This is a genomic window from Rhizobium sp. 05N430 (assembly GCF_056396985.1).
In genome coordinates this window covers 222,869-279,596 of record NZ_JBFTMO010000004.1, presented here as the reverse complement: position 1 = coordinate 279,596, position 56,728 = coordinate 222,869, and the positions used below count along the sequence as shown (strand labels likewise).

Annotated in this window: 51 protein-coding genes, 1 tRNA gene and 2 riboswitches (2 of these 54 cut by a window edge); of the genes, 37 read left to right on the top strand and 15 right to left on the bottom strand. The window is 61.6% G+C overall.

The genetic code is table 11. The features are described from left to right. The 5 genes from AC1DJO_RS11815 to AC1DJO_RS11795 all read right to left on the bottom strand — a co-directional run. On the bottom strand, positions 1-148 hold the beginning of the coding sequence (locus AC1DJO_RS11815) for a M48 family metalloprotease (protein WP_477970656.1). It extends 1,397 nt beyond the left edge of the window; the window shows 148 of its 1,545 coding nt (coding positions 1-148); its start codon is at positions 146-148; its stop codon lies beyond the left edge, outside the window. A 252-nt stretch (positions 149-400) separates the two neighbouring features. Next, entirely contained in the window at positions 401-1,111 is a 711-nt protein-coding gene (locus tag AC1DJO_RS11810) for a thiamine ABC transporter ATP-binding protein (RefSeq protein WP_477970654.1), read from the bottom strand. After that, positions 1,098-2,735, bottom strand: coding sequence for a thiamine/thiamine pyrophosphate ABC transporter permease ThiP (gene thiP, locus AC1DJO_RS11805; RefSeq protein ID WP_477970846.1), 1,638 nt, complete (start codon positions 2,733-2,735; stop codon positions 1,098-1,100). The genes AC1DJO_RS11810 and thiP overlap by 14 nt, the downstream gene beginning before the upstream one ends. Then, positions 2,735-3,757, bottom strand: a complete 1,023-nt coding sequence (gene thiB, locus AC1DJO_RS11800) for a thiamine ABC transporter substrate binding subunit (protein ID WP_477970652.1) — start codon at positions 3,755-3,757, stop codon at positions 2,735-2,737. Before thiB ends, thiP begins: the two co-directional genes overlap by 1 nt. A gap of 49 nt (positions 3,758-3,806) precedes the next feature. Next, a riboswitch (TPP riboswitch) is annotated at positions 3,807-3,921 on the bottom strand. 54 nt (positions 3,922-3,975) lie between these two features. Beyond that, a complete protein-coding gene (locus AC1DJO_RS11795) occupies positions 3,976-5,511 on the bottom strand; it encodes an MDR family MFS transporter (RefSeq protein ID WP_477970650.1) in 1,536 nt (511 codons plus the stop codon). A gap of 115 nt (positions 5,512-5,626) precedes the next feature. On the opposite strand from AC1DJO_RS11795, the gene AC1DJO_RS11790 reads away from it, so the two are divergent. The 4 genes from AC1DJO_RS11790 (at position 5,627) to AC1DJO_RS11775 (ending at position 9,405) form a co-directional block, all read left to right on the top strand. After that, positions 5,627-6,154, top strand: a complete 528-nt coding sequence (locus tag AC1DJO_RS11790) for a MarR family winged helix-turn-helix transcriptional regulator (RefSeq protein WP_477970648.1) — start codon at positions 5,627-5,629, stop codon at positions 6,152-6,154. 42 nt (positions 6,155-6,196) lie between these two features. Beyond that, a complete protein-coding gene (locus AC1DJO_RS11785; RefSeq protein ID WP_477970646.1) occupies positions 6,197-6,853 on the top strand; it encodes a thiamine diphosphokinase in 657 nt (218 codons plus the stop codon). Positions 6,854-6,856: 3 nt separating this feature from the next. Then, complete coding sequence (locus AC1DJO_RS11780; protein ID WP_477970644.1) at positions 6,857-8,680, top strand: ABC-F family ATP-binding cassette domain-containing protein; 1,824 nt, start codon at positions 6,857-6,859, stop codon at positions 8,678-8,680. 101 nt (positions 8,681-8,781) lie between these two features. Then, entirely contained in the window at positions 8,782-9,405 is a 624-nt protein-coding gene (locus AC1DJO_RS11775) for a hypothetical protein (protein WP_477970642.1), read from the top strand. A 3-nt stretch (positions 9,406-9,408) separates the two neighbouring features. On the opposite strand, the gene AC1DJO_RS11770 is transcribed toward AC1DJO_RS11775, so the two are convergent. Continuing rightward, entirely contained in the window at positions 9,409-11,247 is a 1,839-nt protein-coding gene (locus AC1DJO_RS11770) for an ABC transporter ATP-binding protein/permease (protein WP_477970640.1), read from the bottom strand. 146 nt (positions 11,248-11,393) lie between these two features. Then, positions 11,394-11,471, top strand: a riboswitch (SAM riboswitch). 65 nt (positions 11,472-11,536) lie between these two features. Here AC1DJO_RS11770 and metA point away from each other — a divergent pair. The 6 genes from metA (at position 11,537) to AC1DJO_RS11740 (ending at position 17,419) form a co-directional block, all read left to right on the top strand. Continuing rightward, positions 11,537-12,460, top strand: coding sequence for a homoserine O-acetyltransferase MetA (gene metA, locus AC1DJO_RS11765; protein WP_477970638.1), 924 nt, complete (start codon positions 11,537-11,539; stop codon positions 12,458-12,460). Between the two features lie 137 nt (positions 12,461-12,597). Beyond that, positions 12,598-13,620: an aldose epimerase family protein gene (locus AC1DJO_RS11760; RefSeq protein ID WP_477970636.1), complete on the top strand. Its 1,023-nt coding sequence runs from the start codon at positions 12,598-12,600 to the stop codon at positions 13,618-13,620. Between the two features lie 115 nt (positions 13,621-13,735). Continuing rightward, complete coding sequence (locus AC1DJO_RS11755; protein WP_477970634.1) at positions 13,736-14,509, top strand: GntR family transcriptional regulator; 774 nt, start codon at positions 13,736-13,738, stop codon at positions 14,507-14,509. Further along, positions 14,506-15,537, top strand: a complete 1,032-nt coding sequence (locus AC1DJO_RS11750; RefSeq protein WP_477970632.1) for an SIS domain-containing protein — start codon at positions 14,506-14,508, stop codon at positions 15,535-15,537. The genes AC1DJO_RS11755 and AC1DJO_RS11750 overlap by 4 nt, the downstream gene beginning before the upstream one ends. Beyond that, positions 15,537-16,688, top strand: coding sequence for an N-acetylglucosamine-6-phosphate deacetylase (gene nagA, locus AC1DJO_RS11745; RefSeq protein ID WP_477970630.1), 1,152 nt, complete (start codon positions 15,537-15,539; stop codon positions 16,686-16,688). Before AC1DJO_RS11750 ends, nagA begins: the two co-directional genes overlap by 1 nt. A gap of 2 nt (positions 16,689-16,690) precedes the next feature. Next, positions 16,691-17,419 (top strand): SIS domain-containing protein, encoded by a 729-nt coding sequence (locus AC1DJO_RS11740; protein ID WP_477970628.1) that lies wholly within the window; start codon positions 16,691-16,693, stop codon positions 17,417-17,419. 52 nt (positions 17,420-17,471) lie between these two features. On the opposite strand, the gene efp is transcribed toward AC1DJO_RS11740, so the two are convergent. Next, entirely contained in the window at positions 17,472-18,041 is a 570-nt protein-coding gene (gene efp / locus AC1DJO_RS11735) for an elongation factor P (RefSeq protein ID WP_112385879.1), read from the bottom strand. 150 nt (positions 18,042-18,191) lie between these two features. Here efp and epmA point away from each other — a divergent pair, with 150 nt between their 5' ends. The 9 genes from epmA (at position 18,192) to AC1DJO_RS11690 (ending at position 30,937) form a co-directional block, all read left to right on the top strand. Then, positions 18,192-19,256: an EF-P lysine aminoacylase EpmA gene (gene epmA, locus AC1DJO_RS11730; protein WP_477970626.1), complete on the top strand. Its 1,065-nt coding sequence runs from the start codon at positions 18,192-18,194 to the stop codon at positions 19,254-19,256. Beyond that, the gene (locus AC1DJO_RS11725; protein WP_477970624.1) at positions 19,253-20,305 is read left to right on the top strand and encodes a lysine-2,3-aminomutase-like protein; all 1,053 of its coding nucleotides are present in this window, start codon (positions 19,253-19,255) and stop codon (positions 20,303-20,305) included. Before epmA ends, AC1DJO_RS11725 begins: the two co-directional genes overlap by 4 nt. A 256-nt stretch (positions 20,306-20,561) precedes the next feature. Next, on the top strand, positions 20,562-20,813 hold the full coding sequence (locus tag AC1DJO_RS11720) for an acyl carrier protein (RefSeq protein WP_112385876.1): 252 nt from the start codon (positions 20,562-20,564) through the stop codon (positions 20,811-20,813). Next, positions 20,813-21,994, top strand: coding sequence for an acyl-CoA dehydrogenase family protein (locus AC1DJO_RS11715; protein ID WP_477970622.1), 1,182 nt, complete (start codon positions 20,813-20,815; stop codon positions 21,992-21,994). Before AC1DJO_RS11720 ends, AC1DJO_RS11715 begins: the two co-directional genes overlap by 1 nt. A 5-nt stretch (positions 21,995-21,999) precedes the next feature. Continuing rightward, positions 22,000-22,908, top strand: a complete 909-nt coding sequence (locus tag AC1DJO_RS11710) for an amino acid--[acyl-carrier-protein] ligase (RefSeq protein WP_477970620.1) — start codon at positions 22,000-22,002, stop codon at positions 22,906-22,908. A gap of 8 nt (positions 22,909-22,916) precedes the next feature. Beyond that, a complete protein-coding gene (locus tag AC1DJO_RS11705; RefSeq protein WP_477970618.1) occupies positions 22,917-23,879 on the top strand; it encodes a DUF1839 family protein in 963 nt (320 codons plus the stop codon). Positions 23,880-23,895: 16 nt separating this feature from the next. Next, a complete protein-coding gene (locus tag AC1DJO_RS11700; RefSeq protein WP_477970617.1) occupies positions 23,896-26,373 on the top strand; it encodes a glycoside hydrolase family 2 protein in 2,478 nt (825 codons plus the stop codon). Between the two features lie 13 nt (positions 26,374-26,386). Continuing rightward, on the top strand, positions 26,387-27,562 hold the full coding sequence (locus tag AC1DJO_RS11695; protein ID WP_477970844.1) for a glycosyltransferase: 1,176 nt from the start codon (positions 26,387-26,389) through the stop codon (positions 27,560-27,562). A gap of 69 nt (positions 27,563-27,631) precedes the next feature. Beyond that, positions 27,632-30,937: an alpha/beta fold hydrolase gene (locus AC1DJO_RS11690; protein ID WP_477970615.1), complete on the top strand. Its 3,306-nt coding sequence runs from the start codon at positions 27,632-27,634 to the stop codon at positions 30,935-30,937. On the opposite strand, the gene AC1DJO_RS11685 is transcribed toward AC1DJO_RS11690, so the two are convergent. The 3 genes from AC1DJO_RS11685 to AC1DJO_RS11675 all read right to left on the bottom strand — a co-directional run bounded on the left by AC1DJO_RS11685 (position 30,934) and on the right by AC1DJO_RS11675 (position 33,416). Then, positions 30,934-32,103: a glycosyltransferase family 4 protein gene (locus AC1DJO_RS11685; RefSeq protein WP_477970614.1), complete on the bottom strand. Its 1,170-nt coding sequence runs from the start codon at positions 32,101-32,103 to the stop codon at positions 30,934-30,936. The genes AC1DJO_RS11690 and AC1DJO_RS11685 overlap by 4 nt on opposite strands. A gap of 121 nt (positions 32,104-32,224) precedes the next feature. Next, positions 32,225-32,461 carry an Lrp/AsnC ligand binding domain-containing protein gene (locus tag AC1DJO_RS11680; protein WP_112385869.1) on the bottom strand — a complete coding sequence of 79 codons (237 nt, stop codon included), beginning with the start codon at positions 32,459-32,461 and terminating at the stop codon, positions 32,225-32,227. Positions 32,462-32,525: 64 nt separating this feature from the next. Further along, on the bottom strand, positions 32,526-33,416 hold the full coding sequence (locus AC1DJO_RS11675) for a LysR family transcriptional regulator (protein ID WP_477970612.1): 891 nt from the start codon (positions 33,414-33,416) through the stop codon (positions 32,526-32,528). Positions 33,417-33,638: 222 nt separating this feature from the next. On the opposite strand from AC1DJO_RS11675, the gene AC1DJO_RS11670 reads away from it, so the two are divergent. The 6 genes from AC1DJO_RS11670 (at position 33,639) to AC1DJO_RS11645 (ending at position 41,477) form a co-directional block, all read left to right on the top strand. After that, positions 33,639-34,922: an NAD(P)/FAD-dependent oxidoreductase gene (locus AC1DJO_RS11670; protein WP_477970610.1), complete on the top strand. Its 1,284-nt coding sequence runs from the start codon at positions 33,639-33,641 to the stop codon at positions 34,920-34,922. Between the two features lie 21 nt (positions 34,923-34,943). Continuing rightward, positions 34,944-36,482 carry an L-piperidine-6-carboxylate dehydrogenase gene (gene amaB, locus AC1DJO_RS11665; protein WP_477970608.1) on the top strand — a complete coding sequence of 513 codons (1,539 nt, stop codon included), beginning with the start codon at positions 34,944-34,946 and terminating at the stop codon, positions 36,480-36,482. Positions 36,483-36,558: 76 nt separating this feature from the next. Further along, a complete protein-coding gene (locus AC1DJO_RS11660) occupies positions 36,559-37,548 on the top strand; it encodes an Ldh family oxidoreductase (RefSeq protein WP_477970606.1) in 990 nt (329 codons plus the stop codon). A 144-nt stretch (positions 37,549-37,692) separates the two neighbouring features. Then, complete coding sequence (locus AC1DJO_RS11655) at positions 37,693-38,706, top strand: iron ABC transporter substrate-binding protein (protein ID WP_477970604.1); 1,014 nt, start codon at positions 37,693-37,695, stop codon at positions 38,704-38,706. Positions 38,707-38,769: 63 nt separating this feature from the next. Next, complete coding sequence (locus AC1DJO_RS11650; protein WP_477970602.1) at positions 38,770-40,440, top strand: ABC transporter permease; 1,671 nt, start codon at positions 38,770-38,772, stop codon at positions 40,438-40,440. Then, entirely contained in the window at positions 40,437-41,477 is a 1,041-nt protein-coding gene (locus tag AC1DJO_RS11645) for an ABC transporter ATP-binding protein (protein WP_477947746.1), read from the top strand. Before AC1DJO_RS11650 ends, AC1DJO_RS11645 begins: the two co-directional genes overlap by 4 nt. Here the strand turns inward: AC1DJO_RS11645 and AC1DJO_RS11640 are convergent. Both AC1DJO_RS11640 and AC1DJO_RS11635 read right to left on the bottom strand, forming a co-directional pair. After that, positions 41,474-42,805 carry a glucoamylase family protein gene (locus AC1DJO_RS11640; protein WP_477970842.1) on the bottom strand — a complete coding sequence of 444 codons (1,332 nt, stop codon included), beginning with the start codon at positions 42,803-42,805 and terminating at the stop codon, positions 41,474-41,476. The genes AC1DJO_RS11645 and AC1DJO_RS11640 overlap by 4 nt on opposite strands. Positions 42,806-42,974: 169 nt before the next feature. Beyond that, positions 42,975-43,049: transfer RNA gene (locus tag AC1DJO_RS11635), tRNA-Gly, on the bottom strand. A gap of 253 nt (positions 43,050-43,302) precedes the next feature. Between AC1DJO_RS11635 and AC1DJO_RS11630 the strand changes: the two genes are divergently transcribed. The 4 genes from AC1DJO_RS11630 (at position 43,303) to AC1DJO_RS11615 (ending at position 45,826) form a co-directional block, all read left to right on the top strand. Next, entirely contained in the window at positions 43,303-43,812 is a 510-nt protein-coding gene (locus AC1DJO_RS11630) for a prolyl-tRNA synthetase associated domain-containing protein (RefSeq protein WP_112540508.1), read from the top strand. A gap of 58 nt (positions 43,813-43,870) precedes the next feature. Continuing rightward, positions 43,871-44,854: a thioredoxin gene (trxA, locus tag AC1DJO_RS11625; protein WP_477970600.1), complete on the top strand. Its 984-nt coding sequence runs from the start codon at positions 43,871-43,873 to the stop codon at positions 44,852-44,854. A 102-nt stretch (positions 44,855-44,956) separates the two neighbouring features. Continuing rightward, positions 44,957-45,628 carry an LON peptidase substrate-binding domain-containing protein gene (locus AC1DJO_RS11620; protein WP_112385860.1) on the top strand — a complete coding sequence of 224 codons (672 nt, stop codon included), beginning with the start codon at positions 44,957-44,959 and terminating at the stop codon, positions 45,626-45,628. 9 nt (positions 45,629-45,637) lie between these two features. Beyond that, on the top strand, positions 45,638-45,826 hold the full coding sequence (locus AC1DJO_RS11615) for a Trm112 family protein (RefSeq protein WP_112385859.1): 189 nt from the start codon (positions 45,638-45,640) through the stop codon (positions 45,824-45,826). On the opposite strand, the gene AC1DJO_RS11610 is transcribed toward AC1DJO_RS11615, so the two are convergent. After that, entirely contained in the window at positions 45,823-47,037 is a 1,215-nt protein-coding gene (locus tag AC1DJO_RS11610; RefSeq protein ID WP_477970598.1) for a ubiquinone biosynthesis hydroxylase, read from the bottom strand. The two genes, AC1DJO_RS11615 and AC1DJO_RS11610, sit on opposite strands and share 4 nt — an antisense overlap. An 83-nt stretch (positions 47,038-47,120) precedes the next feature. Here AC1DJO_RS11610 and tesB point away from each other — a divergent pair, with 83 nt between their 5' ends. From tesB to AC1DJO_RS11580, 6 genes are all read left to right on the top strand, one after another. Further along, entirely contained in the window at positions 47,121-48,005 is an 885-nt protein-coding gene (gene tesB, locus AC1DJO_RS11605; protein ID WP_112517798.1) for an acyl-CoA thioesterase II, read from the top strand. 210 nt (positions 48,006-48,215) lie between these two features. After that, positions 48,216-48,566, top strand: coding sequence for a P-II family nitrogen regulator (locus AC1DJO_RS11600; protein WP_162698828.1), 351 nt, complete (start codon positions 48,216-48,218; stop codon positions 48,564-48,566). A gap of 28 nt (positions 48,567-48,594) precedes the next feature. Then, on the top strand, positions 48,595-49,965 hold the full coding sequence (locus AC1DJO_RS11595) for an ammonium transporter (protein WP_112385856.1): 1,371 nt from the start codon (positions 48,595-48,597) through the stop codon (positions 49,963-49,965). 240 nt (positions 49,966-50,205) lie between these two features. Next, positions 50,206-52,872, top strand: coding sequence for an FtsK/SpoIIIE family DNA translocase (locus AC1DJO_RS11590; RefSeq protein ID WP_477970596.1), 2,667 nt, complete (start codon positions 50,206-50,208; stop codon positions 52,870-52,872). A gap of 137 nt (positions 52,873-53,009) precedes the next feature. Continuing rightward, on the top strand, positions 53,010-53,678 hold the full coding sequence (locus AC1DJO_RS11585; protein WP_112385854.1) for an outer membrane lipoprotein carrier protein LolA: 669 nt from the start codon (positions 53,010-53,012) through the stop codon (positions 53,676-53,678). A gap of 123 nt (positions 53,679-53,801) precedes the next feature. After that, positions 53,802-54,605: an exodeoxyribonuclease III gene (locus AC1DJO_RS11580; protein ID WP_112444591.1), complete on the top strand. Its 804-nt coding sequence runs from the start codon at positions 53,802-53,804 to the stop codon at positions 54,603-54,605. On the opposite strand, the gene AC1DJO_RS11575 is transcribed toward AC1DJO_RS11580, so the two are convergent. Both AC1DJO_RS11575 and AC1DJO_RS11570 read right to left on the bottom strand, forming a co-directional pair. After that, a complete protein-coding gene (locus tag AC1DJO_RS11575) occupies positions 54,606-55,061 on the bottom strand; it encodes a cyclic nucleotide-binding domain-containing protein (protein WP_477970594.1) in 456 nt (151 codons plus the stop codon). A gap of 13 nt (positions 55,062-55,074) precedes the next feature. After that, positions 55,075-55,758 carry a response regulator transcription factor gene (locus AC1DJO_RS11570; protein WP_112385851.1) on the bottom strand — a complete coding sequence of 228 codons (684 nt, stop codon included), beginning with the start codon at positions 55,756-55,758 and terminating at the stop codon, positions 55,075-55,077. A gap of 141 nt (positions 55,759-55,899) precedes the next feature. On the opposite strand from AC1DJO_RS11570, the gene AC1DJO_RS11565 reads away from it, so the two are divergent. Both AC1DJO_RS11565 and AC1DJO_RS11560 read left to right on the top strand, forming a co-directional pair. After that, the gene (locus tag AC1DJO_RS11565) at positions 55,900-56,448 is read left to right on the top strand and encodes a L,D-transpeptidase family protein (RefSeq protein ID WP_477970592.1); all 549 of its coding nucleotides are present in this window, start codon (positions 55,900-55,902) and stop codon (positions 56,446-56,448) included. A gap of 97 nt (positions 56,449-56,545) precedes the next feature. Beyond that, positions 56,546-56,728, top strand: partial view of an aldo/keto reductase gene (locus AC1DJO_RS11560; protein WP_477970590.1) — the beginning only. It continues 648 nt past the right edge of the window; the window shows 183 of its 831 coding nt (coding positions 1-183); the start codon lies at positions 56,546-56,548; the stop codon falls past the right edge of the window.

Sequence of the window (56,728 nt, the reverse complement as noted above, 5' to 3'; positions counted from 1 at the left end):
TGATCGACTGACAGCCGTTGAGAGCCATGGCAGCTGCCGTCAAAAGCAGCGCATGCCGTCCCCGTTGACGCAAAGCGGATAGCACGTTCCTGGAAGGCGCGGGTCTCGTCCACGTCGTCATGCTGTCCAGTCTGGCTCTCCGAGTCATCTTGCTTTTCGGCCGGCTCGCCAAATGTTCGATCCGGCCACTTCCAACGGGGTTCAACAGGCGTCCATCCCGCTTCTCGCATTGCACAACGGGGGAACAGACGTCATTGCTGTAGCTGATTTCCGCATCGGTTGCATAGCGAGACTCTGCGTAATTATGGCGCCGTTGTAATTTAGCAAGCTTAGCGTGGTTAAGGAGTTCTTTCGCTCCGATGAAATTGTGGCGAAAGTGCCATCGCGGCGTGGATATTCGTCAGCCCTGCAGAAATTGCCGCAATGCGGGCGTGCTCTGATCAGCCAGATACTCGCTCAACGGCGCGGCGAGCGCAATCGCGCCATGGTCGATGAAAACGCCATACTGTGCAATGCGGCGAACCTCATCGGGGTCATGTGAAACGATGATGACGGTCGCTCCGGTCTCGCGCTGCATCGCCGTCAGAAGCTCTGCCATGCCGTTGCGCAGGCTGGGGTCGAGGGCGGCAAAGGGTTCATCGAGAAGCAGGATCGGCCGCTTGCGGACAAGGGCGCGAGCGAAGGCAGCGCGCTGCCTTTCGCCGCCGGAAAGCGTTGCAGGAAGCCTTTTTTCGAAGCCTTCCAGACCGACCTGCGCCAGCGCAGCCGCGATGCGGCTGCGGTCCGCCGGTGCGAGCTTCAGGGCCGGATTAATGCCCAGTCCGACATTGGTGAAGATATCGAGATGAGCGAAGAGATTGTTGTCCTGAAAGACAAGCGAGACGGGCCGCTCGGCCGGGTGACTGCCGGTAACATCATGTCCGGCGAGCAGAACGCGGCCGCTCTCCGGCGTCTCGAAACCCGCCAGCAGATTGAGGAAGGTCGATTTGCCGGCGCCCGATGGGCCTGTCACGGCAATGATCTGGCCGCGGGGCAGCGTGCAATCGAAATGGAAGGCGTGGCTGCCGAGCGTCAGGCGGACGTTCTGCATGGTGATATCAGCGGCCGTCATCGGCACCATGTCCTCGCATCTGGCCGGATGTTCCGGCAATCGTCAGCAATAGGCAAATGAGGCCAAGGATCAGCGCAAGGCCATCGGCATCGTTGGTTCTGTAGCTTCCCATGCGGCTGTAGACCAGCCATGGAAGCGTGACAAAACCATCGGATCCGAACAGGGCGACAGCGCCGAGATCGCCGAGCGACAGGGCCATAGCGAAAGACAGGGCGGTCAGCAACGGCTTGCGCAACCCCGGCCAGTCGATGAGCCGCAGCCGCGCCAGGCCGGTCAGGCCGAGGCTCGCCGCAAGGCGCGCGGTGCGGCGCTGATGGACGAGATAGGCCGGTTCGAGCACGCGCATGACGAAGGGCAGGGCCATCAGCATGTTGATCAGAACGACGAGGACGGGCGCAAAAACAGAGGCGTCGCCAAATGGCCTGAGCGCCATGAACCAGCCGGTCGCAAGCACTACGGGAGGCGCCAGCAGCACCATTGACGAGGCTCCGCCCGTCGCGGCGTAGAGGGCGCGGCTGCCGCGCCTGGAGCGCTTGTCTGCGCTGATGGTCTGGCGGGCGCGGATCAGGGCTGCTGACACGACAAGGGCCAATGTGGCGGCGGAAAGGGATATGCCGCAGCTCATCGCTGCGGCCTGCCAGAAGACCGGCTCGCCGACCAGCTTTGGGAGGTCGGCTCTCAGGCCCGCCACCAACACGGAAAGCAATGGCGAAAGCAGAAAAGCCGTGGCGAGGACGAGGAGCAGGCCATCCGACAATTTTGCCATTGGCATTCTGCCATCGAAACGCATGGAGTGGCGTCCGGCGGTCAGCCCTTCGTCACGGCTGGCGGGGAGAAACGACATGGCGCCGAGGATGAGGCCGGTCAGGGTAATCTGCAGCAAGGACAGAGCTACCGCGCGGCCCGGATCGAAGTCGAAACGCAGCGACTGGTAGATCGCCACCTCGATCGTCGTTGCCGCTGGTCCGCCGCCAAGCGTCAGCACCAGCGTGAAACTGGTGGCGCAGAGCATGAAGATCAGCCCAGAAATGCCGGGGATCAGGCCGCGGATCGCCGGCCATTCGATGAAGCGGAAGACGGCGCGCGGGCGCATGCCGAGATTACTTGCCATCAGCCAGTATTCGGACGGCAGCCTCTCCAGGCCAGCGAGCATCAGCCGGCAGGCGAGCGGCAAGTTGAAGAAGACGTGAGCGAGCAGGATACCGGTCAGGCCGTAGATGCTGACGGGTTCGGACAGGCCGAGCTTGAGCAATGCGGTATTGAGCAGGCCCTGCCGTCCCCAGATGCCGATGAGCCCGAGCGCGCCGATCAGAACGGGCAATCCCATTGGCACGGCCATCAGCCGGATGATCCAGATACGGCCAGAAAAGTTAGGCTGCCGGGCAAGTGCCCGCGCGACGGGGAGCGCCAGGAGGACTGAGAGCAAGGTCGAAAGGGCGGCCTGTAGCAGCGTGAAGCGCAGGACGCGGAGAATGTAGGGATCCGAGATGATGCCGGCGAAGGCAGAACCTCCGCCGGAGGCAGCAAGCGAGATGGCGGCGATGCCGATGAAAAGCAGGATGGCGGCGAGGCCGATTGCCCCGCCCGCCAGCGCATTTCGCCGTTCCGCAGCCGTCTGCAGCATCAGTTCATGCTCATGGCCGTCAGCCACTCGTCGATCCAGGCCTTGCGGTTCTTGGCGACATCATCGGGGCTCATCAGGAAGGTCTTGGACGGATTGACCAGCTTGCCAAAGGCGTCCGGCAGCGGCGTGGAAGTGGCCGAGACCGGCATCATCCAATTGTTGGTTGGGATCGTGTCCTGGAAACCCGGCGTCACCATGAACTTCAGGAAGTCGCGGGCGAGTTCTTTATCCGGCGCGTTCTTGAGAAGGCCGGCGACTTCGATCTGGATGTAGTGACCTTCGGAGAACGCGGCGGCCTGATAGCGGTCGGTGTTCTCGGCGACCATGTGATAGGCCGGTGAGGTCGTGTAGGAGAGCACCATCGGCGCTTCGCCCTTGGTGAACAGGCCATAGGCCTCCGACCAGCCAGGCGTCACTGTCAGGATGCGGCTCTTGAGCTTCGCCCATGCTTCCTGCGCCTTGTCGCCATAGACGGACTTCACCCAGAGCAGCAGGCCGAGACCCGGTGTCGAGGTGCGTGGATCCTCGATGACGATCTTTTGCGATGGGTCGCCATCGACCAGTTCCTGCATGCTTTTCGGCGGGTTCTTGATGGTCTGCGTGTCGTAGATGATGGCGAAGTGGCCGTAGTCATAGGGAACGAAGACATCGTCCTTGAAGTCGCCCGGCACCTTGAGGGCGCTGGTATCGACGCCGCTGGCGTCGAACAGGCCGGTGTCCTTGGCTTCGGTGATCAGGTTGGTATCGATGCCGAGAACGACGTCGGCCTTGGTCGAGGCGCCTTCGAGCTTCAGGCGTGAGAGAAGCGCCACGCCATCGGCGACGCTGACGAAATTGACCGTGCAGGCGCAGGTCTTCTCGAAGGCTTCCTTGACCTTGGGGCCGGGGCCCCATTCCGAGGTGAAGCTCTCGTAGGTGTAGACCGTCAGCGTCTTGTCCGCGGCCTTCGCCTGCGACAGAGTGACGGTTGCGGCAAGGAAAGCCGTGGCGAATGATGCGATCAATGGTTTGCGGCCGGGCATGGCGCGCCTCCTCCTAAAAAGTTTTGTCATGGGGGAAAAGGGCGGTGCCTGGTGTCACGCGTCTAATCCCTCCGCCGGTGTTAGCCGGATCAGGTTCCGCGGGTTGGCTTGAAAGCCTCTCAGCCAGATATCCTTGCGGATACAGGGCACCCCGTTAGAGCGTTGGCAGATGTATAGCGATGCAGGCTTTATGACAAGGGCGCAGCGCGCCCTTGCCGCTACTCGGCGGCTTCGGCGGCCGCGGCCGCGTTCTTGGTCTCGCCGTGGCGCGGCAACTGGACCGGTTTCAGCGAAAGCGCTGCAATCAATCCAATCAGAGCAAAGGCGCAGGAGGTCATGAACAGCGGTGTGAAAGCGCTGGCATAGGCATCGGCGACAGCCTGGCGGCTGGCTTCCGGGAGGGCCGCCATCATCTTCGGCGTCAGCTGCTCGATATCGGTAACGCCGGGGATGGAAACGCCGACCTTTGCCAGCTGCGAGCCGATGATGGCGCCGTAGATGGAGATGGCGATCGAGGCGCCGCCCATGCGCGACAGCGTGACGGAACCGGTGGCGGCGCCGACGTCACGCGCCGGAGCGGCGTTCTGGACGCCGATGACGGGCACCTGCTGCGACAAGCCGATGCCGATGCCGTGCAGCATCATCAGCAAGCCGATAATCGGCAGCGGCGTACCGGCATGGACCTGCGTCAGGAGTGCAAACGCCACAGCGCTGCAGGAGAGGCTGGCAATGGCGAAGGGCTTGTAGCGTCCGGTGCGCGAGATCATGCGCCCGGCAAAGAGCGAGCCGCAGACGAGGCCGCCGGTCAACATGACGAAGAGCAGGCCGGCATGCGAGGGCGACAGGCCCGTGGTCGTCTGCAGGAACAGCGCGAAGTAATTGGCCATGCCGATAGCGATGCCGCCGCCGGTGATCGACATGATCAGGAGAAGCGGGAAGGTCGGGTTGCGGAACAGCGACAGCGGCACGATCGGTTCGGCGGCGCGGCGCTCGACGAAGAGCCAGGCGATGGCGCAAAGCGCGCCGATACCGATGATCCCCAGGCTCTGCGGCGCCAGGATCGAGCCGAACAGTTCGCTGCCGTCGGCCATCAGCACGATGCTCGTCGTCGTCATCGCCAGCAGAAGGGCGCCGGCATAATCGATCTTCGGGCGGCGGTGCGGCTTGCGATAGGGCAGCATCAGCGCAAGGCCGATCAGCACGACGAAGCCGATCGGGACGTTGACGAGGAAGATCGAGCGCCAGCCGAAGAGATCGCTCATCATGCCGCCGAGAACGGGGCCGATGGCGCTCGATGCCATCAGCACCAGGCTGGAATAGCTCTGGTAGCGGGCACGTTCGCGCGGCTCGAAGAGATCGGCATTGACGGCGAAGATCGATACCATGATGCCGCCGCCGCCCAGGCCCTGGAGCACGCGGGCGGCGATCAGCGTATTCATCGAGACGGCGAGACCACAAACGGCGGAGCCGACGGTGAAGATCGCGATTGCGGTCATCATCACGTATTTGCGGCCAAAGAGGTCACCGAGCTTGCCATAGACGGGCATCACGGCGCTCAGCGACAGCAGATAGGCGGAGCCGATCCAGCCGAAGCGTTCGAGGTGGCCGAATTCGCCGACGATGGTCGGCAGCGCCGTCGAGACGATCTGATTGTCCAGCGTTGCCATGAACATCGCGGTCATCAGAAACAGGAAGAGAATAAGCCTGCGGCGGGGATCCGTCACGAGCGGCTGGGAGGCAAGCTGCATATCCATGAAGACAGTTCCAATCTTGATTGCCAATTTATGTGACAAAAGCATATAAATGTCAATGACACCAGAATGACGCAGGCATATTTCCTTCGCGCAAGCCTTCTGTTATGCTCGGCGCATGAACGAGAAACCCGCCCGCATTCACGAGCTTGATCCGCTGTCACTGGAGAACGAAAGCGTTTCCAGCATCGGCCAGAGCATGACACGCATGAAGCTGATGACCGGGCGCCGGCTGATCGGGCGTTTGGCAATCCAGAGCGTGGCGCCGGATCTCGAGCTCTCGCATCTCGATGTTCTTGACGCCGTGCGCCGGGCGCAGCCGGCCGATGAAGTGACTGTCGGGATGATTGCCGACATGCTGCGGATCGATCCGTCTCGCGCCAGCCGCGTGGTGGCCGACATGGTCAGCCGCAACATTCTTCGCCGCGAAGCATCGCAAGCCGATGCGCGGCGCATCGTCGTGGTGATGACGCCGATCGGCCAGCGGCTGCTGTCGGAAATCCGGGCGCAGAAGCTGTCGTTGATAACCGAAATCCTCGACGGCTGGAGCGACACGGACGTTGATGCCTTCGCAGCACTCTATGAGCGCTTTATCGACGGTTATGAAAAAGCCTTCGAACGGCGCGATAAGGGCACGCCCGGTTAAGCCCCGCCCCTTTCCCTCGACCCCTGCTTTGCGCTATGGGCAATGCCCATGACCCAGACGACCTTCACGATCCTGCTCGGCGGCGAGCTGACGCCGACAGAGCGGCTGCGAAATGCGATTGCCGGCAGCCGCTTCATAGCCGCCGATGGCGGCATGCGGCATGCGGCAGAGCTCGGTGTCGTGCCGGAGCTCTGGGTGGGTGATTTCGATTCCACCGCACCGGATCTCGAAGGTGCGTTTCCGGGTGTGCCGAAGCAGCCATACCCGGCAGCCAAGGCCTCGACGGATGGCGAGATCGCTGTTTCCGAAGCGATAGCCCGTGGCGCGAAACGGCTGATCCTTGCGGGTGCGCTGGCGGGTGAGCGGTCCGACCATGCGCTTCAGCACCTCCTCTATGCCGTCAGCCTCGCCGAACACGGTATCGACCTGTTGCTCACTTCGGGGCTGGAGGAAGCGGTTCCGCTTCTTTCAGGTTCCATCGAGCTCGACCTGCCGAAGAACAGCCTGTTCTCGGTTCCCGGTTTCAGCGAATTGCGCGGTCTCTTCATCGAAAACGCGCGCTATCCGCTCTCGGATTTCCATTTGCCGTTCGGCTCGTCGCGTACCATTTCCAATGTGGCAGAAGGCAAGGTTCGGTTCACGCTCGGCAGTGGCCGCGCGATCGTCCTTGCCCGCCCCTATGACCTTTCCGGAGTCTGATCCTTGGCGCCTCCCATTCTCAAACTGGACGACATCTTTCTGAGCTTCGGCGGCGCGCCGTTGCTGGCGGGCGCAAGCCTGCAGGTCGAGCCGGGTGACAAGATCTGCCTCGTCGGCCGCAACGGTTCCGGCAAGTCGACGCTGCTGAAGATCGCGGCCGGCATTGCCGAGGCGCAATCCGGCGAGGTGTTCCGTCATCCCTCCTCGACGGTCCGGTATCTTGAGCAAGCGCCTGATTTCGGAAGTTTTGCAACGGTGCAGGCCTACGCCGAGGCCGGGCTTGGGCCGGGCGACGATCCCTATCGCGTCACCTATCTTCTGTCGCATCTCGGCCTCACCGGCGAGGAAGACCCGAAGAACCTTTCTGGCGGCGAAGCCCGCCGCGCAGCACTTGCCCGCGTCATGGCGCCGGAGCCGGATATCCTGCTGCTCGACGAGCCGACCAACCATCTCGACCTGCCGACCATCGAATGGCTGGAAGGCGAGCTGCAGAAGACGCGCAGCGCCCTCGTACTGATCTCGCATGACCGCCGCTTCCTCGAAAAGGTCTCGACGGCGACCGTTTGGCTCGATCGCGGCACTTCGCGGCGTCTGGATCGTGGCTTCGGGCATTTCGAAGTCTGGCGCGATCAGGTGCTGGAGGCCGAGGAGCTGGAACAGCACAAGCTCGGCAAGGCGATCGAGCGTGAAGAGCATTGGCTGCGCTATGGCGTTACCGCGCGCCGCAAGCGCAACATGCGCCGCCTCGGTGAACTGCAGACCATGCGCTCGCAATATCGCGGCCACAAGGGTCCGCAAGGCAGTGTCCAGGCGAGCGTTTCGGATGCGCAGGAATCCGGCAAGCTGGTGATCGAGGCAGACAAGATCACCAAGACATATGGCGAGCGGCCCATCGTCACGCCGTTTTCTATTCGCGTGCATCGCGGTGATTGCATCGGTCTCGTCGGCCCGAACGGTGCCGGCAAGACGACGCTGCTGAAGATGCTGACTGGCCAGTTGGCGCCCGACAGCGGCACCGTGAAGCTCGGCACCAATCTCGAAATCGCAACGCTCGACCAGAAGCGCGAGGAACTCAACCTCGACGACACGCTGGCCAATTACCTGACCGATGGCCGCGGCGAAAACCTGCTCGTCAATGGCGAGCAGCGCCATGTGACCGGCTACATGAAGGAATTCCTGTTCCAGCCGGAGCAGGCGCGGACGCCGATCAAGAACCTTTCCGGCGGCGAGCGCGCGCGTCTGATGCTGGCGCGGATCCTGTCGCGGCCGACCAACCTCTTGATCCTCGACGAGCCGACCAACGACCTGGATATCGAAACGCTCGATCTGCTGCAGGAAATCGTTGCCGGTTTTCCCGGCACGGTCATTCTCGTCAGCCACGACCGTGACTTCCTCGACCGCACCGTGACCTCGACGATCGCCCCTGCGGTTCCGGATGCGCCCGATGGCCGCTGGATCGAATATGCCGGCGGCTATTCCGACATGATGGCGCAGCGGAAAGGCGCGCTGGATGAGCGTCGCAGGGCGGAGAAGGCTGCCGAAAAGGTAAAGGCGGAGGCTTCGCCCTCTGCCGAGACGCCGAAGGGCAAGGGCAAGCTTTCGTTCAAGCAGAAGTTCGCACTCGAAAACCTGCCGAAAGAAATGGCCAAGGCTGAGGCTGAGATCGCCAAGCGCGAAGCGAAGATGGCCGATCCGAACCTGTTCACCAAGGACCCGGCGACCTTCAACAGGCTTGCCGCGGAGATGGAAAAGCTGCGCGACAGCGTGACGAAGATGGAAGAGGAATGGCTTGAGCTGGAAATGCTGAGGGAGGAGATCGAAGGCTGAGTCTCACGTTTCCTTGATTCGCCGGTGTCCCGGTGCGGCTCTAGAGTCCGCTCCGGCAGCCGGGGGATATGCCTGCTATCGTGGCGACAAGGAATAGTCATATGTCTCGCAAGCTTTCTTCCGCATTTCTGACGGCGCTCGCCGCCGCAGCCATCAGCTTTTCAGCCGTTCAGTCCAGCCAGGCCGACGATACGCAGCGTGTCCGCATTCGCGGCATCGTCGAGAGCCTCAACGGCGATGTGCTGACCATCAAGACCCGCGACGGAACCGACCAGTCGATCGCCATGCAATCGGGCTTCCGGGTTGGCGGCATCCAGCGGGCGGCCGTCGATGACATCAAGCCGGGCGATTTCGTCGGCGTCGGCTCGATGCCAAAGGGTAGCGGGCCGAATGACGCGCTGCAGGTGATGATCTTTCCGGCATCGATGAAGGGGACCGGCGAGGGCAACCGCCCTTGGGATGCCAAGCCGAATACCGAGATGACCAATGCGACAGTCAGCACTGCCGTCAAGGCGATCAACGGCAAGACGATCACGCTGACCTATCAGGGCAAGGAAAAGACCATTGCCATCCCTGATGGCACACAGGTCGTCACCATCGCTTCGGCGACCAAGGACGATCTGAAGCCAGGCGCCGCGGTGATCGTCAACGCCGAAAAGGCTGCCGACGGCAGCGTCTCCTCGAAACAGGTCTCGGTCGGTCTCAGCGGCGTGCAGCCGATGTAATCGTTAGATAACCGGTGCCGCCGCGGGGCGGCCGGTGCCGGTTTTCGGCGGTGGCGGTGGCTCTTCCGTCTTGGAGGCGATCGCTTCCAGATGCAGGACCTTCGGCTTCAGGATCTCCATGTAGATCTCCGAGCGGCCGATATAGATCATCGATGTTTCCGGCAGCGCCGTCAGCAGGTTGGTAAGCGTCGCCTGCCATTCCGGCTCCAAGCCTTCGAGCACTTCGTCGAACACCACCCAGCGCGGGCGAACCAGCAGAAGGCGGGCAAAGCCGATGGCCTTCTGCTCGTCGGAATCCAGCACCTTGTCCCAGCGCGCCCGCGTGTCGAGGCGGCCAATCAGCTGGCGCAGGCCGGCCTTTTCCATCGCCGCTTCGATATCCTCATTCTTGTAGGAACCGGCCGGCTCGGGGAAGGAGAGCGCCTCGCGCAGCGTACCGCCGGGGATATAGGCGACCTGGGGGACGAACAGGATGTCGTCTGAGGGCGGCAGGCCCATCGTGCCGCTGCCGCAGGGCCAGAGGCCGGCCATCGCCTGGAAGAGAAGCTTGCGGTTGACGTTGTGATCGCCGTTTATCATCACCTTTTCGCCGGCCTTCAGCGTCACGTCGGGCTCGTGCAGGCGGAAGCCGCCGCATTGATCGACCTCTTCGCCCAGCTTGGCGGCGATGGTGACGTTCTTCATCACAAGCCTGTCCGCGGCTGTATCTTCGTAGGCGATGACATTCTTCGGATTGAGCGGTTCATCCATGTGCTCAAGCGCATGGCGGAAATCGGTGACGCGGTTCAGGGTCGCGCGCCATTCGGCGATCGGGCCGAAATTGGCGACATACCAGCGCAGCGCCGTGTTGACCTGGTTGAAGGCGCCGACCGACATCATCAGCTCACCGAAGGTCAGGCCGCCGGAGAAATAGGCGGGCGCGGCGACGATGATCGGGATGACGATGACCAGCCAGCCGTAACCGGCGGAAACCCAGGTGAGGTTGGTGTTGGCCATGGTCAGGCGCTTGAGGACGGCGAGAACCGTGCTGATATCGGTGTTTATGCGCTGGCGCTCGTTTTCCTCGCCTCTGGCGACGGTAATCGCAGGCATATTCTCGTTGGCGTGCATCAGCGAGAAGCGGAGTTCGGCTTCCTTGGAGAAGCGCTCGGCGTTGATCGGCACCAGCTTTCTGCCGACGATCTGGCTGAGGATCGACGCCGACGCGGCATAGAAGACGGCGGCCCAGACCATGTAGCCGGGGATGGCAAAGGAATAGGTGCGGAAGTGGAAGACGAAGCCGCTCGACAGTTCCCAGAGCACGCCGATGAAGCTGACGAGCAGAATCGTCGACTGGATGAGGCCGAGAACGAGGCCGGTGGTGCTTTCGGCGAGGTTGCGGGCATCCTCATGCAGGCGCTGGTCCGGATTGACGCCGATCAGCCCGCTTGAGGCGAGCCGCAGGGCCCGCTTGTGCTTCAGCCATTGATCGACCAGATCGCGGGTCAGGCCCTCGCGCATATAGAGCGCCGTCATCTGGTTCAGCCAGGCCTGGCCGACATTGAGAAGCAGCAGGGAGCCGGCGATCAGGCCGAAAATCTGAAGCTGATGGAAGAACTCGCCGACATCGCGCCGCTGCAGCGAATCATAGAACGGCGCGTTCCAGCGGTTGAGAACGACCTGACCGTAGGCCGTCGCCAAGATGACGAACATAAGGATGGCGGCGAGAGACAGGATCTTGCCGCGCACTTTCGAAGCCCAGAAGGCTAAAAACATCAATTTGAGGCGATAGCCGAGGCTGAGATCGTATCCGACCCTATCTTGCCGCTGGCCGACAGCCCCGCCTTTGGCGTCGTCCGTCATCATGCATTCCTGTACAGCATCATCCCTGATTAACATGGTAGCGCGTGCTGTCCATCAACAGATTCTACCAGTCATTAATGCGTGAGTTACCTAGCTCAAAGTGCAGGTTGCGAATCACGATTGATTCGCGGCGCTGTCAGCGCTATCTAGAGGATCGTGGTGATTTGGCCGGCCGGCTTGCAGCCACGTTAAATAAGTCGCTAAAGGGCCGCGTGCGGACCGGTAGCGATTCTTTTTTCGCCACCGGTTTTTTTATTTGCCGGTTGTCCTGTTCGATCGAGTGAATGCAATGCCCATCAAGATTCCTGACACGCTGCCCGCTTTCGAAACCCTCGTTCAGGAGGGTGTGCGGGTGATGACTGAAACAGTGGCTATCCGCCAGGATATCCGCCCGCTTCAGATCGGGCTTCTCAATCTCATGCCGAACAAGATCAAGACCGAAGTGCAGATGGCGCGCCTTGTCGGCGCCTCGCCGTTGCAGGTCGAGCTGTCGCTGGTCAGGGTCGGCAACCACAAGGCCAAGAATACCTCGGAAGACCATCTGCTGGCCTTCTACCAGACCTGGGAAGAGGTGAAGCATCGCAAGTTCGACGGCTTCATCATCACCGGCGCGCCGATCGAGCTGATGCCCTTCGAGGACGTCAACTATTGGAGCGAGATGCAGGAAATCTTCGAGTGGACGCGTACCAACGTGCATTCGACGATGAACGTCTGCTGGGGCGCGATGGCGGCGATCTATCACTTCCACGGCGTTCCCAAGCATGAGCTGAAGGAGAAGGCATTCGGCGTTTATCGCCACAAGAACCTGAAGCCGTCCTCGGTCTATCTCAACGGCTTCTCGGACAATTTCGAGATTCCGGTGTCGCGCTGGACGGAAGTGCGCCGCGGCGACATCGAGAAGGCGCAGGGTCTCGAGATCCTGATGGAATCAAACGAGATGGGCGTCTGTCTGGTTCAGGAAGAGACGAGCAAACGCCTCTACATCTTCAACCATGTCGAATACGATTCGACGTCGCTGTCGGACGAATATTTCCGCGACGTGAATGCCGGCGTGCCGATCAAGATGCCGCACAACTATTTCCCGCATAACGACCCGGCGCTGCCGCCGCAAAATCGCTGGCGCAGTCACGCGCATCTGCTGTTCGGCAACTGGATCAATGAAATCTATCAGACGACGTCCTACGACCTCAACGAGATCGGCACGAAAATCTGACGGCTTATCAATCTGTTGATGCTATGCTGCTGCCTTTGCCGCAGCGGCATTTCTTTTTTGGCATTGGCAGTTGCGGTTCGCGGCAAATGGGGGCAGTTTCGCTGCCGGATGCGAACAGATTTCAGGACGATGGTATAATGGCGGACGAGCTCAAGCGGGAAGTTTTCGGAACGACGAAAGACGGAGAAACCGTCTATCGCGTCGAGATCAAAGGCGGCGGTCTGACGGCCAAGATCATGAGCTGGGGCGCTGTCATCCAGGATCTCAGGCTCGACGGCCACGATGCCCCGTTGCTGCTCGGCTTCGACAAGTTTTCCGACTATCCGGCCTACTCCTCCTATTTCGGTGCGACGCCCGGGCGCTCCGCCAATCGCATCGGTGGTGGCAAGTTCACGCTGGACGGCAAGGCTTACCAGCTGGAGCTCAACGAAAAGGGTGTTTCGCATCTGCATGGCGGCAGCGATAACATTGCCAAACGCAATTGGACGATCGTCGAGCATGCCGTCGATCGCGTTGTCCTGAAGATCGTCGATCCCGATGGCCGCGCCGGCTATCCGGGCAATTGTACGATCCAGGCGACTTACCACGTTCACGGCAACGGCGAGTTCTCGATCGTCTATGAATCGACATCCGACCAGCCGACGCTCGCCAATGTCTGCCAGCACGCCTATTTCAATCTCGACGGCCGAGACGACGCGCTCGGCCACGACATCATGATCGCGGCCGATGACTATCTGCCGACCGACGAGCGCCAGATCCCGACCGGCGAGCTGCGTTCGGTCGGTGGCACGGCTTTCGATTTCCGCGAGATGGCGCCGATGAAGCGTTTCGAGGGATCGGAACAGGCGCTCTACGATCATAATTTCTGCCTGTCGAAGGAGCGTGTCGCCAAGCGCACCGCCGTGCTGGCCCGCAGCCTCAATTCCGGTGTCTCGATGGAAGTGCGGACGACCGAACCTGGCGTGCAGTTCTATGCCGGCTTCAAGCTGAATGTCGCGGTGCCCGGTCTGGACGGCCGCAAGTACGGACCGTTCGCCGGCTTCTGCCTGGAGACCCAGGTCTGGCCGGATGCGATCAATCACGAGGGCTTCCCGAATGCCGTGCTGCGACCGGGCGAGGTTCTGCGCCAGGAAACGGATTACATCTTCACCAAGAACTGACGCGTTCGATTTGATCGCTGGTTTTGCGAACCCTCGTGATCCGTCACGAGGGTTTCTTTTTTGCGGCGTAGATTCAGCTTGAAGACTGGTTCTAAATAGGTTCTAATGTATGCCTATGGATAGAACCAGTCTGATAGCAGAGCTGAATGCGCGCGGACTGCGCGATGAGGCCTCGACCGGACCGCTCTACAAGCGGCTGGCCCTGGCATTGACCGGTCTCGTTCAGGAAGGATTGCTGAAGCCCGGCGCTGCGCTTCCCGGTGAGCGCGATCTTGCTGAGGCCCTGAAGCTTGGGCGTGTCACGGTGCGCACCGCCTATCGCGAGCTGATGTCTTCAGGCGCGCTTGAATCGCGACACGGCAGCGGTACCTTCGTCTCGGCGCGTGTGGAGCGCATGGAGCAATCGCTCTGGCGGCTCTCGTCTTTCTCGGCCGATATGCGGTCGCGCGGACGTTCGCCGGCGGCAAAGATTCTGTCGCGGCAGATCAACCAGCCCTCGCCGGAAGAATCCTTTCTCCTCGGCCTCAGCCAGGATGAACCGGTGTTGCGGCTGGATCGCCTTCGCCTTGCCGATGGCCTGCCGCTCGCCATCGAGCGTGCCGTTGTCCCGGTCAAGTTCGTCGGCGAACAGGCGGGCGGCGAGGGTTCGCTCTATGACGCCCTGGCTGCCAACGGCCACAAGCCGGTGCGGGCGCTGCAGCGGCTGACGGCCGTGACGCTCGACCCATCCTCGGCCGCGATGCTGAACGTCAAGGCCGGTGCGCCGGCCCTGCTGATCGAGCGGATATCCCGCCTCGAGGATCAGCGCGTCGTTGAATATACCCGCTCGCACTATCGTGGCGATGCTTATGATTTCGTTGCAGAATTGAGAATTGGAGATGAACTATGACTGAGAACAAGTCGCTGATGCTGCAGGAAGCCGGCCAGTCGCCGGAGGTCGTGGCGACCCTGCTCGAAAAGGAAAAGCCGGCCTTTGCCGAAATTGCCAAGCTTTTCTCCTCGGCTCGGCCGAGCGTGGTGACGACGGCGGCGCGCGGGTCTTCCGACCATGCCGCAACCTTCTTCAAATATCTTTTCGAAATCACCTGCGGCGTTCCGGTCGCATCGGTCGGCCCGTCGATCGCTTCGGTCTACGGCGCGCCGCTATATCTGAAGGGCGGCATTCACTTCACCGTTTCGCAGTCCGGCGCCAGCCCTGACATCGTTGCGCTGCAGGAAGCCGCGAAGAAGGGCGGGGCAACCACGATCGCCGTTGTCAACGTTACCGACAGCCCGCTGGGCAATCAGGCCGACATCGTGCTTGGCCTCAATGCCGGACCGGAAAAGAGCGTCGCCGCGACGAAATCCTTCATCGCGTCGGTTGCAGCGCTTGCCGGTGTAACGGCTGCGATCGGCGGCAAGGCTGATCTGCAGGCCGCCCTGCAGAAGCTTCCCGAGGCGCTCTCTGCCACGTCGGGTATCGATACAACTGCCGCTGAAGACGTTCTCTTCAACGCGAGCTCGCTTTACACCGCCGGCCGCGGCCCGGCCTTCGCGATTGCGCTCGAAGCCGCGCTCAAGGCAAAGGAAACGTCGGGCCTGCATGCCGAAGCCTTCTCGCTGGCCGAATTGATGCACGGCCCGATGCGTCTGGTTCAGCCGGGCTTCCCGATTGTCGCTTTCGCGCCTGACGATGCGGCCTATGCCAACAACGTTCAGGCGCTCGAACGCCTGCAGAAGCTCGGCGCGACGACCGTTCCCTTCTCGACACAGCCGCTTTCCGGGGTCAACCTGCGCGTTCCATCGACCGGCAACGGTCTTCTCGATCCGCTGGTTTCGCTGCTCGTCTACTATCGCCTCATCGAGTCGGTAACGCGCCGCAAGGGTTTCGATCCCGACAAGCCGGCAAACCTGCTCAAGGTTACGGAGACCGTCTGATGTCCCGCAAGATCTTCACCGGTGCCCGGATCTTCGACGGCGAGCGCTTCCACGACGAAAGAGCGCTGGTCGTTTCGAACGGACGCGTCGAGACCATCGCGGCACTCAACGATCTGCCCGAGGGGGAGGCCGTGGCGCTTGACGGTGGCGTTCTCTCGGCAGGTTTCATCGATGCGCAGGTGAACGGTGGCGGCGGCCGGATGCTGAACGACGAGCCATCGGCTGACTCGATGTATATCATCGCCGACGGCCATCGCCGCTATGGCACGACAGCACTGCTGCCGACGTTGATCACCGATACGGCAGACGCCACCAAGGCGGCGATCGAAGCTGCCAAGGAAGCGGTCAAGACCAATCGCGGTGTCGCTGGTCTGCACCTCGAGGGGCCGCATCTGGCACCGGCGCGCAAAGGCGCGCATCTCGCGTCGCTGATGCGTCCGGTCGAAGACGCAGACGTGAAGGCGTTCATCGCAGCACGCGAGGCGATCGGCACGCTTCTGGTGACGATGGCTGCCGAGCAGGTGACAGTGAAGCAGGTCCGCGAACTTGCGGAGGCGGGTGTTACCATCAGCATCGGACATTCCGATTGCAGCAGCGAGCAGGCGGAAGAGCGTTTCGATGCCGGCGCCCGTGGCGTCACGCATCTCTTCAACGCGATGAGCCAGATGGGGCATCGCGCTCCGGGTCTCGTAGGTGCCGCGATCGATCACCCCTCGACCTGGTGCGGCGTGATTGCCGATGGCCACCATGTCGATCCGAAGGCATTGCGCACGGCGCTGCGCGCGAAGCGCGGCGAAGGAAAGCTTTTCCTCGTCAGCGATGCGATGTCGCTTGTCGGCTCCGACAAGAACAGCTTCACGCTGAATGGCCGCAACGTTCATCGCGAGAGCGGCAGTTTCTGCTCCAAGGTAGTTCTGGATGATGGCACGCTGGCAGGGTCCGATGTCGATATGGCGTCCAGCATCCGTTACTGCGTGACCTATCTCGACCTGACGCTGGCCGAAGCGCTGCGCATGGCGACGCTTTACCCGGCGCGCTTCCTTCGTCTCGAGGGCTACGGCCGCCTGTCTCCGGGGTATCGCGCCGACTTCGTGCACCTGACCAATAAGATCGAGGTCACCGCGGCCTGGATCGGCGGGGAGAGGAAGTAGCGATGACTGCGATCACCGATGCTTATTTCTCGAACCTGATCGAGCGGCTCGGCCAGCTGAAGTCGGCTCTCGATGTTCCAATGCAGCGGGCCGCCGCGGCGATCCTCGAAGCGGCCCGCAGCGACAAGCGCGTCTATGTCTTCGGCACCGGCCATTCTCACATGCTGGCCGAAGAAGTGCATTACCGGGCGGGCGGCCTCGCCTTCACCGTTCCCGTACTTGTCGGTTCTGCGATGCTGCACGAGGGTGCGGTGATCAGTTCGGTCTACGAACGGACGGAAGGTCTCGTTCGTCCGGTGCTCGAGCGCTATGGCATGCAGCCTGGCGACGTGATCATCATCGCGTCGAATTCCGGCGTGAACGCCGCGCCGATCGAGGCCGCCGATTACGGCCATGAGATCGGCGCCAAGGTGATCGCCATCACCTCGATCGAATATTCCAAGGCGATCGCCAACGGCCGCCGCAGGCTGGCCGAGGTTGCCGATATCGTCCTCGACAACGGCCTTCCGCCGGGGGATGCCGTCATCGAAATCGAAGGGAGCGGGCTGAAGGTCGGGCCGGTCTCGACGGCAGTCGGTGCTACCGTGCTCAATGCGATCTTTGCCGAGGTGGCCTCGGAGCTCGCCAAGTCCGGCGATGCGCCGGTTTATCTCAGCGCCAACATGCCGGGTGCTGCAGCGGTCAACCAGCAGCTGGTCAAGCGATACCGGCCACGTAATCCGCATCTCTGAAACGAAAAAGGCCGGCGTCTCCGCCGGCCTTTTGCTTTGCCCCTGCGGACAATCAGTTCTTGGCGCGCTCGACGTAGGAGTTATCTTCCGTCGCGATGACAACGCGGATGCCGGCATCGATATGCGGCGGAACCAGTGTGCGGATGCCGTTAGAAAGGATTGCCGGCTTGTAGGAAGACGATGCCGTCTGACCCTTGACGACCGGCTCGGTCTCGGTGATTTCGAGCGTCACATGGCGTGGCAGCTGGAGAGCCAGCGCAATGCCTTCGTGCATCGACAGGATGCAGGTCATGCCTTCCTGAAGATAGGCCTTCTGATCGCCCATCGTTTCGTTGTCGACGACGACCTGATCGTAGCTTTCCGGGTTCATGAAGTGGAAGCCTTCGCCGTCCTCGTAAAGGAACTGGAAGTTCACGTCCTCGACGAACGCGCGCTCGACCTGCTCGGTCGTGCGCCAGCGCTCGGACACCTTCACGCCATCGACGATGCGGCGCATGTCGACCTGGGTCACCGGCGTGCCCTTGCCAGGATGGAAGTTGTTGGCCGTAAGAACGACATACAGCTTGCCATCCACTTCGAGAACGTTGCCCTTGCGGACGGAGGAGGCGATGATCTTGACCATAAGACTTCCTTGTAACTCAGCCTTCGGCGTCGTAGAGGACTGTCGCAATAGCCCTGGAGACGCGATTAATTTTCCTTTGGGGCGGCAACTAACTTAAAATCCGGCGAAAAGCCAGCCCAGCGTTGGCCGTCACGGTGAAGAAAGCGGAGAATGAGCCTGACGAGCGCCAAAGCCTCGCCCTGGTGGACGCCCGACGTCCATGCGGATCGCCGCCCGTTTCTGATCGGGCGCAACGCGATCCAGGCCGCACTGCGTCTTTATTTCGCCGGCGAAGATTTTGTCGAGGTCGATACGGCCGCACTGCAGGTGTCACCGGGCAACGAGGCGCATCTGCATGCCTTCGCCACCGAGGCGCTGACGACGGATGGCCAGCCGGCGCTGTTCTATCTGCACACCTCGCCGGAGTTTGCCTGCAAGAAGCTCCTTTCGGCGGGTGAGCAGCGGATCGCCTGCTTCGCGCATGTCTATCGCAACCGCGAGCGCGGGCCGCTGCACCATCCTGAATTCACCATGTTGGAATGGTACCGGGCGGGAGAAAGCTACGAGACGCTGATGATGGATTGCGTGCGGATCGCAGCACTCGCTGCCGAGACCGCCAAGGCATCCAAACTGACGTATCGCGGTGCCGAGGCCGATCCTTTTGCCGGCCCGGAGCGGATTTCGGTTGCCGAGGCTTTCGATCGCCATGCCGGGATCGATCTGCTTGGCTCCGTTGCTGCCGATGGCTCGACCGATCGCGAGCATCTGGCGGCCGAGTTTCGCCGTAACGGAATGCGCGTCGCCGAAGACGATGGCTGGGCCGATCTCTTCAGCCGCGCGCTGGTCGAGAAGATCGAGCCGCATCTCGGTTTCGGCCGCATGACCATTCTCGACGAGTACCCGGTGTCCGAAGCTGCCCTGGCGCGGCCGTCAGCCCGGGATCCCCGGGTCGCCGAGCGCTTCGAGGTCTATGCCTGCGGCGTCGAGCTTGCCAATGGTTTCGGCGAGCTGACGAATGCCGCCGAACAGCGGCGCCGTTTCGAGATCGAGATGGCAGAGAAGGCACGCATCTATGGCGAGCGCTATCCGCTGGACGAGGATTTTCTTGAGGCGTTGCAGATCATGCCGGAGGCGAGCGGCATCGCGCTCGGCTTCGACCGGCTCGTGATGCTGGCGACCGGTGCCTCGCGCATCGATCAAGTGCTGTGGGCGCCTGTGGCGGAGTATGGCCGATGAATATCGTCAGGCCGATCAAAAGCGTCGATGACTTGTCGAGCGCCGGTCTGATTGCCGAGGGCAACCGGCTGGCCCTCGAAGAGGTTGCGGCCCGTTATGCGATCGCGCTGACGCCATCGATTGCGGCGCTGATCGACCGTGCAGACCCGGCCGATCCCATTGCCCGCCAATTCGTGCCCGATGTTTCCGAATTGCAGACGACACCGGAAGAGCGGGACGATCCGATCGGTGATCTCCCGCACAGCCCTGTTGAAGGGATCGTGCATCGCTATCCGGATCGTGTGCTGCTGAAGGCGGTGCATGTCTGCCCGGTCTATTGCCGTTTCTGTTTCCGCCGCGAGATGGTCGGGCCGCAAGGTCTCGGCACGCTCGAGCCTGAGGCGATGAAAGCCGCGTTCGATTACATCCGCACGCATGACCAGATCTGGGAAGTCATTCTCACCGGTGGCGATCCGCTGATCCTGTCGCCGCGGCGGCTAGAGGACATCATGCGGGAGCTTTCGGCGATCGATCACGTCAAGATCGTCAGGTTCCATACCCGCGTGCCCGTGGTCGATCCGCGCAAGATCGATGTGGCGCTCATCGACGCCCTGAAGGCGAGCGGCAAGACCGTCTACATCGCGTTGCACGCCAATCATCCGCGCGAGTTTACGGCCGAAGCGCGGTCGGCCTGCGCCCGGATTGTCGACGCCGGTATCGTCATGATCAGCCAATCTGTGCTGCTCAAGGGCGTCAATGACGACGCGGATGTGCTTGCGTCGCTGATGAAGACGTTCGTCGAGAACCGCATCAAGCCCTATTACCTGCATCATCCAGACCTTGCGCCCGGCACCAGCCATTTCCGGCTGTCGATCGAGGAAGGGCAGGTGATCGTCGCAGCCTTGCGCGGCCGCATATCCGGCCTCTGCCAGCCGGCCTATATTCTGGATATTCCGGGCGGCTACGGAAAGACCGTGATTGCCGAAGGCGGCGTTCGCAAAACCGCCGACGGTTGCTTCTCGGTCTCTGATTACCGGGGCGGCGAGCACAGCTATCCACCGGCGGGATAGAAGATTTCCGTTCCATTTCTGCACTGGCAAGTCCTTCGCGCCGCTCCTGTATTACGCCAAGCTGGCAAGGCAAGTATTTAAGCAGAAACGGCGAAATTCAATCAGGGCGCGATACTCGATAAAACTTTAAGTGTGAATCTTGCTCATCTTTAACCAGACAAATTAGCGGAATATTGGGTTTTCCGGCCTAAAAGAGCGCTCATGATGAAGGCGATGAACGCCTGCTCTGGATCATGACAATCTTGGAGATGTTCGGATGAACAAGACAATCCGCGATATTATAGCCAAATTCGGCAAGCTTCCCGCGTCTATCGACCAGGTCGCCGACGACGCCGATCTCTACGCGGCGGGTCTGACATCCTTTGCATCGGTCCAGCTGATGCTGGCGATCGAAGAAGCCTTCGATATCGAGTTCCCCGACAATCTTCTCAACCGCAAGTCCTTCGCCAGCATCTCGGCGATCGAGAAGACCGTCGATATGATCAAGGACAGCCGGAAGGTCGCCTGATGAACTTCCCGATCAAGATCACGGAAGAGAGCTTTGCGGCACGGGCCGCGCGCGTCGCCGAGATTGCGGCTAAGCACGCCGACACCGTCGATGCCGAAGGCCGTTTCCCGCGGGAAGCTGCCGATGCGATGAAGGCCGAACGTCTGCTCGGCATTCAGATCCCCCGCCACCTTGGCGGCGAGGGCGCGACGACGACCGAAATCGCCGAACTCTGCTCTGTTCTTGGCCAGGCTTGCGCCGCAAGCGCCATGGTTTTCGCCATGCACCACATCAAGCTTTCTAGCCTTGTCGAGCATGGCGCTGACAGCGAGTGGCATGCAGGTTTCATGCGGCGTATCGCAGCCGAACAGCTGCTGATCGCCTCGGCGACGACCGAAGGCGGCATTGGCGGCAATCTGCGCAACAGCATCTGCGCCATCGAGATCACCGGCGATACTTGCCGTCTCGAAAAGGACGCGACCGTCATCTCCTACGGCTCACATGCCGATGCTATCCTGATCACGTCGCGCAGCGGGCCGGAGGCCGCGTCTTCGGATCAGGTGCTGACGGCATTCCTCAAGGACCAGTACACGCTTGAGCGCACCCATGTATGGAATACGCTCGGCATGCGCGGCACCTGCTCCGACGGCTTCCTCTTCAAGGGCGAAGCGCCGGCGGCACAAATCCTGCCGAAGCCGTTTGCCGAAATCGCAGCCCAGTCGATGCTTGCCTCCTCGCATCTTCTCTGGAGCGGTGTTTGGTACGGCATTGCGGTCGATGCCGTCTGCCGCGCCCAGGCGTTCGTTCGCGCTGCCGCACGCAAATCGCCCGGCGCTCCGCCGCCCGGTGCACTACGCCTTGCCGAGGTTTCGAACCTTCTGCAGATGGTGAAGTCGAATGTCGTCGCGGGCCTGAAGGCCTATGAGGACGCAAAGGCCGATCCCGACAAGCTGTCGTCGATGGGCTTTGCCGTCGCCATGAACAACGTGAAGATCGCCTCGTCGGAAACGATCCTCGAGATCGTCAACCACGTCATGCTGATCTGCGGCATCATGGGCTACAAGAACGGCACGCCTTTCAGCGTGGGCCGCCATCTGCGAGACGCGCATTCCGCGCAGCTGATGATTTCCAATGACCGCATCCTCGGCAACACGTCGAGCATGCTTCTCGTCCACAAGCAGGACACTAGCCTACTGGGGTGACTCACATGGATATGCAGACCTCGTTTCTGGACCGGCTTTTCGAATCCGGCCTGCTGATCGATACCGGTGTTGACGGCCTTTACGGCCGCAGCGGCCAGTTCGAAGACGTGATCACTGCTTTCGAGCGGCTGATCGACAAGTTCGGTGGTGCCGATGGTGCCGAAGCCATGCGCTTCCCGCCGGGCATGAACCGGGCGATCTTCGAAAAGAGCGGTTACATGAAGAGCTTCCCGCAGCTTGCGGGTACGGTGCATAGCTTCTGCGGCGCCGAGCTCGATCACATGAACCTGCTGCAATGCATGGAAGTCGGCGACGACTGGACCAAGGGCCAGGAAGCGACCGAGATCGTGCTGACGCCGGCGGCCTGCTATCCGCTCTACCCGACGGTCGCCAAGCGCGGCAACCTGCCGGCAAAGGGCGGTCTTTACGATCTGCAGTCCTACTGCTTCCGCCATGAGCCTTCCAAGGATCCGGCCCGTCAGCAGCTGTTCCGCATGCGCGAATATGTCTGCATGGGAACCGAGAGGCACGTGACGGATTTCCGCCAGCGCTGGATGGATCGCGGCGTCGAGATGATGAAGCTGGTTGGCCTCGATGTGGTCATCGACGTGGCGAACGATCCGTTCTTCGGTCGCGCCGGCAAGATGATGGTCAACAACCAGCGCGACCAGAACCTCAAGTTCGAGCTGCTGATCCCGATCACCTCGACCGCCAATCCGACCGCCTGCATGAGCTTCAACTACCATCAGGACTCGTTTGGCTTGAAGTGGGGTCTGAACCTCGAGGATAGTAGTGTGGCGCATACTGCCTGCGTCGGCTTCGGTCTGGAACGTATCGCGCTAGCGCTGTTCCACCACCACGGTCTCGACGTGAAGGAATGGCCTGAAAACGTTCGCAAGGCGCTCTGGGGCTGAGACGTCCGATGAAGGCTGTTTTCCCGGCTATCGCTCCGGATGGCTACGTCAGGCATGCGCTCCATTCCAGCGAGCGCATGTGGCCGGAAACCAATTGCTATATCGATCTCTGGATCGAGGTACTGAACACGCTCGGCCTGCCGCCGGAAGCGATGCTCGGCTTTACGATGACGCAGGATTTCGAGGGCGACCAGTTCACCTTCTTCAAGGTGCCGCTGGAAGATCTGGAAACGCTCTACGGCATTCGCGTCAGCGAACTGGCGATCTTCGATCGCGTCGAGCGCCATATCGAAACGCAGATCGGCCGCGGGCGGCTCTGCCTGATCGAGATGGATTCCTATTACATGCCCGACACCCTGGGCACCGCCTACCGCACCGAGCACGGCAAGACGACCGTGGCGATCAACCGGCTGGATTTCGATGCGAAGCGCGTCGAGTATTTCCACAATGCCGGGTTCTTCGCGCTGGATGGCGAGGATTTTGACGGTCTGTTTCAGCTGAATTCAGGCGCGGACGGGGCGTTGTTTCTGCCCTACACCGAATTCGCCAAGTTTCCGGCGATGCTTCCCGGCGATGCGGAGATGCGGGCGGCCTCCCAAGCGATCTTCAGAAAGCACTTCGCCCGCCGTCCGGCCCGCAATCCGATCCGCGCCTTTGCCGCGGTTTTCCCGCAGCAGGTCGAGGAAATTGCCGAGCGGCCCTTCGGCTTCTTCCACAAATATGCCTTCAACACGCTTCGCCAGTTCGGCGCCAATTTCGAGCTGGCGGCGGATCATCTCGCTTGGCTGTCGCCGGGCAAGTTTGCCAGCGCCGAGGCGGATGCGCGGCAGATTTCTGAGACGGCCAAATCCGTGCAGTTCCAATTGGCGCGGGCCGTGACCCGCAAGAAATTCGAGCCGCTGCAGACCGCGCTTGATCCGGCCGCCGATGCATGGGATTCCATGATGGCTTCGATTTCCGAGCAGCTGTGACACCGGAGGCTTGATCATGCGGGGCAGGTTGGCGAGCGTCGGCGCACAAGAGGTTCTGCTTTCGGAAGGCTGGAACCTCGTTCTCACGGAACCCGATGCCTATGCCGTGCCGCATGATATCCCCCCAACGTCGCAGTTCATCGCCGCACCGGTGCCCGGAACCGTTGCCGAAGCGCTCGAGAGAGCCGGCCTGTTCGACAGGGAAAATCCGGAGCCTCTGAACACCCGGGATGCCTGGTATGTCTGCCGCCTGTTCGACACAGAACCGGGAGACTGGATCCTGCGGCTGGAGGGACTGGCAACGCTTTGCCACGTGTTCGTCAACGGTCACGAGCTGCTGTTTTCGGAGAGCATGTTCACCGCCCACGAAATTCCGGTGACGCTTATCGGTGGCGACGAGCTGGCGCTGTGTTTCCGGGCACTTGCGCCGAAGCTTACCGAGCCCGGGCCGCGCGCCCGCTGGCGCCCGCAGATGATCACGCCGCCGGGCCTCAAGAATGTCCGCACAACCGTGCTCGGCCATATGCCGGGCTGGTGCCCGGAGATCCACGCCATCGGACCGTGGCGGGCGATATCGCTGGTGCGCAGCGGCCCTGTTTCGATCGACAATGTCTCGATCCGCAGCGTTCTGGATGAGGATGGCAGCGGACGGGTCAGCGTTTCGCTTTATTCCGCCGCGGAGGATCCGATCCTTCAGCTGCGCTGCGGCGGGGAAGAGGCGGCCTTTGAGAAGATCGGCGAGAACCACTACTCAGCTATCCTCAAGCTTGCCCATGTGAAGCCGTGGTGGCCGCACACGCACGGCACGCCTGATCTCTACGATCTGACGCTGGTTTCCGACGATGTCGAGTATCCGCTCGGCAAGACCGGTTTCCGCACGATCGCCCTCGATCGCGGGGCCGATGGCGATGGCTTCGGGCTTTGCGTCAACGGCGAGCGCGTCTTTTGCCGGGGTGCCGTCTGGACCACCGCCGATATCGTGCGGCTCCCCGGCTCGCGAGCTGACTATGAGCCGTTCCTGCGGCTGGCTGCCGAAGCCGGCATGAACATGATCCGCGTCGGCGGCACGATGGCTTATGAGACGCCCGATTTCTTTGCGCTCTGCGATGAGCTCGGCCTGCTCGTCTGGCAGGACCTCATGTTTGCCAATTTCGACTATCCGCGCAACGACAAGACCTTCATCGGTCACGTCCATGCCGAAGTCGAAGGGTTCCTGCATGGGGTTCAGGCCTCACCCTCGCTTGCCGTGCTCTGCGGTGGCAGCGAGGTGCATCAACAGGCGGCGATGCTTGGGCTGCCGCGGGAGTTCTGGGGCGGTCCGGTGACCGACGAAGTAATCCCAGCGATCGCGTCGCGGCTGCGGCCGGATGTGCCCTACGTTCCGAATTCGCCCTATGGCGGGGCCATGCCGTTTTCGCCGAATGCAGGAGTCACGCATTACTACGGCGTCGGCGCCTATATGCGGCCGCTTGAGGATGCGCGGCGGGCCGATGTGCGTTTCGCGGCCGAAAGCCTCGCTTTCGCGCATGTCCCGCAGCAGAGAACGCTGCAGCGGCATCTCGATGTGCCCTCCGTTCACAGCCCTCTCTGGAAGGCTCGGGTGCCGCGCGACCGCGGCGCGTCCTGGGATTTCGAGGATATCAGGGATCACTATCTCGGGCTGCTCTACGATACCGATCCGGCCAGGCTTCGCCGCGAAAATCCGGAGCGCTATCTCGATCTCTCCCGTGCCGTCACGGGCGAAGTGCTGACCGAGACCTTTGCCGAATGGCGCCGCAGCGGATCGCGTTGCGACGGCGCGCTGGTCTGGACGCTACAGGATCTGCTGCCCGGACCGGGTTGGGGGGTGATCGATTCCACCGGCGAACCCAAGCCCGTCTGGCATGCAATGCGCCGGGCCTTCCGGCCGTTGCAGGTGGTGCTAACGGACGAAGGGACCAATGGTCTGGATGTGCATGTGGTCAATGAGACGTCTACTGACCTTGCCGTGGAACTCGAGCTTATCTGCTTCCGCAACGGCAGGCAGCAGGCGGCGAGCGGCAGCCAGAGCCTGACGATCGCAGCGCGGAGCAAGCAGAAGATCGCGGCGACCGAACTTTTCGGCGCCTTCTTCGATACCACTTACGCCTTCCGTTTCGGCCCGCCGTCGCATGACGTTACGGTGGCGCGGCTGCGCTCGGTGGAAGGTGACCTGCTGGCCGAGGCGTTCCACTTTCCGCTTGGTCGGGCAAAGGCGTTTCACGATGCCGATGTTGCCGTGACATTGGTGGATGACGGCGGCGCATGGGCACTCGATGTCTCCACCAATTGCCTTGCCCAGTCTGTTCACATCGATGCCGCGGTTTACCGCCCGGCTGACGACTGGTTTCATCTGGCGCCGGGCATCCAGCGCCGTATCCGGTTGACGCCTGTCGGTACTGAGGCGGGAGAGCCTCACGGCGAGGTGCTCTGCGCCGGCAGTATGCGCCGTTTTGCTTTCGGCGCGGGTGGTTGAAAAACAGATGCCTATCCGATCTCTCTACCGTGCCTTCCGCTCCCATGTCCTGCAGCGGTTGATCCCGAAATCCCGGGTGGCTTTCGATCCGGCACGGCCGATCGAAGTTGCCGGCTATCTTTCGATGATGGCCGGTGTAGGCGAGTCCGCGCGGCTTTGCGCCGACGCGCTGGCGGCGGGCGGCCGCCGGATTTCGTTGCGGGATGTCAGCACGCATGCCGATGAAGGCGCGTCCGTCGAATGGAAGGCTGCGGCAGTCAATGCCGCTCAACCGGGAACGCGCATCTGGCACCTCAATCCGCCAATGCTGCCGCGGGCGGTGCTCAGCACCGGACTGCGGGAATTCGCCCGCGCCTACAACATTGGCTATTGGGCCTGGGAGCTGGAGACCGTGCCACCGGAGTGGCGGAACGGCGCGCGCTATGTCAACGCGGTTTTTGTCCCCTCCGAATTTACCCGCAAGGCGATTGCGCCGCTGACCAGCGCGCCTGTCGTCGTTGTGCCGCATCCGGTGACGGAGAAGCCGGCTGCGGATGGGATGCGAGCGAAGTTCGGCGTCGAGGACGATGCGTTTCTGGTCAGTTTCATCTTTAGCGCCGGCTCGTCGATCAACCGCAAGAATCCTCGGGCGGTCATCGACGCCTTCAAGATCTTTCAGCGGCGGTGCCCCAAGGCTTTCCTGCTGATGAAGGGAAGCGGTGATCCGGCGAAGGATCCCGGCCTTTCAGCGCTTTATCGGTCGGCCGAGGGCAATAGCCGGATTCGTATCGTCACGGACAAGCTGGCGAGCGGCGAGATCAACGGGCTGATCCGTGATTCTGATGCCTATATCTCGCTCCACCGTTCGGAAGGTTTCGGCCTGACCCTTGCCGAAGCGATCATTCACAATACCCCTGTCGTGACCACGGGATGGTCCGGCACCGTCGATTTCTGCGACCCTGAAAATACCTGGAACGTCGCGCCATCGCTGATCCCAGTTGTCGACACGCATCCGGAATTTGCGGCGCTGAAGGGTGCAGTCTGGGCTGATCCATCGCCTGAAGTGGCTGCGGGCTACCTCGATCAGATTTATTCCGACCCGCAGGCGGCGAAGGAAAAGGCTGCGCGCGCCAAACGCTTCCTGATCGCCCATCTGGAGGCAAACACCTACCAGAAAGCGCTGCAGGCGCTTGACCGTGCGGGCCGTTAACCGAACTCCTCGGTCCTTATTTAACGGTTTCACTTTAGACATGGCTGAGAAGCCAATGGAAAGAGACGGATGTCGAACGGGATCATAGCGAATTCGGTGATGAACGCGGCTGCGGGTATGCTGCTGCTGGCGACCGGTTTTGCATCGTCGATCATCACCGCCCGCCTGCTTGGCCCGGAGGCAAACGGCATCGTTGCCTTTTCGCTCTGGCTTGTGGTCACCGGCGCGTCAATTGCCGAACTGGGCTCCAGCATCACGCTTCTGAAGACCCTGCCGCAATTAAATGTGCAAGGTTACGACAGCAAGCGCCGCATGGGCTTTGCCTCGATCCTCGTCACCTTCATGCTGTTTTCGACGGTGGTGCTGCTCGGGCTCTACGGCATCTTCTTCCTGTCGTCGGAAGAGATGCATTGGGCCGAAACGGCGCCGTCGGTGGCGATGGTGACAGGCGCGCTGTTCTTCATTCAGGCGATCGGCTCTTTCGTCAAATTCTACCTGATCGGCGAAAAGCGCCTCGGCGACTTCTTCAAGCTGACTGTTGGCGTTTCGATTCTTCAGCTCGGTGGCGTCGCGATCGGCGCGGTGCTGTATGGCGTCGAGGGCGTGCTGATCGGCTATGCGCTCGGCCAATTGGTGTTTTTCGTCGCGACGATGCCGATCCTGCTCACTAAGCGGGACAGATGCGATATTTCACTTAGCGTTCTCGCCTCGTCGTCGGTGATCATATCGACGCAGTTCCTGATTGATTCCGTTTTCATCAATCGCCTCGAACTGCTGTTCCTGCAGCAATTCTGGTCGGTCGAGATGGTCGGCTATTATGCGATCGGTCTGTCGGTCGCCAATATCGCCCTGCAGCTGCCGATCCAGATGACCGGCAGCCTGCTGCCCTATTATTCGGAGCAGCGGCATAACAGCAAGGATTCGACCCTGCCGGTTGAAGTCTTCGCCGCGGTCACCCGCAGCATGGCCTATATCATCATGCCGATGAGCTTTGGACTGGCGGCGATCTCGGGTGTTCTCGTTGTCAGCGTGTTCGGCGAAGACTTCCGCCCAAGCGGTCCCGTCGTCATGCTTCTGGCGCTGGCCGCCCCTGCCTACACCTTCATGCAGATCCTCAGCCTCTACCTGCTGTCGATGGACCGGGTGCGGGATCGCCTGAAGACCAGTGTGATTGGTGGCCTTGTCATGGTAGGCGGTTGTTTACTCCTGGTGCCTACTTTTGCGGCGGAAGGCGCTGCGGTCGTTCGCATCGCTGTTTTTGTCGTGATGTGCGTGATCATGATCAAACAGACCGGCTTTGGAAGTCAGCTTTCGACCCTCTATGTCAGCCTCGCGAAGGTGACGGTGGCGGCCGTGCTTTGTGCATTGGCGGCTCTCGCGGTCCTTGAGCTCGTCCACAATCCTGTTGGCCTGGTGCTGGCGATCATCGCAGGCGGTGTCGCCTATCTGCTCGCACTCAAACTTCTCAAGGTCATTCCGAGACAAGACGCAATTGTCATTCGCTCGATCCTTAGCAAGGTGCCGTCTGCGTTGCGCGGCCCGGCGTTGAAGGCCGCGCAATTCATCGCGCCGCTGCAGCCGGAGAATGATCATAAAAAACCAGCCGAGGCCGTTCACGAGCCGGCAGAAGGTGCCGGCCGCAGCGCCGCCTTCCCGGTTGCCTTCGATGGCACGATCGGGCTGTTCATGCCCGAAAATCCTGCCGTCACCAAGCGGTCCTCCGCCGTCCTCTTCGTCAGCCCCTGGGGCTTCGAGGAGATGTGCAGCCGCAAGTTCTATCGCGTCGCTGCCGAGCATTTTTCAGATATCGGCGTTCCCAGCCTTCGCTTCGACTATCTGGGCACCGGCGACGCACTTGATTTCGGCAATCAGCCGGCAACGCTCTCCAGCTGGGAAGCATCGGTTCGTGCTGCGGCCGAAGAGCTGAAATCGCTGAGCGGTTGCGACCAGATCATCCTGATCGCCCAGGGGATCGGCGCCGCGCTGGTGCAGCGTATCGGCGCGGCGATCCCAGGCGTCAGTGGCGTCGCGATGCTGGCGCCGGTTCTCAGCGGGCGTGGCTATCTGCGCGAATTGAACATGTGGGCGAAGATTATTCACGCCGATCTAGGCCTCAGCAAGGAGCACGCTCCGGCAGATCAGGTAACGATCGCCGGTCTGTTCATGCCTGAAGCGATTGCCGCGGAAATCCGCAAGCTCAATCTGACGGCGCCCGAGAGCCTGGCTGCATCGCATTATGTGATCTTCGAGCACCCGTCGCGCGTCGGCGATTCCAGCTTTGCCACTGCCCTCAAATCACTCGGCGCGACCGTCGATGAGACTGTTTTCGAGGGGTATGACGAGCTGGCGACCAATCCGCTGTTTGCGAAGACGCCGATGCGTGTCGTTGCCGAACTGACGCGCTGGATCGAGACGAACACGGTGCCGGATGCCACGGCGGCAAATTCGGTGGTTCCCGCCGAAAACCAGATCCTGCACGGCGATGGCTTTGAAGAAGTGCCGGTGCGTTTCGGTGCGCATCACCATCTCGTCGGCGTCATCAGCCGGCCTGTTGGGGCGTCCAAGGGCAATTCGGTGATGTTCCTCACGACCGCTTACGACCGGCATGCCGGCTGGGGCCGGGCGATCGTCGACATGTCGCGCGAGCTTGCACGCCAAGGCGTGACGTCTCTGCGCTTCGATTCCGCCAATGTCGGCGACAGCGTTCCGCGTCCCGATGCACCGGATCAGATTCTTTATTCGCAGACGCAGATCGATGACGCCGTCTCGGCGCTCGATCTCCTGGAGACCCATGTTCCTGGCCCCGTTATGGTCGCCGGGCGCTGCAGCGGCGGTTATGTAGCTTTTCGCGCTGGCATTGCCGACGAGCGCCTGAAGGCGGTCGTCTCGATCAATCCCTTCGTCTATTACTGGGACCCCGCCGTTCAGGTCGCCAAGGAGCATGTCGTCTCGGTGCCGCGTAGCGTCGATGACTACAGCCAGCGGCTGATGAACATCGAGACCCTGAAGCGGCTTTTCCGTGGTCAGGTCGATGTGAAGGCGGCCTTCCAGAACATCTTCATCGCCCTCGGCCGCCGGGTGTCGCATCGCTTCGCGCCGCTGATCGAGCTGTTACCGCACAAGGGGCATGTGGCGCGCGAGGTGAAACAGGCCTTCGCATCGTTCGGAAAGCGCAACGTGCCGCTGACGCTGATCTACAGCGAAGCGGATGTCGGCCTCGACCACATGTATTTCCACTTCGGTCCTGGTGGTCGCAAACTGTCGCGCTATCCGAATGTGCGTCTCGTGATGCTTGAGGATGCCGACCACAATCTGACGCCGCTGGAATCGCGCCGGATCGTGCTGGATGAGATCGCCAAGCTGGCGAAAGCTTAAGCGGCAATCCGCTGGAAAGCCGGAATGCCGAGCGATCTGTAGAGATCGATATAGAGTCCGGCGACGTGATCCCATGAATAGGGTCTGGCGGCAGCGATCAGCGTATCGCGCATTGCCGCCGGTTCGGCTGCAATCGTCGCGAAGGCCTGTTCGATTGCGGCCGCCGCATTTTCCGGATCGCTGAAGTCGGCAATCGACAGCGGCATCTTGCGTTCGGCTAGTGCCACATAGGCAGCATTGCGGTTCAGAACCGGATAGAGGCCGGCACTCATCGCTTCCAGCGCAACGAGGCCGAAGCCTTCGTATTCGGATGCTGAGGCGAAGAGCGATGCCGCCGAGATCAGAGACCGTATCTCCGGATTGGCGATGCCGACATGAAGGCCGACCGCACGATCGAGGCCGCGGGCCGCGATCTCGCGCCTGAGATCGGCGCCTTTCAGATCCGATTCCGAGCCGACGATATCCAGATGCCATTCCGGATCACGGGCGGCCAGAACCTGCATGACATCGAGGAGATGGTCGAGCCGCTTGTTGACCGAGAAGCGGCCGATGGTGACGATCCGGCGGCGCGGCTGGCGTGATGCGCTGTCTGCGAACTTGCCGATATCGACGCCGTTCTCGATCAGCACGGTATTGCCGGCGATCTGCGAGAACTGGGCGATATCGGAGGCGCTGCAGCCGACGACGCGCTTGTAGTTCATCGCCGAGAACCGTGTCAGCGTCTGGAACCATATCTTCTTGAGGGCCGCGTGTTTCTGCGTGTGAAAGAAGCCGCCATGGGTTGTCGCGACCATCGGCTTGCGGTGCAGAACGCGGCCGAGCGCCAGCGCGTCGAAAAAGAAATCGATCGCGTGGACATGGACGAGATCGGCGTCGGCGAGATGGCGAAGGACCTGCGGTGCGATCGGATAGCGGGTGCTGCCGGACCAGGGGATACGCACGACGTCGATACCGTCGATGATCTCATGCGACGGAAGCTTGCGGTCGCGCGCCGTGAACAGCGTGTCGAGTGTGACGACCCGGACGCGGTAGCCGCGCTTGACGGTCTCGCGGGCCAGGTTAGCAACGACATCTTCGAGCCCGCCGCGGTTCGGCAGAAACTGGCGCACGACATGCACGATCAGCGGTGCTGCACTTGCCTGCTCTGCCGTTGCTTCCAATGCCATGCTCCCTGATCCCGGAACGGGCCGCGCCATAGTGCCGGACGAGATACCGGATCGCCTTAAGGCCCGGTTTACGGAGCGCCCGGCAGCCGGAAATCTTCCGGAAGAGAGTTAATCCTGGAGATCAGAATGCCTTGAAGGTCAGCGTCGTCAGGGAGCGGACGATACCCGGGATATTGGCGATATTGTCGTTGATGAACTTGCCGATGTCCTGGCCTTCTTCGATATAGACCTTCATCAGCAGGTCGTAGTCGCCGCTGGTTGAGTAGAGCTCAGAAACACGTTCCGTCTGGTAGATGGCGTCGGCAACCTCGTAGGTCTTGCCGGGGGCGCATTGGAGCTGGACGAAAATGGGCTTCATGGGGATTTCCTGCGGAGTGAATGTTTGCGCACATAATGCGCGAAACCGCTCCCATGATGCAAGCTCAAGACTTCGCCTCGGCCTCGATCCACGAACGAAAGGCCGCAAGCGGCGGATAGTCGGCGCGTTCGGAAGGGTGGGCGAGATAGTAGCGCTCACGGCTTTCGATTTCTCCATCGATGGCAGCGACGAGGTCGCCGCGCTTCAGCTCGTCCTGGATGAGGAAGGTCGGCAGCAGCGCAACGCCAAGCCCGGCGACGGCCGCCTGGGCGGCGGTGGCGAACTGGTCGAAGAGCATGCCGTGAAGGCTCTGGAAGGCAACGCCGTTTTCGGCAAACCATGCCTCCCAGGCATCCGGCCGGGTTGTCAGATGCAGCAGCGGCACGTCCAGCAAATCATGGGCCTTGCCGATGCCGTGATCCCTCAGAAATTGCGGACTGCAGGCCGGAACTGTCTTCTCCGACATCAGCAGCGTCAGTTCGGCACCGGGCCAATGGGGATGGCCGAAATGGATGGCGGCGTCGATCGAATCGAGGCGGAAGTCGAAGGGCGAGAGCCGGGTAACGAGATTGATGGTGACGCCGGGATTCTGGCTGAGAAAGCGGCCGAGTCTTGGCGCCAGCCAGCGGGTCCCGAAAGTTGGCAGAATGGCTAGATTCAGCGTTCCGCCATAGGGGTTGGCGCGCAGGTTCAGCGAGGCACTCGAGATGCGGCGCAGCGCCTCGCGGATCTCCCTCGCATAGCCGTCGCCTGCCAGCGTCAGCCGGACGGTCTGGCGTTCGCGCAGGAAGAGTTCGACGCCCAGCTGCTCTTCCAGAGCCTTGATCTGCCGGCTAACGGCACTCTGTGTCAAATCGAGTTCGCGGGCGGCGGCAGTGACGCTGCCGGTTCTAGCAGTGGCCTCGAAGGCCGCGAGCAGCGATATCGAGGGCAGGAAGCGGCGGGATGCGAGCATTGTTCAGTCCATTTCAGAATGACCTGTTTCCGAAACGTCGATATTCACGGTGAAAACCGGTTTGTAAAGAAATCTGTCGCGCATATTCGGAATGAACTCGTGGCCTGATGGAAACCATCCATTCGCGGTGAGATGCCTGCTATGAAGGCATCGGAGAGTGCTTTCGCGGTTGCCGTCGCGGCGCTAGATTAACGGCGGTTTCGCCTTTGGATGGATTGACCGATGCTGAATGATCCGCGCTCGCATGGACTTTGGGAAAAGACTGCGCCCCAGCCGCCTGTAACCGCGCCGCTGACCGGATCCGTGCAGGCCGATGTGGTTGTCGTCGGTGGCGGCTATACCGGTATTTCTTCGGCATTGCATCTGGCGGAGGCCGGCAGCAAGGTCGTTCTTCTCGAAGCCAAGGAAATCGGCTTTGGCGGCGCCGGGCGCAATGTCGGTCTGATCAATGCCGGCATGTGGGTGATGCCTGATGATCTTCCCGGTGTGCTCGGGCCGGTTCATGGCGAGCGGCTGCTCGACATGCTCGGCAATGCGCCGCGTCTGGTGATGGAGCTGATCGCCAAGCATGACATTTCCTGCGAGCTCGAAACGAACGGAACGCTGCACTGCGCCGTCGGCTCCGAGGGACTGAAGGAGATCGAGAACCGGGCGGCGCAGTGGGGCAAGCGTGGTGCGCCTGTGACCGTGCTGGATGCAGCGGAGACGGCGCGCCGGGTCGGTAGCGATGCCTATGCCGGAGCGCTTCTGGATATGCGAGCGGGAACGCTGCAGCCGCTCGCCTATGCCCGTGGGCTGGCGCGGGCTGCCGTGCAAGCCGGCGTTTCCCTGCACACGGCAAGCCCGGTGATTGCGACGGAGCGTCAGGGTCGGAAATGGGTGGTCCGCACCGAACAGGGGACCGTCACCGCTGACTGGATCATCGTTGCGACGGATGCCTATAGCACCGGCCCCTGGGAACAGGTGCGCACCGAACAGGTGCATCTCCCCTATTTCAATCTCGCGACCACGCCGCTTGGCGACAATCTGCGCAAGTCGATCCTGCCCGGCCGCGAAGGCGTGTGGGATACCAAGGAAATCCTCTCCTCCTTCCGCATGGATCAGGCAGGCCGTCTCGTCTTCGGCAGCGTCGGGGCGCTGCGCAATACCGGTACTGCCGTCCACAAAGGCTGGGCGCAGCGTTCTCTGCGCAAGCTCTTCCCACAGATCGGCGAGGTCGAGTTCGAATGCGAGTGGTATGGCAAGATCGGCATGACCGACAATGCCTTGCCCAGGTTTCACAAGTTTGCCGATAACGTCGTCGGGTTCTCGGGCTATAATGGCCGCGGTATTGCACCTGGCACGGTTTTCGGCCGGACGCTTGCCGAACATATTCTTGGCCGCATCAGCGAGGCCGAGCTGCCCTTGCCGCTGACGGATCCGCGTGAGCCGGGGTTCCGGGCGCTGAAGGAAATGTGGTACGAAGCCGGCGCCCAGGTTGCCCACTTCGCCGATGCGCGTTTTTAAGAACAACAAGGTTGGAAACACATGACCATCGCTAGCCTCGATCTCGCAGCCGAAACCAAAAAGCTGCTGTCCGAACTCGGCGTCGATGCCGCCCGCTATACCGGCGGAACGCTGCGCGTTACCTCGCCTGTCACAGGCAAGGAAATCGGCGCGCTGAAGGAAGACACCGTTGCCGGCGCCAAGGCGGCGATCGACGCCGCTCACAAGGCTTTCGCCGAATGGCGAGCGGTCCCGGCGCCGAAGCGCGGCGAGCTCGTCCGTCTGCTCGGCGAGGAGCTGCGCGCTGCCAAGGGCGCGCTCGGCCGCCTCGTTTCGATCGAGGTCGGCAAGACCACTTCCGAAGGTCTCGGCGAAGTTCAGGAAATGATCGACATCTGCGATTTCGCGGTCGGCCTCTCGCGCCAGCTTTACGGCCTTACGATCGCCACCGAGCGCTCCGAGCACCGGATGATGGAAAGCTGGCACCCGCTCGGCGTCGTCGGCATCATCTCGGCCTTCAACTTCCCGGTTGCTGTCTGGTCGTGGAATGCAGCGCTGGCGCTGGTCTGCGGCAATTCGGTCGTCTGGAAACCGTCGGAAAAGACGCCGCTGACGGCGCTGGCGACGCAGGCGCAGTTCGAGAAGGCGCTGAAGCGTTTCGTCGCCGAAGGTGGCTCGGCGCCGGCCAATCTGGCAACGCTCTTGATCGGCGGCCGTGATGTCGGCGAAGCCCTTGTCGATCACCCCAAGGTTCCGCTCGTTTCGGCAACCGGTTCGACGGCCATGGGCCGCGCCGTCGGTCCGCGTCTGTCGCAGCGTTTTGCCCGCGCCATCCTGGAGCTCGGCGGCAACAACGCGGCCATCATCTGCCCGAGTGCCGATCTCGACCTGACGCTGCGTGGCGTCGCCTTCTCGGCGATGGGCACGGCCGGTCAGCGTTGCACGACGCTGCGCCGTCTCTTCGTGCATGACAGCGTCTATGACAAACTCGTTCCGCGCCTGCAGAAGGCCTATGGTTCGGTCACCATCGGCAATCCGCTGGAGAACGGTACGCTGGTTGGTCCGCTGATCGACAAGGCTGCCTACGAAAAAATGCAGTCGGCTCTCTCTGCTGCCAATGCAGCGGGTGGCAAGATCACCGGTGGCGAACGTGTCGAAAACGGCGCTGGCGAAGCCTTCTACGTTCGCCCGGCTCTGGTCGAGATGCCGTCGCAGACGGGTCCCGTTGTCGATGAAACATTTGCGCCGATCCTCTACGTGATGAAGTATTCGGATTTCGACGAAGTGCTCGATCTGCACAATGCCGTGCCGCAGGGCCTTTCCTCGTCGATCTTCACCAATGATATGCGCGAGGCGGAAACCTTCGTTTCGGCGCGCGGTTCGGATTGCGGTATCGCCAACGTCAATCTCGGCCCGTCGGGTGCGGAAATCGGCGGTGCGTTCGGCGGTGAAAAGGAAACGGGCGGCGGCCGCGAATCCGGTTCGGATGCATGGCGGGCTTATATGCGCCGCGCCACCAACACCATCAATTACGGCAAGACACTGCCGCTGGCGCAGGGCGTGAAGTTCGACGTCGAGTAAGGCAGCTGCATTGCAGCTCTGGGGGCGATGACGTAACACCGTCGTCGCCCTTTTGTTTTTCGCTAAGGTTTTTCCCATGCATCTGACGCTTGCTGCCGCTGAAACGCTGGTCATAGAGGCGTTGAAACGCAGCGGGGTTGAAGAGGGCAATGCGCGATCCGTGGCGCGTGCGCTCGTCGCCGCAGAAGCAGCCGGGCAGAGCGGGCACGGGCTTCGGCGTGTTGCCGCCTATGCTGCCCAGGCTAAGTCCGGCAAGGTCGATGGCATCGCCAGGCCGATCCTCTATCAGCCCTATCCTTCGGTCATCCAAGTCGATGCCTGCCATGGCTATGCCTATCCGGCATTTGATCTTGCCGTGCCGGTTCTCACGGACATGGCGAAGGCGCAGGGGATTGCCATGGCGGCCATCCGGCGCTCTCATCACGCCGGCGTTCTGGCGCTGACGGTCGAGCGTTTCGCCGAAGCCGGTCTTGTTGCCATCATGGTTGCCAATGCGACCGCAGCGATGGCCGCATGGGGTGGGCGCAAACCGCTGTTCGGCACCAATCCGATTGCCTTTGCGGCGCCGGTGACCGGGCAGGCCCCGGTTGTCATCGATCTGGCGCTTTCGCGCGTTGCCCGCGGCAAGATCATGGCCGCCCGTCAGAAGGGTGTGCCGATCCCTGCCGACTGGGCTTTCGACCGCGATGGCCAGCCGACCACGGATGCCGTGGCAGCTCTGGATGGCACGATGGTGCCGTCAGGCGAAGCAAAAGGGGCTGCGCTGGCAATGATGGTCGAGATCCTGGCTGCGCCGCTGACCGGCGCCAACTTCTCCTATGAATCGACATCGCTTTTCGACGACAAGGGCGCGGCTCCGGGTCTCGGCCAGATGATCATCGTCATCAATCCGGAAGCCGGCGGCGGCGCATTCGCGGCAGCGCGGCTGACGGAGCTTGCTAACGAAATCTCGTCCGATCCAGGTGTCCGTCTGCCGGGACGGCGTGGGCAGAATGCACGCCGGTCGGCGATCGAAAACGGTATCGATGTCGATGATGACGTGATCGCGGACATCGCTGCGGTATAGAATCGTTCTAAACTTGATCAATAATTTCAAGTATTTGTGATCGCGGTCTCGTGAAGCAAACTTGAAAATTGAAGTCAGGAAAAATATAGGGTGCCGCGCAGCACCCCACACCCCCAGCAGGGTGCCAATGCCATGGAGGGCATCATGACCAATTCCATCACGCGCCGTTCTGCGCTGGCGCTTGCCGCGTCGCTTCTGGCCGCAACCTCGCTCGCTTCCGGCGCCTACGCTCAGGACGAGGGTATCGTCGTCTATAACGCGCAGCACGAAAGCCTCGGCCGCGAATGGATCGATGCCTTCACCAAGGAGACCGGCATCAAGGTCACCATGCGCCAGGGCAGCGACATGCAGTTCGCAAACCAGATCATCCAGGAAGGCGACGCCTCGCCGGCTGACGTGTTCCTCACCGAAAATTCTCCTGCGATGACCCTGGTCGATGGCGCTGGCCTGTTCGCACCCGTCGACAAGGACACGCTGGATCAGGTTCCGGCCGAATATCGTCCTGCCGACGGCATGTGGACGGGTATTGCTGCCCGCTCGACGGTATTTGCCTATGACACGCGCAAGCTGACCGAAGACAAGCTGCCGAAGTCGATGCTCGACCTCGCCGACCCGGCCTGGAAGGGCCGCTGGGGTGCTGCTCCTGCCGGCGCCGATTTCCAGGCAATCGTCAGCGCGCTGCTGCAGCTGAAAGGCGAGGAAGCGACCGCTGCCTGGCTGAAGGGCCTCAAGGACAACGCGACGCCTTATAAGGGCAACAGCGTTGCGCTGAAGGCAGTCAATGCAGGTGAAGTCGAAGGCGCGATCATCTATCACTATTACTGGTTCGGCGATCAGGCAAAGACCGCTGAAAACAGTGCGAATGTCGGCCTACATTACTTCAAGAACCAGGATCCGGGCGCTTTCGTCTCGATCTCCGGCGGCGGCATCCTGAAGTCGACGCAGCACATGAAGGAAGCCCAGGCGTTCCTGAAGTTCATCGCCGGCAAGGCAGGCCAGGCCATCCTCAAGGACGGCACCTCTTATGAATATGCCGTCAGCGGCGAATCCAACGCCAAGCTCGTTCCGCTCAAGGAGCTGAACGCGCCGAAGGTCGAAGCCTCCGAGCTGAACAGCAAGAAGGTCGTTGAGATGATGACGGCCGCCGGTCTTATCTAAGCCCATCTGCCGCAGGGCTCGGGAGTCAAAACTATTGCTTTTGGCTCAAGAAAACCCTAGGGCATGATCAATCATGGCAACCGCTTCCTGACGAGGCGGTTGCCTTCCTTTTTCAGCGTCACAAAGGCGTCGGCCTTGCTGCAAGACAACAGATCGCTCGTGACCGGCCTTGCCGGCAATGAAGCGCCGGTCAGCACAATCGCTTCCCTTCGCGGGCGCATGCCGCACGCTTCCGTCGTCGTCTTCGCAACGGTCGTCGCTGTCTTCAGCCTCGTGCCACTCGGCTTCATCGCCTGGATCACCTATGACGTCGGCTGGGATACGGTGAAGGCGCTGGTCTTCCGTCCACGCGTCGGCGAGCTGATGGTCAATACCGTCCTTCTCGAAGCGCTGACGATCCCGCTATCCATCGCGCTTGCGGTCACGCTCGCCTGGCTGACCGAGCGAACCGACATTCCGTTCTCGCGTCTATGGTCATGGCTTGCGGTCGCGCCGCTTGCGGTTCCGGCCTTCGTGCACAGCTATGCCTGGATCAGCCTCGTGCCCGGCATGCGCGGGCTGGAAAGCGGCGTCTTTGTTTCCGTTCTTGCTTACTATCCGTTTCTCTATCTGCCCGTGGCGGCCGCGCTCAGGCGGCTCGATCCGGCCATCGAGGATGCGGCGGCTTCTCTTGGGCTCAACCCATGGCAGGTGTTTTTCCGGACCGTGCTGCCGCAGCTGCGGCTGGCAATCTGCGGCGGCTCGCTGCTGATCGCGCTCCATCTGCTGTCGGAATACGGGCTCTATGTGATGATCCGTTTCGACACCTTCGCGACGGCGATCGTCGATCAGTTCCAGTCGGCTTATAACAGCCCGGCGGCCAACATGCTGGGCGGCGTGCTGGTTGGCTGCTGCCTGTTCCTGCTCGGTCTCGAAATTCTGGTTCGCGGCAACGAGCGTTATGCCCGGGTCGGATCCGGTTCGGCGCGGCCGGCCGACCGGCGCAGGCTCGGATGGTTCGTGCTTCCGGCCATTCTGCTCCCCGTTGTCGTTGCCGTCCTGACGCTCGGCGTTCCCCTGGTGACGCTCGGCCGCTGGCTTTATCTCGGCGGTGCCGAGATCTGGCGTATCGATACTGTCGGCAACGCATTTCTGCAGACGATCGTGCTCGCGGTCGCCGGCGGCATTCTGACGACGATCGCTGCCGTGCCGATGGCATGGCTCTCCGTACGGGCGCCCGGGCGCTTCCAGCGCTTCCTCGAAGCCTGCCACTATTATGTCGGCTCGCTGCCCGGCGTCGTCGTGGCGCTGGCGCTGGTGACGATTACCGTCCGCCTCGTGCTGCCGCTCTACCAGACTTTCGCAACGCTGACCGTTGCCTATGTTCTCTTGTTCCTGCCGCGTGCCATGGTCGGCCTGCGCGCCAGCATCGCGCAGGCGCCGGTGGAGCTGGAGCGGGCGGCGATGGGCCTTGGCCGCACACCGGCCCAGGCCGTCCGCCAGATCACCATGCGGCTTGCCGCACCCGGTTTCGCCGCCAGTATCGCGCTTGTCGCCCTCGGCATCACCAACGAGCTGACCGCAACGCTGATGCTGTCGCCCAACGGCGTCGAAACGCTGTCGACGAAATTCTGGTCGCTGACCAGCGAGATCGATTATGTCTCCGCAGCGCCTTATGCTGTCATGATGATCATCCTGTCGCTGCCGCTGACGCTGCTTCTCTACGTTCAATCGAAACGGACTGCCGGACAATGACGCTGCTCTCGATCCAATCCGCCAGCAAGCGCTATGGCCCGGTGACGGCGCTCGACAATGTGTCGCTGGATGTGCCGGCCGGCAGCCGCACCGCGGTCGTCGGACCGTCCGGTTCCGGCAAGACCACGCTTCTGCGGCTGATTGCAGGTTTCGAGCGCCCGGATCAGGGCAAGGTTTGCCTTGATGGCGAAGTACTTGCCAATGGCCCGTCGGCCGTGCCCGCCCACAAGCGCGGCATCGGCATCGTATCGCAGGACGGCGCGCTCTTTCCGCATCTGAGCGTCTCCGACAATATCGGCTTCGGCTTCGAGCGGGGTGCTGCCGATCGCGACAAGCGGATCCTCGAGCTGCTCGATATGGTCGAGCTCGACCGCAACATGCTGACGCGCCGTCCGCATCAGCTCTCAGGCGGCCAGCAGCAGCGTGTCGCCCTTGCGCGTGCGCTTGGCCGCAAACCGCGGCTGATGCTGCTCGACGAGCCGTTCTCGGCGCTGGATACCGGTCTTCGCGAAAACATGCGCAAGGCCGTTGCCCGTGTGCTGCAGGCAGCCGGCATCACCACCATTCTCGTCACGCACGATCAGGGCGAGGCGCTGTCCTTTGCCGATCAGGTGGCGGTGTTGCGCGATGGAAAGCTGGTGCAGGCTGGTTCGCCGCAGAAGCTTTATCTGCAGCCGAAGGATCGCGAGACGGCGCTGTTTCTGGGTGACGCCGTGATGCTACCTGCCATCGTTCGCAACGGCTTTGCCGACTGCGCGCTGGGCAAGGTTGCCGTCGATGGCGATCATCAGGGTAAGGCCGAGATCATGCTGCGGCCGGAGCAGATCCGCGTCGTTCCCGATGACAGCCAGCCCGCCTATCACGGGCGGGTGGTCGAAGTGGAGTTCGGCGGCGCGACCTGCACGGTCGCCGTCTCACTGGAAGGCGTGGCGCTGCCGCCCATTCTCATCAAGACGTCGAGCGTTGCCCTGCCGGAGACCGGCGATCGCGTCCGTCTCGATATCGCCGGCAAGGCCCACGTTCTCAGCGTCCGCTAAGCCGTCTTTCGGCTCGCATCGATTTCGTCGCTCTGTTCCAGCCAGCCGCCGGTGAAGCCCGCGCGCTCGAGGCCGAGGCGAATGACCGGCGATTGCCGCATCAGGCTCCAGATGAAATCCGAGCGGTCGTTTTCGATCGTCATTACCAGCAAGCCTTGGTCGATGCCGACGCAGCGGTCGTCCACCCAACCTTCGGGCCGCCTGGTCTTCACGGTCGGATTGAAGCCGCCCGGAAAGCGGCCTTCGTAGATGAGATCGGGATAGGTCTCGAGCAGGGCCTTGGTGCCGTCTATCGCCGCCTGACGGTCATAGGGAAGCGATGCGAGTGCTGCCCAGGGCGCAATCGTGCCGTCGTCAGGCCCGAGTGGCGCGCCGCGCGCCGCATAGCCCAGCACCTTCGGATGGCGTCCGCCGCGCATATGGCGGCTCGGCGGCGGACCGTCGGAGGCCGACAGTCCCCAGACATCCTTGTTATAGCCGACGAAATGTCCGGGATTGCGCACGGCGTAATCGCGCTGCACGGCGATCGAAACCTGCGTGTTACGGAAATAGTCCCAATCGCGCGCCGCCATCGGGCGGTCCTGGATGCCGCGGAAATCGATCCAGGCATGCGAGAAAAAATGGATGAACAGCGGACCGGCATAAAGATAGGCCTGATCCTTGTGGAGCATCCAGGAATAGCTCGAGGTAAAGGCGTCGTAACTCGACTGCGGGATCGGGTGCGTGGGTGAGGCGAGCGCCAGCGTATAGAGCAGCACCGCCTCGTCATATCCCTGCCAACGCCAGCGCAGGAAGCCGCTGGCGGGCTTCCAGCCCATCGAGATGGTCTGGCCCTTGTTCAGCGCCCAGGTCCAGTCGATGCGCTCGTAGATGGTTTTGACGAGATCGCGGATTTCCCGCTCGCTGTCATCGGCGCGGTCGAAATAGGCGGCGGCCGTCAGCATGCCGGCGACCAGCAACGTCGTGTCGATGGTCGACAGCTCGCTGTTCCAGGCGCGGTGGCCGGTATCCATGTGCAGGAAGTGGTAATAGAAGCCGCGATAACCGGTCGCGTGGCGTTCCCGGCCCTGATGGCTTCCGGCAAAGAACCGCACGGTCGCCAGTGTCCGCTCAACTGCTGCCGCCCGCGCGAGCCAGCCGCGTTCGGCGGCGACCGTATAGGACGATAGCGCGAAGCCGACGGCAGCGATGCTGCACGGCACACCATCGACCGACGTGTCGGCGACAAGCCCGTTGTCAGGGTTCGCGTGTTTCAGGAAGTAGTTGAAGGCGGATTGTTGCAGCCTGTCGATCAGCGCAGCATCCGTATCGTCGAGTCGTTGCAGCATACTCAAACCATTCATTTTCGCCCTGCTTCAACATGGCAACGCGTTGCGCGCAAATCAAACCTTTTTGAAAGGCGGTGTGCGGCTTGAATGGATCGTCGGCTGGGAACAGGGCGAAGACCAGCTGCGCGCTGGAGCGCTTGGTCTTCAATTTTGTGTCCTGGAGGAAGTTTGGAGCGGGCGAAGGGGTTCGAACCCTCGACCCCAACCTTGGCAAGGTTGTGCTCTACCACTGAGCTACACCCGCTCATAATCCCATGGCCTGTGGTAGTTGTGAGGACCGTGGGCGCCACCTTGCGGCGACGGGCGCTATATCGCCCAAACGATTTTCAAATGCAACAGGGAAATGACGGAGAGGCAAAGAAAAATTGTAAGCCTTTGGAAAAACTTCCGAAAATGCCGCAAATCCGGGCGAAAGCGTCGATCGCGCGCATTGCAAAAGCTGAGGCCCGGACTTAATCAAAGCGCCTGCCCGCAATTTTTGTGAGATGGATGGCGTGATGACCGATACGAAGCCGAAGACCCGCGACGAGCTTTTTGCCTTTCTCGACGAGCTCGGCATTCAGCATGCCACGAAGGATCATGCGCCGGTGTTCACCGTTGCCGAATCGGTGTCGCTGCGCGACGAGATTCCAGGCGGCCATACGAAAAACCTCTTCGTGAAGGACAAGAAGGACCAGTTCTTTCTGCTGACCGTCGAGGAGCATGCGAGCGTCGATCTGAAGACGGTGCACACGCTGATCGGTGCTGCCAGCAAGGTTTCGTTCGGCAAGCCGGAAAAGCTGATGGAATATCTGGGTGTGATCCCGGGATCGGTCACCGCATTCGGGGCGATCAACGATACCGGCAGCAACGTCACCTTCGTTCTCGATGCCGATCTGATGAAGGAAGAGATCGTCAACTGCCATCCGCTTTCCAACGATGCGACGACCTCCATTGCCAGCGCCGATCTCATCCGCTTCATGGAAGCGACGGGTCACAAGCCGCTTGTCTTGAAAGTCACGGCCTGACATACGATTTTAGCGCTAGAAAAAAGCCGGGCGCGACCGGCATTGGCGGGAGATACCTATGAGCGGCAACGACAACCCCTACAGCACGTCCTACGGCACGATGTCGGCAACGGCGACCTATGGCGGCGGTGCGCCGCAGGCTGCTTCCGCGCCGGCGGCAGCGGGCAGCTATATTAAGGACACGACGACGGCGAACTTCACCAAGGACGTCATCGAGGATTCGCGCAACCAGCCGGTTCTCGTCGATTTCTGGGCGCCGTGGTGCGGCCCGTGCAAGCAGCTGACACCTGTTCTGGAAAAGGTCGTCAACGAGGCCCAGGGCCGCGTGAAGCTGGTGAAGATGAATATCGACGATCATCCGTCGATTGCAGGCCAGCTCGGCATCCAGTCGATTCCCGCCGTCATAGCCTTCGTCGGCGGCCGTCCCGCTGACGGCTTCATGGGCGCTGTGCCGGAGAGCCAGGTTCGCCAGTTCATCGATCGTCTTGCCGGTCCTGCCGGTGCCGATCAGGCCGCCGAGATCGAAGCCGTGCTCGAAGAGGCAGCCGGTCTTCTGGCGGCGGGCGATGTCAACGGCGCTGCCCAGCTATACGGCGCGGTGATGCAGGCCGATCCGGAGAATGCCAAGGCGCTTGCCGGCATGGCGGAATGCATGATTGCCGCCAACCAGCATGAGCGCGCCCGCGAGGCGCTGACCGATCTGCCCGGGGAACTTTCCAAGGATGCTGGTATCCAGGCCGTTCTCAAGAAGCTCGATCAGATCGAGGAAGCCCGCAAGCTCGGCGACCCCTTTGCGCTGGAGCAGGTGCTTGCCGGTAATCCCGATGACCATGAAGCACGGGTGAAGCTCGCCAAGATCCGCAACGTTGAGGGACGCCGCGACGAGGCGGCCGAGCATCTGCTGACGGTCATGCGCAAGGACCGCACTTTCGACGACGACGGCGCGCGGCGCCAGCTGCTGCAGTTCTTCGATGTCTGGGGCTTCAAGGACCCGGCAACCATCGCCGCGCGGCGCAAGCTTTCGGCGATGCTGTTCTCCTAACTTGATGCGGGTGCCCTTGCGTTTTTGAGCCGGGGCACCACATTCAAAAGGGATGGCAAGGGCTCCGATTTTTCCTGCCTGAAGAATGCGGGACGAAATTTCATGCAAGTCGGGAATGCGAGATATTTGAAACCCGGTGATCTGCCGGAAACCGTCGCTGTTTTCCCCCTGACCGGCGCTCTGCTCCTGCCGACCGGGCAACTCCCCTTAAACATTTTCGAGCCGCGTTATCTCGCCATGTTCGATGCGGCGATGGCCGGAAACCGGCTGATCGGCATGGTGCAGCCGGCGCTCGTCGAAACCGATGACAAGAGCGGCGAGTGCAATCTCGCACCCGTCGGCTGTGTCGGCCGGATCACCTCTTTCGCAGAGACCGGCGATGGCCGCTATATCGTCTCGCTGACCGGCATCTGCCGATTCCGGCTGATCGGCGAGAAGGTGACGCACGAGCCGTTCCGTACCTTCCGGATAGCACCGTTCATTTCCGATCTTTCGGCGCGCGACGAAGAGGATGCAGTCGATCGCTCGGCGCTTCTTTCTGCCTTCAGGGCCTATCTCGATGCCAACAAGCTGGAAGCGGATTGGGACAGCGTCGAGCGCGCGAGCAATCTGACGCTCGTCAATTCGCTGGCCATGATGTCGCCCTTCGGCCCGGCCGAAAAGCAGGCGCTGCTGGAGGCGCCCGACCTGAAGACGCGAGCGGAAACGCTGATCGCCATTACCGAGATCGTGCTGGCGCGGGTCTTCGGTGACTCCGACACGGTTTTGCAGTAAGCAACCGGAATGGACGAAAAACTCAGCCGCGTCGATCCGAAGCTTCTGGAGCTGCTTGTGTGCCCGTTGACGAAGGGCAGGCTGAGCTATGACCGGGAGCTCAACGAGCTGGTCTCCGAAAAGGCAAGGCTCGCCTATCCGATCCGCGATGGAATCCCGATCATGCTGGTTTCCGAGGCCCGAAGGCTGGACGACTAGATCGCTTCACCGGCCAGAAGGCGCGGATTGGTTTTGGTGGTCGTTCCTGCCGCCTGGCCGATGAAGAACGACTTCAGACCGGGCAGCCGATCGACGATGCCGAGGCCGACATCGCGGGCGATGCGGATCGGCGTCACATCGTTCGAGAACAGCCGGTTCAGAACATCCGTCGTTACCCCCATCCGGAACGTGTCGAAGCGGCGCCAGGTCTGGTAGCGCTCCAGAATGTTGATCGAACCGATATCGAGACCGAGGCGGTCGGCTTCGACGATGGTTTCGGCAAGCGCTGCGACATCCTTGAAGCCGAGATTGAGGCCCTGGCCCGATATCGGGTGAATGCCGTGGGCGGCATCGCCGGCAAGCGCGAAGCGCGGTGCCACAAAAGACCGCGCAAGCGTCAGCCCGAGCGGGAAGGCGCGCTTGACGCCGATCACCTTCAGCGCGCCGAGCTTGTGGCCGAAGCGGCGCTCCAGCTCTTCCTCGAAAATCAGATCGTCGCCGGCGACGAGGCGGTTCGCATCGCTGGTGCGTTCGGTCCAGACGAGGGACGAGCGATTGTTGGTCAGCGGCAGGATGGCGAAGGGTCCGGAGGGCAGGAAATGCTCCTCGGCACAGCCGTTATGCGGCCGCTCGTGCTCGACGGTCGCGACGATGCCGGATTGCCCGTAGTCCCAGCTGACGGTCTTGATGCCGGCGAGGTCGCGCAGTTTGGAACGCACGCCGTCGCAGGCGACCACGAGGCGCGCCTCAATGCTGCTGCCATCCGATAGTTCCACCGCCGCGTTATTTTCGCCGGTCTTCAGCCCGGTGGCACTCAGCCCGTGGCGGATCTCGACGCCGAGCCGCTCGCAGACGCCGCGCAACTCGCGGACCATCACCGCATTGGGGATCATATGCGCGAAGGGGCGGCCATCTTCGATCTCGCCGTCAAAGGTCAGGAACACCGGACGAACGGGATCCGATGTCTTGGAATCGGTGACGATCATCTTAATGATCGGCTGGGCCTCGCCGCGGATATTCTCCCAGATGCCGAAAACCTCCAGCATCTTTGCGGCGGCGGCGATGATGGCGGATGCCCGCATATCCTTCTGCCAGACATGTTCGGGTGCTGCTTCGACGACGGCGACATCAAGATGCGGCGCCGCCTGCTTGACCGCCACCGCCGCGGACAGGCCCACATAGCCTCCGCCAACAACCAGCATATCAAGCATCGCCTACTCCTCAGCCTTGTGAATACAATCGCGATCTATATAGATCATCGCTCTCTTACTTCCTACTGCCGGGGGGCAAGCAAATGACCGCAGCTGCGGCAAAACCGACCGCCATGGAAACCCTTCTCGCGACGCTCGATCTTGAGCCGATCGAAATCGATATCTTTCGCGGCCGCAGTCCGCAGGTCGGGTGGCAGCGCGTTTTCGGCGGGCAGGTGATCGGCCAGGCGCTGATGGCGGCGCAGCGGACGATCGAGCCCGGGCGGATCGTGCATTCGCTGCACGCCTATTTCATGCGTCCGGGCGACCCCTCTGTGCCGATCATCTATCAGGTCGAGCGCATTCGCGACGGATCGAGCTTCAACACCCGCCGCGTCGTCGCCATCCAGCACGGCAAGGCGATTTTTGCGCTTTCCTGCTCGTTTCAGATCGAGGAGCCTGGCTTCGACCACCAGGCCGGAATGCCGGATGTGCCGCCGCCGGAAAAGCTGCTTGGCGAACAGCAGATCAAGGACCAGTACCTCGCCCATGCGCCGGCTGCGATCCGCAAGTACTGGGAGCGCGAGCGGCCAATCGAGATCCGGCCGGTCTCGCTGACGCACTATTTCTCCAGCGAGAAACTGGAGCCACGGCAGGACGTCTGGGTGCGCGCCACAGGCCCGGTGCCGGATGACCGGCTCTATCAGGCAGCGGTGCTCGCCTATCTCTCCGATATGACGCTGCTCGACACATCCCTTTATGCGCATGGGACGTCGATTTTCGATCAGACGCTGCAAGTCGCAAGCCTCGACCATTCCATGTGGTTTCACCGGCCGGACAAACTCGACGACTGGCTGCTCTACACCCAGGATAGCCCCTCTGCCTCGGGTGCGCGCGGGCTGACCCGTGGTAGTCTGTTTACGCGCTCGGGTGTTCTGATTGCGTCGGTCGCCCAGGAGGGGTTGATTCGGAAAAAGGCAGATGAATAAATAATGTGCATATTTGCAGTTTTGCGCATTATTTAAGCTTTTATTGCGCCGCCAAATGCCTCAAAATTGGCACCTCTCGATATCATCTTTACTTTTCAATAACTTATAACGCGCCTCGAATCTGGCACGCCCCTTGAATGTATATCCCCGGTCGCTGCTCGCAAACGTCAGCGGCAAGGAGAGTCGGCTCCGTGCCGAGGATAACGAAGGATGGGAAACCAGATGAAAATTGTGATGGCCATTATCAAGCCGTTCAAGCTCGATGAGGTCCGCGAAGCCCTCACCGCGATCGGCATCCAAGGCCTGACCGTGACCGAAGTTAAGGGCTACGGGCGCCAAAAGGGACATACTGAAATTTATCGCGGCACCGAATATGCGGTCAGCTTCCTGCCGAAGCTCAAGATCGAAATCGCAGTCGCCACCGAGATCGTCGACAAGGCGGTCGAAGCCATCGCATCGTCGGCCAAGACCGGCCAGATCGGCGACGGCAAGATCTTCGTCTACTCCATCGACCACGCCGTCCGCATCCGCACGGGCGAAACCGATACCGAAGCGCTCTAAGAACCGCTGAGCAAGGAGCTTTTTACCAATGTCAATTTCGAAGTTTTCTTCCACATTTGCGCGGTTCGGCGCTGCATCGGCTGCGCTTCTGGCGCCGGTCGCTGCTTTTGCACAGGACGCCGCGACGACGGCCGCTCCGGCCGCTGCCGCTGCTGCTGCTCCGGTCGCCGACAAGGGCGACACCGCCTTCATGTTCATCTCCACGCTGCTGGTTCTCTTCATGATCCTGCCTGGCCTGGCACTGTTCTACGGCGGTCTCGTTCGCGCCAAGAACATGCTTTCGGTTCTGATGCAGTGCACGATGGTTGCTGCGGTTCTGATGCTGATCTGGGTCATCTACGGCTACTCCTTCGCCTTCGGCGGCTCGGAAAGCCCGTATTGGGGCGGCACGGCCAAGATGTTCTTTGCCGGCGTCACCAAGGATACGACGGCTGCAACCTTCTCGCAGGGCGTTGTCATTCCTGAGTTCATCTTCGCGATGTTCCAGATGACCTTTGCTGCCATCACGCCTGCCCTGATCGTCGGCGCCTTTGCCGAACGCATCAAGTTCTCGGCAGTCGTTCTGTTCTGCGCACTCTGGGCAACCTTCGTTTACTTCCCGATCGCTCACATGGTCTGGGACGCCAACGGCCTGCTCTTCAAGATGGGCGCGCTGGACTTCGCAGGCGGTACCGTCGTTCACATCAACGCCGGCGTTGCCGGTCTGATCGGCGCGATCATGGTCGGCAAGCGTACCGGCTACGGCAAGGACATGATGGCTCCGCATTCGATGACGCTGACCATGGTCGGTGCTTCGATGCTCTGGTTCGGCTGGTTCGGCTTTAACGCCGGCTCCAACCTCGAAGCTTCGGGTGGCGCCATGCTCGCAACGGTCAACACCTTCGTTGCGACCGCTGCTGCCGTCATCTCCTGGGCGATTGTCGAAACCCTGACACGCGGCAAGGCATCGATGCTCGGTGGCGCTTCCGGCATGGTCGCTGGTCTCGTTGCCATCACGCCTGCTGCCGGTATCGTCGGCCCGATGGGCGCGATCGTCATGGGTCTGATCGTTTCGCCGCTTTGCTACTTCTTCGTCTCGGTGGTGAAGAACAAGTTCGGATATGACGACACGGCTGACGTCTTCGGCGTTCACGGCGTCGGCGGCATGTTCGGTGCTATCGCCACCGGCATTTTCGCCAGCGCGTCACTCGGCGGCGTCGGCTATGCCGAAGGTGTAACGATGGGCGGCCAGGTCGTCACCCAGCTGACGGCTATCGCCACAACCATCGTATGGTGCGGCGTCGGTTCGGCGATCCTCTACAAGGTTGTCGATCTCATCGTCGGCCTGCGTGTTGCCGTCGAAGCCGAACGCGAAGGTCTCGATCTCGCGACCCACGGCGAAGCTGCCTACCATTCGTAATCAGGGGATTGCGGCGCCCGGCAAAAAGGGCGCCGCTGAACAGCCCGTCGCGGCCTATCGAAAACATAGACCGCATTTTGGCCCGGACCTTCCAAGGTTCGGGCCCTTTTATTTTCAACATACTAATACCCTGATGTCATGGTTAACACCGCTTTAACCGTCCTCTGGTTAGGTGGAAGAGACGCATTCTGCGTGAATTGCGAGAGCGATTCGCGCCGCAGCACATGGACGGTAGGACATATGGCAAGAAGCACGTCGCCGGCGATCGATAGCCGGCCGGACCGTTTCTCCCTTTCAGGGTTCCTGTTCAGGCAGGCGCAGGCTCTTCTGGGCTTTGCGATCTTCCTGATGCTGGCGCTTGCCGTTGCGGCGCTGGCCACATGGAACGTCGCCGATCCAAGCTATTCCTACGCAACCGGCAATGCTCCGAGCAATATCCTCGGCTATAGCGGTGCTGCCTTTGCCGATCTGGCGATGCAGTTCTTCGGACTTGCGAGCGTCATTGCGCTTCTGCCAGTCGTTGCCTGGGCTTTGGCGATGATCTCCGGCCGTCATATCAGCCGCATCCCGGCGCGCGGCGGTGCGTGGGCGCTCGGCTCGGTGCTTTCCTCTGCCGTCATCGGCTGCTTTCCGCCACCACTGACCTGGCCGATCCCGAACGGTATCGGCGGCGTCATCGGCGACATGATTCTGCGCTTCCCGGCACTGTTCGTCGGCGCCTATCCAACCGGAACATTCGCAACCGCCGTCGGCTGTGTCTTCGCCGTGCCGACCGTCTGGATGATGCTGTTTGCGGCCGGTCTGGTTGGCCGCACCGAAGAAGATGACGATATTGCCGAGGACTTTACCGAAACGCGCTCCAAGGCCCGTTCGGTTGGCGAAGCCGATGAGGATGATGGCGATGATGAAGGCGGCTGGCTTGCCTTCGGCGCCCTGACACATGCCTGGTACATGAGCCAGGCGCGCATGCGCCGCATCTTCGGCATGGGGCCGCGCAAGCGCCGCCAGAGCGACTTCGAATCGCCCTACGATTTCAACGATGACGAATTCGGCAAGCTCAACGAGCCTGTGCGCGCCAAGGCGCCTGCCGGCCGTGGCGAGCGCATGGACCCGTCGATGGATGTGGGTGCGGCCTCGCAGCGCCGTATCGTCTCCGCGCCGTCGATTTCGCTCGATGACGATGACGACGATGATGCGTTTGACGCCGACATGCCGCCTCGCCCCGCCGATATCCTTCCCGATGACGACGAGGATGGTTGGATGATGCGTGCCCCGGCGCGCTCCGGGGGCAAGCACGAGCCGCGGGTGACGCCTGCAGCATCCCGCCCGAAGCCAGGCGCGCGTCTTGACCGCGAATCGCAGGGCAGCTTCATCCGTCCCGAAGGTTTCCAGCTGCCGCCGATGCATCTTCTGGCCGAGCCGAAAAATGTCGTCCGCGACAGCACGCTGTCCGCCGATGCGCTGGAACAGAATGCGCGGATGCTCGAAGGCGTTCTCGAAGATTTCGGGGTCAAGGGCGAGATCATCCATGTCCGCCCCGGCCCGGTCGTCACGCTCTACGAACTGGAGCCTGCTCCGGGTATCAAGTCGTCCCGTGTCATCGGCCTTGCCGACGATATTGCCCGCTCGATGAGCGCGATCGCTGCCCGCGTCGCCGTCGTGCCGGGCCGCAACGCCATCGGTATCGAACTGCCGAATTCGACCCGCGAGACCGTCTACCTGCGCGAGCTGATCGCGTCGCGTGATTTCGAGGGATCCAAGGCGAAGCTCGCCATGGCGCTCGGCAAGACGATCGGCGGCGAAGCCGTCATCGCCGACCTCGCCAAGATGCCGCATCTGCTGGTCGCCGGTACCACCGGTTCCGGTAAATCCGTCGCCATCAACACGATGATCCTGTCGCTGCTCTACCGGATGACGCCGGAACAGTGCCGCCTGATCATGATCGATCCGAAGATGCTGGAACTCTCCGTCTATGACGGCATCCCCCATCTGCTGTCGCCCGTCGTTACCGATCCGAAGAAGGCCGTCGTTGCGCTCAAGTGGACCGTCCGCGAGATGGAAGAGCGCTACAAGAAGATGTCGAAGATCGGCGTCCGCAATATCGACGGCTTCAATGCCCGCGTGGAGCAGGCGCTTGCCAAGGGCGAGCAGATTTCGCGTACCGTGCAGACCGGTTTCGATCGTCATACCGGCGAAGCAATGTACGAGACGGAAGAATTCGATCTGCAGCCGATGCCCTACATCGTCGTCATCATCGACGAAATGGCCGACCTAATGATGGTCGCCGGCAAGGACATCGAAGGCGCGGTGCAGCGTCTGGCGCAGATGGCGCGTGCCGCTGGTATCCATGTCATCATGGCGACGCAGCGTCCGTCCGTCGACGTCATCACCGGCACGATCAAGGCCAACTTCCCGACCCGCATTTCCTTCCAGGTGACGTCGAAGATCGACAGCCGCACGATTCTTGGCGAGCAGGGTGCAGAACAGCTGCTCGGCATGGGCGACATGCTCTACATGGCCGGCGGCGGCCGCATCCAGCGCGTCCACGGCCCGTTCGTGGCCGATATGGAAGTCGAGGAGATCGTTTCATTCCTGAAGACGCAGGGCGCGCCTCAGTATCTTGATGCCATCACGGCTGATGACGACGAAGACGGCGAGTATGGTGGTGGTCCGTCCGGAACATCCAATCTCGCGGATTCCGATGATCCCTACGATCAGGCGGTTGCTATCGTTCTGAACGACGGCAAGGCTTCCACCTCGTATATCCAGCGGCGTCTCGGTATCGGCTACAACAGGGCTGCGTCACTGATCGAACGGATGGAACAGGAAGGCGTCATCGGCCCGGCGAACCACGCCGGAAAACGAGAAATTCTCGTTCCCACCAAAAGTGATATCCTTGACCGCTAGAGTTCAAGAAATATCTTTTGAGGCAACGGCTTCACGGAAACCTGATCGCCTCGAAAACGTTACCTGTTGCAGCTATGCGTCTGCGCCATGAAGACGCCGCCTTTCGGCAGCAAGCAGGTCGCATAAAGGAGACCTAGATGAACAACTCCGATTCATTCCTGAACGGCTTTTCGCTGACGCGCCGCCATATGCTGGGCGCGATGGCGCTCGGCGCCTTGTCGGCCGCATTACCGTTCAATGCTTTTGCTCAGGCGGCAGCCGCGGGCTCTTCGACGGCACAGGCGATCGCCGACCATTTTTCGAGCGTCGGTACCATGCAGGGCGAGTTCGTGCAGTTCGGTCCGCGTGGCGAGCAAACGGGCGGCAAGTTCTTCATCGAACGGCCCGGCAAGCTGCGCTTCAACTACGACGACCCGTCGCCAATCCGGGTGATTGCCGACGGCAAGAATGTCGCGATCGGCAATCTGAAGCTCAAGACCTGGAACCTCTATCCGCTGTCGAAGACGCCGCTCAGCCTACTGCTGGCACAGAAGATCAATCTCAGCGATGGTTCGGTGAAGAGCGTCAAGGAAGAGTCGGACCTGACGACGATCGCGCTTGGCAACAACACCGTTTTCGGCAATTCGACGATCACCATGATGTTCGATCCGAAGACTTACGACCTGCGCCAGTGGACGATCACCGACAATCAGGGCAAGGACACCTCGGTCATGGTGTTCAACGTCAAGACCGGCGTGCAATTCGACGACAAGGTGTTCCGGGTGCCTTACGAAAGCATTCCTGGGACGGCCGCCTCGCGCGATTGACCCCGCCGATCTCATCCCATTGAAGCGACGCCCGGCTTTGTCCGGGCGTTTTCTTTTGCCGCCCGTTTCCTCCGGCACTGCTTTGCTCTAAAGCCTTTTCACCCCTCGATGAAAGGCATTGGCATGAGCTTCTCGATCACGACCTGGAACATCAATTCCGTCCGTCTCCGGATGCCGATCGTCGAGAAATTCCTGCTCAAGCATCAACCTGACATCCTCTGCCTGCAGGAAACCAAGGTTCCGAACGAACTGTTTCCTTTGGCGCCGCTGAAGGCAATGGGCTACGAGCACATCCTGTTTCACGGCCAGAAGGGCTATCATGGCGTGGCGATCGCATCGCGCCTGCCGATCGTCGAGGATCACCGCTTCGACTACGGCGATGTCGGCCATGCGCGGCATATCTCGGGTATTTTCGAGCGCGGCGGGCGCCGTATCCGGTTGCATAATTTCTATGTGCCGGCGGGCGGCGACGAGCCTGACATCGCGATCAATCCGAAATTCGCCCACAAGCTCAATTTCGTCGATGAGATGAAACTGCTAAAGGCCAATGCCGAGCCCAACACGTCCTCGATCCTGGTCGGCGATCTCAATATCGCTCCTCTGGAGCACGACGTCTGGTCGCACAAGCAGCTCCTGAAGATCGTCAGCCATACGCCTGTTGAGACCGAGGGGCTGCTCGAGGTCATCAAGCGCGGTGCCTGGCTCGATCTGATGCGCCAGCATGTGCCTGCCAATGAGAAGCTCTATACGTGGTGGAGCTACCGGGCCAAGGATTGGGAAGCGGCGGACAAGGGCCGCCGGCTCGACCATATCTGGTCGTCATCCGACCTCGGGCCGCTGCTGCAGCGTGTCGAGATCCTCAAGGAAGCGCGCGGATGGGAGAAGCCGTCCGACCACGTTCCCGTGACGGCCTACTTCAATCTCTGATCAGGAAAAGCGGTGGAGCTGCGCCGTGGCACGCGCAGCGAGCTCCGCGATGTTGTCGCGGATGCGGTTTTCGATGAGTTTGGCGGCTTCCGGATATTCCTCGATGAGGCGATGGAAGAGCGCGCGGGTGATGCGGATGATGCCCGTATCCTCGCGGGCGACAGCCGTGCACTTGCGCTCTACGAGCGTGACCAGCGCGAGCTCCGACAACAGGGTGCCCGGTCCCGCGACACGCTGCACCCGATGATGCCCATCCTTGTCCATCACGGTGAGCTCCAGCGCGCCGCTGATGACCACATAGGCGCTCTCCGCCGGAGAGCCTTCGCGAAATAGCATCTGGCCGGTGGAGATGACGCGGCGATCGGCGCCGAAGGCGACCAGGCGCAGCTGGTCGTCCGACATGCCGTTGAAGAGCGGCAGCTGCGAGAGCGTGTGTATGTCGTCTGTCAGCGCCATCTGCGCATCTGCCTCACGGTATGATCTTGTATCCGCCGTTCTCGGTGACGAGGATTTCGGCATTGGACGGGTCGCGCTCGATCTTCTGGCGCAGGCGATAGACGTGGGTTTCCAGCGTATGCGTGGTGACGCCGGAATTGTAGCCCCAGACCTCTTCGAGCAGCACATCGCGGGTCACGACCTTCTGTTCGGCGCGGTAGAGATAGCGGATGATCGCCGCTTCCTTTTCCGTCAGCCGGATCTTCTGGCCGTTTTCGGCGGTCAGCAGTTTCTGGCTCGGCTTGAAGAGATAGGGACCGACCGTGAAGGTAGCGTCTTCGCTTTGCTCGTGCTGGCGCAGCTGCACGCGGATGCGGGCGAGCAGGACGGCGAAGCGGAAGGGTTTGGTCACGTAGTCGTTGGCGCCGGCCTCGAGGCCGAGAATTGTGTCGGAATCGGTGTCGTGCCCGGTCAGCATGATGATCGGCGCCTTGAAACCGCCCTTGCGCAGCAGCTTGACGGCTTCGCGGCCGTCCATGTCAGGCAGGCCGACGTCCATGATCAGAAGGTCGATCGGTGCTCCACGGGCAGCCTGCACGCCTTTGCCGGCGGTCGATTCCTGGAGAACCGTGAATTCCTCATAGAGCGCGAGCTGCTCCGTCAGGGTTTCGCGGAGGTCGTCATCGTCATCCACCAGTAGAATGGTGCGTGCGGTCATGCGGCTTTGTTCCTCAGGTTCCGTCTTACAAGTCCTACGCCAAATTCGATGATTGGCAAAGAGCGCAAGACACGCGGTTGCAGCGCCCGGATCGATATGATTTCATCGAACATCCAAGCAAAACAAAAACATGTGACAATAATGGAAAAAACAAGGCAGAGAGCGGCAAAGCGTATCTCCACCATCCTTGTGAGGCCTCAACCGGGAAAAAAGAGCCGGGCGCTGGTGCAGTGCGGGCCTATCGTCGTGTCTGCAGCGATCGGCCGGACGGGCCGTAGCGTCTTGAAGCGCGAGGGGGATGGGGCAACGCCGGTGGCCTCGATGAAGCTGCTGTACGGCTTCCGGCGCGGCGAGCGTCCACAGCGGATCACGACGCCGCTTGCGCTTTCGCGCATCCGTGCCGACATGCTCTGGTGCGATCAGGCTGAGAACGCCAATTATAACCGTCTGGTCAAGGCGCCCTTCAAGCAGAGCCATGAGGAACTGAAGCGCAAGGACGGGCTTTACGACGTCTGCCTCGTCATGGATTGGAACGTGTCTTCGCGGGCGCGGTATCGCGGCTCGGCGATCTTCTTCCATCTGATCCGTCCCGGCTACCAGCCGACGGACGGGTGCGTCGCGGTCAAGCCGCAGGACATGCGCCGCATGCTGCCCCACATGCGCAAGGGGACGGTCGTCCGGGTTCTCTGAATCTCAAGGGGTGATAATTCTTCGCCGCCGTCCTATATGGCTTCTCGACGTCGCGCTGCCTCGGGCGCGCCGGCTTTCAAATTGACGGAGACATATTGTGGCCAATCAACCCATCATTACTTTCCATGACGGACATTCCATTCCGCAGGTAGGCCTGGGCGTCTGGCAGACGCCGCAGGATATCGCCGCGCCGACGGTGCTGAAGGCGCTGCAAGCCGGTTACCGCCATATCGACACGGCGTCCGGCTACGACAACGAACAGGGCGTCGGCGAGGGCTTC

Excerpts from the sequence above, each read along its gene's own strand:
- AC1DJO_RS11700 (WP_477970617.1), top strand. The coding sequence starts at position 23,896 with ATGCGGGGCAGGTTGGCGAGCGTCGGCGCACAAGAGGTTCTGCTTTCG.
- AC1DJO_RS11620 (WP_112385860.1), top strand. The coding sequence starts at position 44,957 with ATGCAAGTCGGGAATGCGAGATATTTGAAACCCGGTGATCTGCCGGAA.
- thiB (WP_477970652.1), bottom strand. The coding sequence starts at position 3,757 with ATGCCCGGCCGCAAACCATTGATCGCATCATTCGCCACGGCTTTCCTT.
- AC1DJO_RS11595 (WP_112385856.1), top strand. The coding sequence starts at position 48,595 with ATGTCAATTTCGAAGTTTTCTTCCACATTTGCGCGGTTCGGCGCTGCA.
- AC1DJO_RS11705 (WP_477970618.1), top strand. The coding sequence starts at position 22,917 with ATGAAGGCTGTTTTCCCGGCTATCGCTCCGGATGGCTACGTCAGGCAT.
- AC1DJO_RS11640 (WP_477970842.1), bottom strand. The coding sequence starts at position 42,805 with ATGCTGCAACGACTCGACGATACGGATGCTGCGCTGATCGACAGGCTG.
- nagA (WP_477970630.1), top strand. The coding sequence starts at position 15,537 with ATGTCCCGCAAGATCTTCACCGGTGCCCGGATCTTCGACGGCGAGCGC.
- AC1DJO_RS11790 (WP_477970648.1), top strand. The coding sequence starts at position 5,627 with ATGAACGAGAAACCCGCCCGCATTCACGAGCTTGATCCGCTGTCACTG.
- AC1DJO_RS11750 (WP_477970632.1), top strand. The coding sequence starts at position 14,506 with ATGACTGAGAACAAGTCGCTGATGCTGCAGGAAGCCGGCCAGTCGCCG.
- AC1DJO_RS11785 (WP_477970646.1), top strand. The coding sequence starts at position 6,197 with ATGCCCATGACCCAGACGACCTTCACGATCCTGCTCGGCGGCGAGCTG.
- AC1DJO_RS11775 (WP_477970642.1), top strand. The coding sequence starts at position 8,782 with ATGTCTCGCAAGCTTTCTTCCGCATTTCTGACGGCGCTCGCCGCCGCA.
- AC1DJO_RS11645 (WP_477947746.1), top strand. The coding sequence starts at position 40,437 with ATGACGCTGCTCTCGATCCAATCCGCCAGCAAGCGCTATGGCCCGGTG.
- trxA (WP_477970600.1), top strand. The coding sequence starts at position 43,871 with ATGAGCGGCAACGACAACCCCTACAGCACGTCCTACGGCACGATGTCG.
- AC1DJO_RS11570 (WP_112385851.1), bottom strand. The coding sequence starts at position 55,758 with ATGACCGCACGCACCATTCTACTGGTGGATGACGATGACGACCTCCGC.
- AC1DJO_RS11660 (WP_477970606.1), top strand. The coding sequence starts at position 36,559 with ATGCATCTGACGCTTGCTGCCGCTGAAACGCTGGTCATAGAGGCGTTG.
- AC1DJO_RS11770 (WP_477970640.1), bottom strand. The coding sequence starts at position 11,247 with ATGACGGACGACGCCAAAGGCGGGGCTGTCGGCCAGCGGCAAGATAGG.
- AC1DJO_RS11760 (WP_477970636.1), top strand. The coding sequence starts at position 12,598 with ATGGCGGACGAGCTCAAGCGGGAAGTTTTCGGAACGACGAAAGACGGA.
- AC1DJO_RS11710 (WP_477970620.1), top strand. The coding sequence starts at position 22,000 with ATGGATATGCAGACCTCGTTTCTGGACCGGCTTTTCGAATCCGGCCTG.
- metA (WP_477970638.1), top strand. The coding sequence starts at position 11,537 with ATGCCCATCAAGATTCCTGACACGCTGCCCGCTTTCGAAACCCTCGTT.
- AC1DJO_RS11630 (WP_112540508.1), top strand. The coding sequence starts at position 43,303 with ATGACCGATACGAAGCCGAAGACCCGCGACGAGCTTTTTGCCTTTCTC.
- AC1DJO_RS11615 (WP_112385859.1), top strand. The coding sequence starts at position 45,638 with ATGGACGAAAAACTCAGCCGCGTCGATCCGAAGCTTCTGGAGCTGCTT.
- AC1DJO_RS11680 (WP_112385869.1), bottom strand. The coding sequence starts at position 32,461 with ATGAAGCCCATTTTCGTCCAGCTCCAATGCGCCCCCGGCAAGACCTAC.
- AC1DJO_RS11690 (WP_477970615.1), top strand. The coding sequence starts at position 27,632 with ATGTCGAACGGGATCATAGCGAATTCGGTGATGAACGCGGCTGCGGGT.
- AC1DJO_RS11675 (WP_477970612.1), bottom strand. The coding sequence starts at position 33,416 with ATGCTCGCATCCCGCCGCTTCCTGCCCTCGATATCGCTGCTCGCGGCC.
- AC1DJO_RS11600 (WP_162698828.1), top strand. The coding sequence starts at position 48,216 with ATGGGAAACCAGATGAAAATTGTGATGGCCATTATCAAGCCGTTCAAG.
- AC1DJO_RS11650 (WP_477970602.1), top strand. The coding sequence starts at position 38,770 with ATGATCAATCATGGCAACCGCTTCCTGACGAGGCGGTTGCCTTCCTTT.
- thiP (WP_477970846.1), bottom strand. The coding sequence starts at position 2,735 with ATGCTGCAGACGGCTGCGGAACGGCGAAATGCGCTGGCGGGCGGGGCA.
- tesB (WP_112517798.1), top strand. The coding sequence starts at position 47,121 with ATGACCGCAGCTGCGGCAAAACCGACCGCCATGGAAACCCTTCTCGCG.
- AC1DJO_RS11720 (WP_112385876.1), top strand. The coding sequence starts at position 20,562 with ATGAACAAGACAATCCGCGATATTATAGCCAAATTCGGCAAGCTTCCC.
- AC1DJO_RS11755 (WP_477970634.1), top strand. The coding sequence starts at position 13,736 with ATGGATAGAACCAGTCTGATAGCAGAGCTGAATGCGCGCGGACTGCGC.
- AC1DJO_RS11740 (WP_477970628.1), top strand. The coding sequence starts at position 16,691 with ATGACTGCGATCACCGATGCTTATTTCTCGAACCTGATCGAGCGGCTC.
- amaB (WP_477970608.1), top strand. The coding sequence starts at position 34,944 with ATGACCATCGCTAGCCTCGATCTCGCAGCCGAAACCAAAAAGCTGCTG.
- AC1DJO_RS11580 (WP_112444591.1), top strand. The coding sequence starts at position 53,802 with ATGAGCTTCTCGATCACGACCTGGAACATCAATTCCGTCCGTCTCCGG.
- AC1DJO_RS11725 (WP_477970624.1), top strand. The coding sequence starts at position 19,253 with ATGAATATCGTCAGGCCGATCAAAAGCGTCGATGACTTGTCGAGCGCC.
- AC1DJO_RS11590 (WP_477970596.1), top strand. The coding sequence starts at position 50,206 with ATGGCAAGAAGCACGTCGCCGGCGATCGATAGCCGGCCGGACCGTTTC.
- AC1DJO_RS11670 (WP_477970610.1), top strand. The coding sequence starts at position 33,639 with ATGCTGAATGATCCGCGCTCGCATGGACTTTGGGAAAAGACTGCGCCC.
- AC1DJO_RS11810 (WP_477970654.1), bottom strand. The coding sequence starts at position 1,111 with ATGACGGCCGCTGATATCACCATGCAGAACGTCCGCCTGACGCTCGGC.
- AC1DJO_RS11715 (WP_477970622.1), top strand. The coding sequence starts at position 20,813 with ATGAACTTCCCGATCAAGATCACGGAAGAGAGCTTTGCGGCACGGGCC.
- AC1DJO_RS11795 (WP_477970650.1), bottom strand. The coding sequence starts at position 5,511 with ATGGATATGCAGCTTGCCTCCCAGCCGCTCGTGACGGATCCCCGCCGC.
- AC1DJO_RS11685 (WP_477970614.1), bottom strand. The coding sequence starts at position 32,103 with ATGGCATTGGAAGCAACGGCAGAGCAGGCAAGTGCAGCACCGCTGATC.
- AC1DJO_RS11565 (WP_477970592.1), top strand. The coding sequence starts at position 55,900 with ATGGAAAAAACAAGGCAGAGAGCGGCAAAGCGTATCTCCACCATCCTT.
- efp (WP_112385879.1), bottom strand. The coding sequence starts at position 18,041 with ATGGTCAAGATCATCGCCTCCTCCGTCCGCAAGGGCAACGTTCTCGAA.
- AC1DJO_RS11655 (WP_477970604.1), top strand. The coding sequence starts at position 37,693 with ATGACCAATTCCATCACGCGCCGTTCTGCGCTGGCGCTTGCCGCGTCG.
- AC1DJO_RS11610 (WP_477970598.1), bottom strand. The coding sequence starts at position 47,037 with ATGCTTGATATGCTGGTTGTTGGCGGAGGCTATGTGGGCCTGTCCGCG.
- epmA (WP_477970626.1), top strand. The coding sequence starts at position 18,192 with ATGAGCCTGACGAGCGCCAAAGCCTCGCCCTGGTGGACGCCCGACGTC.
- AC1DJO_RS11575 (WP_477970594.1), bottom strand. The coding sequence starts at position 55,061 with ATGGCGCTGACAGACGACATACACACGCTCTCGCAGCTGCCGCTCTTC.
- AC1DJO_RS11585 (WP_112385854.1), top strand. The coding sequence starts at position 53,010 with ATGAACAACTCCGATTCATTCCTGAACGGCTTTTCGCTGACGCGCCGC.